This is a genomic window from Thioalkalivibrio sp. ALE19 (assembly GCF_000428605.1).
GTDB lineage: Bacteria > Pseudomonadota > Gammaproteobacteria > Ectothiorhodospirales > Ectothiorhodospiraceae > Thioalkalivibrio.
On sequence record NZ_AUAG01000025.1, the window covers coordinates 1 to 54102 of the forward strand.

Consider the following 54102-nt stretch of genomic DNA (forward strand, 5'->3'; position numbering starts at 1 on the left):
CCACGGGCATGACCATGACCACGGGCATGACCATGACCACGGGCATGACCATGACCACGGGCATGACCATGACCACGGGCATGACCATGACCACGACCACGGCCATGACCACGCACATGGCCACCAGGACGCCCACATCTGGCTGTCACCCGACAACGCCCGGGCGATCGTGACGCAGCTTGCGGACCGACTCGGGGAGAATTACCCCGACAAGGCCGGCGCCCTGGAAGACAACCGCGACCGCATGCTGGAACGCATCGACGAGTTCGATGCCGAACTGAAAGAGCGTCTGGAACCGGTGCGCGGCGAGGCCTTCGTGGTGTTCCACGACGCCTACCAGTATTTCGAGGCCCATTACGGCCTGAACGCAGCCGGCTCCATCACCGTCGACCCGTCCCGCAGTCCCGGGGCACGGCGCATCAGCGAACTGCGTGATCGCCTGTCCGCGGACGATGTCACCTGCCTGTTCACCGAACCGCAGTTCCGCCCGGCGCTGGCCGAGACCATCGTGGAAGGACACGCGACGCGCCTGGGTCAACTGGACCCGGTCGGCGTCGACATCCGGCCCGGCCCGGACGCCTGGTTCGAACTGATGGACGACCTGGCCGACGGCTTCCTCGACTGCATGAAGCGCGAATAAGCCGCGTCGGCCTGGGCATTCGCTAGGCATCCGCGAGCAAGCTCGCTCCTACATGGCCTGTACCGACCCGTAGGAGCCTGCTTGCAGGCGAAAGGTGTGCAGGTGGGGGGGCCCGGAAGAAGCCCCGCCCGGATGGCGCGTCAGCCGTGGGTGCCGCTGCGCGGTTGCGCGCCGGCGGCGTCGCCGGTCGGTTCCTGGTACACCAGGTCGAGCGCCTTGGCCGCCGCCACTTCGTTGAAACGGCGGTTCGGCAGGTTGTGCGGCGACGACTTGATGGTGTCGATGTCGTCCGCCGACTCGGCGAGGATGCAGGCCATCGCCTCGACAAAGGCGTCCAGGGTCTCCTTCGCCTCGGTTTCGGTCGGCTCCACCAGCAGGCATTCCGGCACCAGCAGCGGGAAGTAGGTGGTGGGGGCATGGAAGCCGTGATCCAGCAGCCGCTTGGCCACGTCGCCGGCGGTCAGCCCCGTCTCCTTCGCCTGCTTCTTCAGGGTGACGATGAACTCGTGGGTCGCGCGGCGTTCCGGATAGGCCAGATCAAATCCGGCGGCCCTGAGCTCGCTCGCGAGGTAGTTGGCGTTGAGGGTCGCGAACTCGGCGACCCGAACCATGCCCTCGCGACCCAGCATGCGCATGTACACATAGGCACGCAGCAGCACGCCGGGGTTGCCCATGAACGCGGACAGCCGGCCGATGGTCTCGGGCCGGTCGGCCTCGTCGGCCAGGCGGTAGCCGCCCTGCCCGTCTTCTTCCACATGCGGCACCGGCATGTACGGCAGCAACCGCTCGCCCACGCCCACCGCGCCGGAACCCGGACCGCCACCGCCGTGCGGCGTGGAGAAGGTCTTGTGCAGGTTCATGTGGATCACGTCGAAGCCCATGTCGCCCGGACGCACCTTGCCGAGGATGGCGTTGAGATTGGCGCCGTCGTAATACAGCAGGCCGCCGGCCTCGTGCACGATCTTCGCGATCTCCTCGATGCGGCGCTCGAAGACGCCCACGGTGGACGGGTTGGTGAGCATGATCCCGGCGGTCTGCGGACCCACGGCCTCGCGCAGCGCGTCGATATTCACGTCGCCGCTGGCATCGGTGGGGATCTCGCGCACCTCGTAGCCGCACATGATCGCGGTGGCCGGGTTGGTGCCGTGCGCGGCATCCGGGACGATGATCTCGCGACGCTCGGTGTCGCCGCGGGCATCGTGGTAGGCGCGGATCATGGCCACGCCGGTGAACTCGCCCTGCGCGCCCGCCATCGGCGCCAGCGACACGTCCTGCATGCCGGTGACCTCGCGCAGCATCTCCTGCAGCTCGTACATGGTCTGCAGGAAGCCCTGGCTGTGGCTGGCCGGGGCCAGCGGATGGCGATTCAGGAACCCGGGCAGCATCGCCAGGCTGTTACAGGCGCGCGGGTTGTATTTCATCGTGCACGAGCCCAGCGGATAGAACTCGGTGTCGATGGAGAAATTCTTCTGCGACAGCCGCGTGTAGTGACGCACCACGTCCAGCTCCGAGGCGGCCGGCAGGCCGGGCGCCGACTTCCGCCGCAGGTGCGCGGGGATGGCCGTGGCCGCGTGTTCCTGCGGCGCCTGGGCCACGGCGGAGCGACCGGCGTGGGAATGTTCGAAGATCAGCTTGGTTTCCGTGGTGTTCATGGCGGTTTCTCGCTTCGGTATTCGGGTAGACGGCGGGCCCCGGCGGATCTGCACCGCGCGGGGCCCGCCGGAGGCCTGTCGCGTTACTGGGTGGGGCTCAGCGTCGCCCGGTCGTCCAGCGCGGCGAAGACCGCGTCGTAGTCGGGTTCGTCGCCGATCTCGGGGACCAGCTGGGCATGCATCACCAGATTGTCGGCATCCAGCACCAGCATCGCGCGGGCGGTGATCCCGGCCAGAGGTCCGTCCTGGATCAGCACGCCGTAGTCCCTGGCGAAATTGCGATCGCGCATCATCGACAGCACCGTGACGCGTTCCAGCCCCTCCACGGAGCAGAAACGGTCCATCGCGAAGGGCAGATCGGCGGAGACGATGAGTGCATGCACGTCGGGGCGCTGTTCGACGAACTGGTTGATCTTCTTGGTCGACTCGGCACACACCGGCGTGTCGAGACTGGGCACGATGTAGATCATCTTGCGCTTGTCGCCGAAATCGGCGAGCGAGACATCGTTCAGGTCCTTGCCCGTCAGGTTGAAGTCCGGAGCCGGCGAACCCACGTGGGGCAGGTCGCCGTTGGTGTGGATCGTGTTGCCCTCTAGCTTGGTCTCGGCCATGTCAGCCTCCTCGGCGGTTGGGGTATGGCACGTCGCGTGGAGTGACTCCCCGCTCAGGCCGCGCGGGCCTGCTCGCAGGCAGCCACGTACTGCTCCAGATCGTTCTCGTTCTTGGTCTCGGTGACGCAGGCCAGCACGCAGCCATCCAGCGCCGGGTAGTCGCGCCCCAGGTCGTGCCCGGCGAGCACGCCGGCGTCGGCCATCGCCTGCAGCTGCCCGGCGGCATTGCCACCGAAGTCCAGCGCCACCTCGTGGAAATATTCGCCGGTGAAGCGCGGCTTGATGCCCTTGGCGGCGAGCTTTTCCACCAGGGCATGGGTGTTGGCGTAGCAGGCCTCGGCCACGCGGGTCAGGCCCTCGTCACCCAGCATGGACATGTGGATGGTCGCGGCCGTCACCACCAGCCCCTGGTTGGTGCAGATGTTGGAGGTGGCCTTGGAGCGGCGGATGTGCTGCTCGCGGGCCTGCAACGTCAGCACGAAGCCCGGCTTGCCGTCGGCATCCTCGGCGCGCCCGACGATGCGCCCCGGCATCTGCCGGATGTGCTTCTTGCGCGTGGTCATGAAGCCGAAATACGGCCCTCCGGAGGACAGCGGCGCGCCCAGCGGCTGGCCTTCGCCGACCACGATGTCGACGCCGTTGCCGCCCCACTCGCCCGGCGGCTTCAGCAGCGCCAGCGAGACCGGATTGACCACGCCGATGACCGGGATCTCGCGCTCCTCGGCCCAGCCGGTCAGGCCATCCACGTCCTCGAGGATGCCGAAGAAGTTCGGCTGGCTGATGATCATCGCGGTGATGTCGTCGTCGGCGTACGCGGCCAGCGCCTCCACCGGGGTCTGTCCGGTGGTCTCGTCGAACGGGACCTCGATCAGCTCGATGCCCTGATTGCCGATCAGGGTGTCGATCACGCGGCGGTACACCGGATTCAGCGCACCCGGGACCAGCACCCGCTTGCTCTTCGACCGGCGGTTGACGCGCACTGCCATCAGCACGGCCTCGGCCAGCGCGGAGGCACCGTCATACAGCGAGGCGTTGGAGGCCTCCATGCCGGTCAGACGGGCCATCATGGTCTGGTACTCGTAGATCAGCTGCAGCGTGCCCTGCGACGCCTCGGCCTGGTAGGGCGTGTAGGCGCTGTAGTACTCGCCGCGGGTGGCGATCTGCCACACGGCCGCCGGGATGTGGTGCTCATACGCCCCGGCGCCAATGAAATTCGAGGGCATGCCGTCGCGGGCGGCCCGCTCCTGCATCAGGCGGGAGATCCCCATTTCGTTGAGACCCTCGGGGATGCCCTCCAGCGGCGGCGCGCGCAGCCCGGCCGGGATCTCGTCGAACAGATCCTCCACGGAATCGGCGCCGATGGAGTCGAGCATCGAACGGATGTCTTCTTCGGTATGCGGGATAAACGGCATGACTTTCTCGCTTTCGCTGACGCGAAGTTCTTCGGCGGCGCCCCGGTGCCCGTCGGACACCGGGGTACGGCCACCGCCGGTGGCTTCAGGATTCGGCTTCGACGTGCGCGGCGTAGGCGTCCGCGTCCATCAGGCCGTCCAGCTCGCCGGCATCCGCCGGCTTCATACGGAACAGCCAGCCATCCTCGAAGGGCGACTCGTTGACCTTCTCGGGGCTGTCTTCCAGCTCCGCGTTGGTCTCGGTCACCTCGCCCGTGATCGGGGCGTAGATGTCGGAGGCGGCCTTGACCGACTCGACCGTGGCACAGGCCGCGCCGGCCTCCAGGCTGCTGCCGGCCTCGGGGGCCTCGACGAACACCAGATCACCCAGCAGCTCCTGCGCGTGATCGGTGATGCCGATGGTCACGGTACCGTCGTCTTCGGTACGAACCCATTCATGGCTCTTGGTGTATTTCAGGTCCTTCGGTGCTTCGCTCATGACGTCATCCTTATAGCGTTATAGCGTTGAAACCCGGGTACGCAGTGTGCCACTGCGCGTTGCCATTGTACGTCCCGTATCAGGCGGAAGGCAGTTCGATCTGCGGCTCGCCGTTGCGCACGAACACCGGGCGCACGACCCGCACCGGCAGGTGCTTCCCGCGGATCTCCGCCTCCAGGCGCTCGGCATCGGCCGCGGCGGCCGGCACCCGCGCGAAGCCGACGGACACGCCCAGGCTGGGCGCGAAGCTGCCCGAGGTCACCTCGCCGTCGCCGGCGTCGGTCACGATACGCGTCCCGCCGCGCAGCACGCCGCGGCCTTCCAGCACCACGCCCACCAGGCGCTGCTGCACGCCCGCGGCCTTCTCGCGTTCGATGGCCGCACGACCGATGAAATCACGCTCGGCATCCTTCAGCGCCACGGTCCAGCCGAGGTTGGCGGTCAGCGGACTGGTGTCGGCATCCATGTCGGTGCCGTAGAGATTCATCCCGGCCTCCAGGCGCAGGGTGTCACGCGCACCCAGACCGATGGGGTCGACCCCGGCATCCAGCAGCGCCTGCCAGAAGCCCTCGGCCTCCGCGGCCGGCAGCATCACCTCGAAGCCGTCTTCGCCGGTGTAGCCGGTGCGCGCGACGAACCACTGGTCGTTCCACAGCGCGGAGAACGGCTTGAGCTCGCCCGCGCCGCGCAGGTCTTCCGGCAGCAGCGGCAGCGTCTTCGCCACCGCCTCGGGGCCCTGCACCGCGATCAGGGCGAATTCCGGGCGCGGCTCCACGCGGACGTCAAAGTCCTGCGCCACGGACTGCATGTGGGCGATGTCGCCCTCGGCGGTGCCCGCGTTGACCACCGCGCGATAGGTGTCCCCGCCCAGCCAGTAGATGATCAGGTCGTCGATCACGCCGCCGCGCTCGTTCAGCATGCAGCTGTACAGCGCGCGGCCTTCGGTCTTCAGTTTGGCCACGTCGTTGGCCAGCAGATAGCGCAGGAAGGCCTGCGCCTGCGGGCCGTGGATGTCGACCACGCGCATGTGCGAAACATCGAACATGCCGGCGCCGGCGCGCACCTTCTTGTGCTCTTCCATCTGCGAGCCGTAATGCAGCGGCATCTCCCAGCCGGCGAAATCGACCAGCTTGGCGCCGGCACGTTCATGGGCGGCATGGAGCGGGGTTTTCTTCAGCGTCATGCTTTTCGTCCTGCAGTTGTTCCGGCGTCGATGGCGTCGCGGTCATCCGCGCATAAAAAAGGGCGGCCGACAGGATTAACTGCCAGCCGCCCCTCTGTCCTGAAACCTGAGAGTTTGCGCGCCCCGCGGTCCTGTGGACCCGGGCGATCGCCCCCTTCGGTGGGCCGTCTGCCGGCCGCTCTCCAGAGTTCGCCGTTTCACCATCCCGGTCCTGAAGCCTGAGCGATTCCGGGCGGATGTTGCGCCTTCGGCGTCTGCGGCGCGCGCCCGAGGCGCGGCGCGGCAGAACTCTTCCAGGATGATGTGCGGAGCGTTTCGTGCCCCGCTGGCGTAAGATCAATTATAGGCGATCCGGCGCCGGAACCCAATGCCCCGGTTCATGCCGGGTACATGGGATCGGGTCCATGGATCAGATCAGCGGCGGATGCCGTCCAGCCCGAACGCCCGCAGCGCGAGCTGGCGCTTGACCGGGACCAGCCCGTCCACCAGCCGCACCCCGGCCCCGCGCAGTTCCGGCAGACCGGCGCGGCGGGCACCGAACAGCAGGCGGAAGCCGTCCATCGCGCGCTGCATCATCGCGTTCTCCGGGCGCCGCGCACGGGTGTAGGCGCGCAGCCCGCGCGGATCGCCGGGGTCGCGCCGGTTGGGGCCGGCAAGCTGGCGCAGCAGCGCGTCCACGTCTGCCAGCCCCAGGTTGAGCCCCTGCCCCGCCAGCGGGTGGATGGTGTGCGCCGCGTCCCCGGCCAGCACCACCCGCCCGGAGAAGTAGTCGCGCGCATGACGCGCCACCAGCGGAAAGGCCGCCCGCGGCGAGGTGCCGGTCACCGGGCCGGGACCGCCGTCGATCGCGCCGGACAGCTCGCGGATAAAGGTCGCATCATCCATCGCCATCACGTCATCGGCCTCGGGCTCCGGCAGCGACCAGACGATGGAACAGCGCCCGTCACCCAGCGGCAGGAAGGCCAGGATGCGTTCGTCGTCGAAGCGCTGCCAGGCGGTATCGCCATGCCCCTGCGCGGTCTCTACCGTGGCCACCACCCCGCGCGCGTGGTACGGGCGTTCGGTCACGGCGATCCCCGCGCGTTCGCGCAGGGCCGAACGCGCCCCGTCGGCCGCCACCACCAGGCGCGCCGAGGCCAGCGGCGCATGCCCCTCGGCATAGACATCCACGCGGTCGGGCCGCAGGTCCACACTGCGCCACGCGGTCTCCGGCCACAGCGCCACGCCGCGCTCGCGCAGGGCCTGCCACAGCACCGCCTCCAGCGCCGCGTTCTCCACCGTCCAGCCGAGTTCGGGCACGCCCAGGTCATCCGCGTCGAAGCGGATATGCGCGGGGCCGTGCGCGTCCCACACCTGCATGCCGGAGAAGGCATGGGCGCGGTTCGCCGCCAGGGCCTCCTGCACGCCCAAGCGATCCAGCAGACCCATGGCCGCGGCGTTGAGCGTGACCACCCGGGTCACCGGCGCGGTCGCCGGATCGAACGCCGGCGCCGGTCCGCGCTCCAGCACCGCCACCCGCATGCCGGCGCGGGCGCAACCAAGAGCGGTGGCCAGGCCGGTGGCACCGCCACCCACCACCAGCACGTCCAGCGGCTCGCCGGCGCGCGTCATGCCCGCGCCCCCGGCAGTCGCGACAGGGTATGCCGCGGCACCGGCCGCAGCCCCATCGCCCCGCGCGCGAAGGCATCGCGCAGCGGCGGCACCCGGTCGACCGTCATCATGCCCAGGCCCAGGGCATGGCCCAGCAGCCCGTCGACATGGCGCATCCCGCGGGCGAGGAAATCGGTCACCCCGACGATGCGGCGGATGTCGCCCTCGCGCCGGCGCGCCCAGGCCTCCAGCACGTGCCGGCCACCGGGATCGGCCACGAACGCGGGGCGCCCGTCGGGCTGCGCGCCCTCGCGCAGCACACCCAGCAGATCGGCCACGTCGCGCAGCGCCAGGTTCAGCCCCTGCCCCGCCACCGGATGCACCGAGTGGGCGGCGTTGCCCAGCAGCAGCGCGCGCTCGGCGAACGGCTGCGGCGCATGCATCCGCTGCAGCGGGAAACGCAGCACGCCCCCGGCCGGGTGCAGCCGCCCCAGCGCCCAGCCGAAGCGTTCCTGCAGCGCCGCCATGCGGGACGGTTCGTCCAGCTCCAGGCGAGCGTCACAGACCTCCGGCGGGGCGACCCAGACCACGTTCATGCGCCCGTCGGCCTGCGGCAGCAGTGCCAGCGGCCCCTCGTCGGTAAAGCGTTCGAAGGCCTCGCCGTCGTGCGCCCGTGAGGGCCGCACGTCGAACACCAGGGCATCGGCATCGTAGCGGTGGCGCTGCACCGGGATCCCCAGCGCCTCGCGGGTGGGCGAACCCACGCCGTCGGCGGCGATCAGCAGCCGTGCGCGGCAGGACCTCGCCCCGTCGGGCCCCTCCAGATGCAGGCGGCGCGCGCCGTCCGCAGCCGCCTCCACGCCCGCCAGGGTAGTGGCGTGATGACTGACCACGCCCGCCGCATCCCGGGCCCGCGCCAGCAGGGGATCCAGCGCCGCGGCCGGCACCACCTGCCCCAGGGCCTCGCGGCCCATCTGCGCGGCATCCATGCGCACCCGGCCCAGCCCGCCGCGGCGGCTGACCACGATGCGCCGGATGGGCGCGGCCGTGGTCGCCAGCTCCGCCCAGTAGCCGAGATCGTCCAGCAGGGTCACCGAGCCGGCCGCCAGGGCATAGCCACGGGTGTCCTCGCGCGGATGCTCCGGATCCGGCGCCGGGCCGCGTTCGAACAGCCTCACCGTGTAGCCGGCGCGTGCCAGGGTGCAGGCCATCAGCCCGCCCACCGGCCCGCCGCCGACCACGGCGATGTCGGTCTCGGTTTGCGTTTGAGTTTGCGTTCCGCGATTCACGGTGGCCTCCATGCGCCTCCCTCTCCCCCGGTTTCAGCGACGTCCGGCCGCGCCGTCGGCCATGCAGGCCTCGATGGCCTCCACGGTCTTCGGGCAGGCCTCGGTCAGCACCTCGTGCCCGTCGCGGGTCACGGCCACGTCGTCCTCGATGCGCACGCCGATCCCGCGCAGGTCCTCCGGGGCCTCGCAGTACGGGCCGAAATACAGCCCGGGCTCGACGGTCATCACCATCCCCGGCTCCAGCTGCCGCCAGGCCTCGCCCACGCGGTACTCGCCCACATCGTGCACATCCAGCCCCAGCCAGTGGCCGGTGCGGTGCATGAAGAACGGGCGATACGCCTCGTCCTCGATCAGCGCATCCAGCTCGCCCTCGAGCACGCCCAGATCCCGCAGCCCGCGGGTCAGCTCGCGCACCGCGACGTCGTGCGGATCGTTCCAGTGGTGTCCGGGCCGCACCGCGTCGATGGCGGCGCGCTGCGCGTCCAGCACGATCTCGTAGACCTCGCGCTGGCGCCCGCCGAAGCGCCCGCCCACCGGGAAGGTGCGGGTGATGTCCGAGGCATAGCCGCGGTGCTCACAACCGGCGTCGATCAGCAGCAGGTCGCCGTCGCGCAGCACGTCGCGGTTCTCGATGTAGTGCAGGATGCAGCCGTTCTCGCCGCCGCCGACGATGGACGGATACGCCGCCTCGGTGCCGTGGCGATGGAACTCGTGGGTGATCTCGGCGGCCACCTGGTATTCGGTCATGCCCGGGCGGCAGGCCTGCATCGCGCGCTTGTGCGCCCCCACCGAGATCGCCGCGGCGTGGCGCATCATCTTCAGCTCCGGGGCCTTCTTGAACAGGCGCTGCTCGTGCAGGTGGTGTTCCAGCGCGGCGAACTCGTGCGGCACCCGCACCCCGCTGCGCGCCGCGCGCCGGCGCACCTGCTGCAGCCAGCCGAACAGCCGCCGGTCGAAGCCTTCGTCGCGGCCGAACGGCGCGCACAGCTCGCGGCGGTTCTCCAGCAGACCGGGCAGGATCTCGTCGATGTCGTCCACCGGGAAGGCGCAGTCGGCCCCGAAGTGCTCCATCGCCCCGTCGGGCCCCGCGCGGCGCCCGGTCCAGGTCTCCATCTTCGGGTCCCGATCGCGGCAGAACAGGATGTATTCGCCGGCCTCGCGCCCCGGGGCCAGCACCGCGATGGCGTCCGGTTCCTCGAAATCGGTCAGATAGAGGAAATCGGAGTTCTGCCGGAACGGGTACTCGACGTCGCGGTTGCGAGTGGTCTCCACCGCGCCCGGGATCACGATCAGGGCATCGCGCCCGGCCGCGCGCATCAGGCGCTGGCGGCGACGGGCCAGTTCACCGGCGGGGATCTGCGGCGCGCGGCTCATTGCATCGGGATCCGGGTCGGGTTCTCGGGGGCCAGCTCGTCGGCAATCAGCAGCACGCCCACACGCACGTATTCGGACAGCTCCTCGAAGTCCTTCTCCGAGGCCTCGCTGTCCTCCGGCTCGGGATCCATGCGCGCGATCTCGGCCAGATCCCGCAGGATCTCCGCCGACTCTGCCGACGGCTTGAGCCCGCCCAGCCGCGGCGTCTGCCCCAGCCCGCTGATGAAGCCGTCGGCCCATTCCGACAGCGCCTGGGCGCGGGTCTCGATCTCCGCATCCTCCGGCACCAGCGGGGCAAAACCGAGCTCGATGTCGTACAGCTGCGCCAGCAGATGCCGGCGCAGCTCGTCCACCAGCCGGTCGAATGCCTCGGCGGGATTCTCGGTCAGCGGCAGCGCCTCGCCCAGCGACTTGATCAGGAGGTCATTGCCGGCCTCGGGGTCCGCCACCAGGCAGCCGGTGATCAGGCCATGGGCCGAGGCCGGGGTCTGCGCGAACCCCATGGTGCGCAGGCCGTGGGCCAGACGTTCTTCCCAGGACTGCGCCATCAGAAGGCCTCCAGACGGGCTTCGTAGGGAAACAGCAGAAAGCGGTACAGATCATCGCCCATCTGCAGATGGGTGAACTGCGGCTCGCCCAGGCGGATCTCGCTGGAACCGGTCGCGGACAGCGCCGTCAGGCCGAAGCGCTTGTCGCGGACCAGGTCCTCCAGCAGCTGTTCCAGTTCGCCGCGCGGGATCGTGCCGGTGTTGTCCACCACCCGGCACGGCTTGCCGTTGTGGGCCGTGCCTTCGATGATCGTGGCGTCGGGTGCGGGTTCGGGAGGCTGTGTCATGGGTCATATTCTGGCCACCCCCTGCGCGGGTCGCAACACAACCCGCCGGTGTTTCGGTTGACGGTTCCGACGCCCCCCTCCTAGACTCCGGGATTCAGGGACTTCGCTCCCGTTTTTCAAGCCCGAGGCCCGCCCCGCCATGTCCGACAGCGCTTCTTCCGGCAGCCACGCGCCCGATGCCCTCGACCGTCTCGAGGCCGCGATCCTGCGCCTGCTGGACGACAACGCCGAACTGCGCGAGGAAAACCGGGCGCTGCACGAACAGGTGCGCCAGCTGCGTACCGAACGTGCGACCTACCGCGAACGCAACGAGCAGGCCCGCCACCGGGTCGAGACCATGATCGCCCGCCTGCGGGCGATGGAGCAGTCCGAATGAGCCAGTCCGAGCCGGTCCGCATCACCATCATGGGCAAGGAGTACCACGTCGCCTGCCCGCCCGAGGAGCGCGCCGACCTGTTCGCCTCCGCGTCCCTGATCGACGAGCGCATGCGCGAACTGCGCGACGGCGGGCGCGTGGTCGGGGCCGAGCGCATCGCGGTGATGGTCGCGCTCAACCTCGCCCACGAAAAGCTCGAGTGCCAGGAAGAGCTGGAACGGATGAAAAAGGGCGGGGCCGACGCCCCCGAACGCCTGCACGCGCTGGCCGAACGCATCGAGCAGAACCTGGACCGTGGCACGGACGCCGGCACCGGCGGCCCGACCGAGACCGGCACCACCCGCTCGGAGCCCTGATTCCCGCCACCGGATTCCCCTTCCGCGGGGCCGGGTTGAGCACGCCCCGGGCATCTGGTCCATAATGATCCCGGACGCGTCGCTGCGGCGTTCGAACGTGGCCGGGTGGTACCCTTGAGCCTTAATGCAACACCCAGGGACCGAGTTCTTCCGTTTCGCTGTGCAGGTCCGCCCCCGAGCGGAAAGCCTAAAGATTCGGAGACTTCTCCCACCTGAACCGCTGGTTCAAGGTCGAAGGCCACGACGGCGCCCGCGGGGCGCGTCCTCTCTTTTTTCCTGCCCATCCCCATGACCCTCACGGCCATGTCCACCACCGCGCACGCCCCCGATATCGACGCCCTCGCCCGCGAGGACGCCCGCCGGCTCCGGCGCGAACTGCGCCGTCGGCGTGCCGCGCTGTCCGATGCCCGTCTGGCCGAGCACAACCGCGCGATCAGCGGTCACCTGCTGAAGTGGCTGGAACGCTGGCAACCGCGCTGCATCGGCGCCTACCGCGGCCTGCGCGGCGAGGTCGACCTGACCGCGCTGACCTGCGCCCTGGCCAGGCGCGACACCCGCATCGCCCTGCCGGTGATGGACACCCGCCGCAACGGCCGCATGCATTTCCACGAATGGCACCCCGAAGACCGCCTGTGCCACAACGGCTTCGGCATCGCCGAGCCCTGCCCCGGCGCGCCGCGGGTCTGGCGCCGCGAGATGCAGGTGGTGCTGATGCCGCTGGTCGCCTTCGACCGCCACGGCAACCGCATGGGCATGGGCGCCGGCTACTACGACCGCTACTTCGCCCGGCGGCGCTTCGGCATCCGCCGCCCGCGGCTGATCGGCGTGGCCCATGGCCTGCAGCAGGTCGAGGCCCTGCCGGTGCAGCCCTGGGACGTGCCGCTGGATGCCGTGGTCACCGAGACCGGCTGGCATGTATTCCCCCGGCACGGACAGGCCACTGCTACCCTGCAGACACCTGACAACGACTGATTCAAGGAACGCGACGACATGGGCTACTGGCTGATGAAATCCGAACCCGACGAGTTCGGCATCGACGATCTCGAACGCGTGGGCGTGGAGCCCTGGGACGGGATCCGCAACTACCAGGTGCGCAACATGATGCGCGACGAGATGAAGAAGGGCGATCTCGCCTTCTTCTACCACTCCAATGCCAAACCGCCGGGCATCGTCGGCATCATGCGCATCGAGAACGAGGCCTACCCGGACTACTGCGCGTTCGATCCCGAGGACAAGCACTACGACCCGAAGAGCGACCCCGACAACCCGCGCTGGCTGCGGGTGGACGTCGCCTTCGAGGAGAAATTCGACGACATCCTCACCCTCGACTGGCTCAAGCAGCAGCCGGAGCTGGCCGACTGCCCGCTGGTGCGCCGCGGCAACCGCCTGTCGGTGATGCCGCTGACCGAGGACCAGTGGGACTTCATCCTCGCCCACGCCAGGCGCGGGCAGGCTCAGGCCGGAACAAACCGGGGCTCCGCCTGATGGCGACGCTCTACCACTTCGCCCACGACCCCAAGGCCGACCGCATCCGCCTGGCCTGCGGGTACAAGGGCGCGGCGCTCGAGACCCGCGCGGTGGACTGGTTCGACGACGAGACCTTCTTCGAGCTGGGCATCGCGCGGCAGTCCCCGGTGCTCGCCACCGACGACGGCGCCCTGCATACCGACACCACGGCGGCCCTGCGCGCGATCGACGAGCTGTTCCCGAGCGGCGAACCGCTGTCCGCGGGGATCATCGCCGAAGACGCCTGGCAGGCCCTGCTCGACTGGCGTGCCCGCGTGGACGTCGTGCTCGAACGCCTGTACGCCCCGCTGGCCCCCGGCTACCACGGCATCGGCGAGGACGCCGATGCCCTCGCCGACTTCAAGGCGAACGTCGAACACCGCTTCGGCATGAGCGTGGAAGAACTCGCCAACGACCGCTACGACGGCTACCAGCAACTGGCCCGGCTGAGCCGCCTGCCCGAGCTCGCCCGCCACCTGGCCGCCCACGGCTTCTACCTCGGCCACCCCTCCATCGCCGACTGCGTGATCGCCGCCGACCTCTACCCCCTGCAGATGCACGACGGCATCAACCTGCCGGTGGACATGATGTACTACCTGCGCCGCGTCGAGGAGACCTTCGCCACCCGGCTCGACGCCCAGTGGCTCGCCCGCTGAACCACCCCGACCAGCGCCGCGTCATTCCCGCGCCAGCTCCCGGGTGCGCAACCTCGCCATCGAGGGCTACCACAGCGAGAAGCTGAGCGGATTGCCGGGAAGCATGGACAGGACTAGTATTGATCCTGACTACCATTCCCATGGAGGATTCCCATGGAAGTCGTGAACGTTAGCGGCCTCAAGAACAATCCCACCGGCGCCCTGCGCAAGTCCCACGAAACGCCGGTGGTGGTCATGAACCGGGACCGTCCCGATGCCCTCATCCTGGGATTGAACGATGCGGGGGAACTCGACGCGCCGGGTGTGAAGGTGGCCCTGGCCACCGCCCTGTTCCGTGACGGGCACCTCTCCCTGGCGCGTGCGGCGCGTCTCGCCGAGTTCGCCACGGCCGACTTCGCGCGCCATCTTTCCCGGCTCGGGATTCCCGTCGTGGACCTGAATGGCACGGAAGCGGACCACGATATGGATACCCTCGACGAATGGCTCGCCTCGTCCTGAGCGACGCCAGCCCTTTGATCGGGCTTTCGTTCGTCGATGGGCTGGAATGGTTGCCCCGTCTGTTCGGAACAGTCGGGATTACGGAGGAAGTCGCCCGCGAGGTGCTGCCCGGCCAGGGAAGGCCCGGGGAATCCGCCATCGCCGCCGCGCTGGACGCCGGCTGGCTGTGCCTCCGGCAAGGGCCGCGCTCGTCGACACCGTTACCCGAACTGGATGAAGGCGAAGCAGCCTGTATCCGGATCGCCCTCGGCCACGACGAACCCGCCCTGGTGCTCATGGATGAACGGATGGGCCGCGCCCTTGCCCTTGAGGCCGGTATTCGTGTGGCGGGGACCGCCGCCGTGATCGGGATGGCGCGCCGCCAGGGTCTGATCCCGTCCGCACGCGCGGTTTTCGAACGGCTTCACCAGTCGGAGTTCCGCATCGCGGCCGACGTCATACGCACGGTGCTTGACCGCGTCGGCGAAAGCGAAGGCGAACAGGGCAGGGGCGCTGGTCGCTGACTGGTCCGTCCTCGGGGACAGCGAGGCGCACTGCGTCGCCGGTGGGACCGCGGCGCGCGCCTGGCGGAGCGACTAAGCCACCCGGCTCGACGCCCAGTGGCTCGCCCGCTGAACTAGCCCGCCCCGCCCTCTTCGCGGCCAGGGCCGCTCCCACAGCACCGGTGCCCGCCCACTCCTTGACAGCCCACCCCTTGTGGGAGCGTGCTCGCACGCGAAGCCCCCTGTCTTCCCGCCCCGCATCGCAACCCGTACGATGGAACAACAAGCGCGGCGTCACCCGGAAACAGGAGGCAGACACCCATGCCGGACCCGGCTACCCGAGACGCAACCTACGAAGACCTCCTCCAGGTCGAGGACCACCTGGTGGCGGAGCTCATTCATGGGCAGCTTGTCACCACCCCCCGACCAGCGCCGCGTCATGCCCGCGCCAGCTCCCTGCTGGGCGTAGAGCTCGGAGGACCATACGACAAGGGGCATGGCGGCCCTGGCGGCTGGTGGATCCTCGACGAACCCGAACTGCACCTGGGCAGCCATGTGCTGGTCCCCGACCTGGCCGGCTGGCGCCGCGAACGCATGCCCGCCCTGCCCGAGACCGCCTGGTTCGAGCTGGCCCCCGACTGGGTCTGCGAAGTCCTCTCCGAATCCACCGCCCGGGTTGACCGGGTGGAAAAACTGCCCGTGTACGCCGCCCACGGTGTCGGCCACGTCTGGCTCGTCGACCCCGTGCTCCGCACCCTGGAGGCCTATGCCAACCACGAAGGCCACTGGCTCCTGCTCAATGCGTTCGAAAACGACGACCCCGTGTCCGTCGCCCCCTTCGATGCCGTCCCCATCCCCCTCGGCGGACTCTGGGCCGACTGATGCCCCCTAAAGAGCTGTTTATTGGTCACTTTTTAACCCATCTTCTTTGATTCTGCCGAAGATTTAGACTGATTCCAATCCTTTTTTTGTGGTTTTAATCACAAAAACACATAATCGATATTGTTTCAGGCCGGGGGCGCCGATAATATCCCCAATCAGGAACAGGGAAGTTCCTGCCGAAAAGGCCGATCAACACGGATGTTGTTCGGTCTTTTCCCTTTTTGGGGCGCCTCCAACGCGGGCTTGCACGTACCCCCCTCGCCAACGGGCCTCCATATTCGCGGCCAGGGCCGTCCCTGGACCCGCTCCCCTGGTGAATGCCGGCGCCACCGCCTATTCGAAACGGTAGTGCTTGCGGATATCTCGGTGGATCTCCCAGGTGCAGTCCATGCCCGCCGGGAACGTCACCAAATCCCCCTCGCCCACCGTCACCGGCTCGCCGCCGTCAGGGGTCACCGTCACCTGGCCCTCTAGGATGTAGCACACCTCGGTCTCGTCGTAATGCCAGGGAAAGCGGGACGCCTCCTTCTCCCACACCGGCCAGTCGAACACGCCCAGTGCCTCCAGCCGTTCGTTTTCGGGCCGATGCTCCACCTCGATCTCCATGCTGCCTCCTTCATTAATTCGGTAGAACTCTTCGCTCGGTCCATCGTAGCCATTCGGGTGCCATCACCCCAACCCCATACCCAAACGCGAAAGGCCGCGCAATGCGCGGCCCTCCACAAAAAACGGGGCCCCGGAGGGCCCCGCAAAACGGACTTTCGCCCGTTGTTATAACGCTTGCTTCAGAGCACGAGACTCTTAGAAGCTGACGCGCATGCCGGCACCCACGGAGGTGGTGTCGTCACCATCGCCGCCATCCGCGGCACGGTCGTCGAGGTAACCGACGCCGGCATAGGCCATCACGTTGTTGCTGAAGTTGTACTTCGTGGCAAAACCAACGTAGTCGCGGCCATTGCTGCCGCCGGTGTTATCGGTGTGACCCAGGTTCAGGACGAAGTCCAGCTGACCCATGGTGTAGGTACCCGACAGGAAGTAGGCCTCATAATCCGCGACACTAGCACCCGCAGCGGTTTCGATGTCCACATGCTCGACCTCACCGACCACGCGGAACGGGCCCTGGCTCCAGTCCGCGCCGATCTTGCCGAGGCGCGCGTCACCGGCACCCACCAGCAGCGCATCCTCGATGCTCGTGCCGTCGCCGTCAAGGTCATCAAGAGCGCCGCCTACGCCGAGAATATCTGCCCAACCACGAACCAGATCGACAAACTCGCCGGCGTTGCCGTCAAGCTGGTTCGCCACGAAGGAGTGATCATCGGCGTGGGTGTAGGCACCGTAGATCTCCAGGCCATCCATCACGTTGAAGCCCACGCGTGCGGACAGGGCCGTATCGGAATCATCCGCCGGATCCAGGACCAGAGCGCCGGTGAAGTTCACCATGCCCCAGTCGTTGGAGTAGGCGATGGCGTCATCCAGGAAGCCACCGTTACCGAGACCGCCCAGCGGGCCGGTACGGCCGGCGTTCATGCGGCCCTGCAGGAACGTGGCGTTCAGCGGATCCCGACCGGCGGTGTTGAACGGGGTGGCCTGACGGCCGACGGTCACGGTACCGAAGTCGCCACTCAGACCGACGTAGGTGTCACGATCGGACAGGCCACCGGCGCTGCTGACGTTCAGATTGGTGTTGTACCGGGCGATCGCGGACAGGCCGCCACCCAGATCATGATTCACGTCGAAGGTGATGCGGTTGGGGCCAGCACCGTCGCCGCGAGCAACGATGCCGCCTGCATCGCCCATCTCGACATTGCTGTCCTGACCTTCCCAGGAACCATAACCGATGACCTGCGTCTGCAGGGTACCGGACAGGGTCACGGAGGAATCGGCGTTGGCGAAAGCCGGGACGGCGAAGGCGCCGGCAACGGCCACTGCAAGGATCTTTTTCTTCATGATGCTTCTCCCAGGAGGTGAATTCTTGCTGTCAGTTGCATCCCGGAACCCGTCGGCCCCGCGATGTCCTGTGTTTTATATACGCCACGGTGTCGCATTTCAACCCTTGTGGCGGAAAAAATGCGGTATTCGTGAACTCGGGCAGTCGGTTGCGGGCCGAGGCTGGAAAGGTCGGCATGCCGCCGGGTGCCGAAGAAACCAAACAAGCCACTGATTTTACGTCACTTCTTGACGCGATATGGCAGACCAGACACGGGCCGGGGGTTACCCATAGGTGCAGACGAAAAACTCCGAGCGGAGACTTTCGATCGGGCTTGCGACAGGCAGTGCCGCGTGTTGCGAATGCGCAACAACTGGCGACCGAGGGTGCCAGGATGGACCGCTGTTGCAATGGCGCAACATAGCTTGGGCGCATGGGCGGCGACGCTGCCGCCGATTGGAGTCAGGCGAACTGATGGGGAGTCCGCGCGAGCGGCGAAGGTCAGGCGGGCAGGAAACGGAAAAACCGGACCCGCCGGGTCGGCGACGGATGTCGCCGACCCGATCTGGACGGTAGTGACTAGAAATCGACGCGGTAGGACGCGGCAAGCCAGCCGGATTCCATCTCGCCGGTGGTCGTCCCGTTCAGCATCACGGAGAAGTCTCCGGGGCCCATGGGGCCCTCGATGCCGATCCCGCCGCGCACCCAGGTCTGGTCGTAGTCACGGCCGTCGAGGTCGAAATCGTTCTCCACGAACGGATTGCCCACCATGCGGCCGCTGGTGCGGGCGCCGTCGCTGTCGAAGCGATGGGCAACCGCGGCGAGGGCCGTCACCTCGAACACCGAGTCCGGGATGGGCAGGGCCAGCTCGGAGCCGGCGCGCACCTCGGTCACGCTGTCGCGCCGGCGGTCGAATTCCGCCGGCAGCGAGCCACCGGACTCGCGGTAGCTGTCCAGACGCACGCGCGAGTAGCTGAGATCGGCGTAGGGACTCAGACGGGCACTGGCGCCTTCCCAGGCGTCTACCCAGTCAACCCGGGCACGCACGCCGTAGCCGCGCAGGTCGGGCGAGGCGCTGGATGCATCCCGCTCGCCGGCACTGTCGAGGTAGCCGCGGCGCACTTCCACGTCACCCCACTGGTGATAGCCATTCACGGTGAGGAACAGCCCGCGCTCCTCCAGCAGCGGCACGATGCCTTCCAGCATCACGAAGTCGCTCTGATTGCGCACGCGCCCGCCGAAGACCAGGTCGTCGCGGGTGCGCGACTGTCCGACCGTCGCGTTCAGCTGGACCGGGCCGAAGTTGTGCCCGGCACCCACGCCGAACACCCCGCTGTATCCGTCGGCGGGGCCATGAGAACGGATGCCGTAGTCCCCCAGCACCCAGGCGGTCGTCTGCCCGGCATCCGTGAGGCGCGTCATCGGCCGACCGTGCGCCCCATGCAGATTGAGCATGCTGGCGGTCAGCGCCGACCCCACCGCACGACCGCTGGACTCCAGACTCTCCGAAACGGATGCCAGGGACATCATCCGCTCTGCAATCGCGAGCAAAGCTTCATCGATACTTCGCGGGCAAGGAACCGACCGCATCTCCACTGAAGGCTCCGTCAATGACTCCGGGTCACAACCCTCGGCAGTCTCAACGTTCCAGAACCTCGCCTGCACATAGGTCGGCACCTCGTCTTCCGACAACTCCATGGGCTCCATGGGCGCAAATTCGAGCTCGTCCTCACCGTAGGCGAAGAACCATGGGCCAACCTCCATCACTTCGTTTTCGGACATCATCCCTGCGAACACGGATTCTACGAATTGGTCCGCCCGCTGTTGGTCTCCCCACCATGGCTGATCTCGGAGCAAATCACTCTGCGCATTGAACGAAGTTTGTAGAGCACTAACCTCCCAGCGCTCTCCTTCGACTTCAACTTCCACGGTGTCCCCAAAACCAGGCCCCGGTCCGACCAGAAAAGCACCGCCAAGGATCGGCAAGATGGAACGTTTCAAATTTTGCATAGGAACCCTCCGGGTCGGGCATCGTCAGGAAAGAACATGAAACGCAAAACCGCCTACCGCGGTGTGTTTCCACGTGCAGGTGTCCAGATCACCAGCCTCTTCCAGCATGCCCGCTCTTGGACTGTCCCGCCCCCTCCGTTTAGGGGGGATACTGATAACGATACCACTCCCGGGTTCTACAAAGCCAGATCGATTGCGAGCAGGTTAACGATGGCGGCCACCAGCCCCTTGGGCATGTTCTGCGGACCGATCGCCACGACCAGGCCGATGCCGCCGGCCATCACGAAGATGGCCATGACCACGCTGCCGTGCTGGGCCTCGGCCTACTCCACTGCGGGCAACGCCAGCTCGAAGGCGGTGGCTGCGAGCATCACCCCGGCGCCAAAGCCCATCATCGCGTCCTCCACCGGCTGCTTCAGGCGACGCAGGAAGAAGATGGGGATGACCCCGATGGCGCGACGAAGCTGGCCAGCAGGCCGATCTGCAGGATCGAAAGCTCGAGCAGCGATCAATCAGGAAGGTCCGGCCCGGGGTGGCCCCGGTCGGGTCATCCCGAGACCCCGCCCGCGTTCTCCTCGCCCAGCCGCTGCTCGATGCGCTGGAGGATGGCCTCGAGCTCGCGGCTGCCTTCCATGGCACGGTTCAGCAGGGCCGCGCGCTTCTCGGGTTCATCCGGGTAATCGTGGGCGAAGCCGTTTCTCAGGGCGCGCAGCTCCTGCCACTGCACGGCGTTGTCGAGATAGCCGAGCTTTTCAAGCCGGTGCAGCTTGTCCAGCATCGGACGATCCTCGAACGGTTCCTGGAGTGCCATGAGCACGGCCGGCAACAGGCGCATCCCCATGGCGTCCTGCAACTTGCCGAAACGCAGGATGAACTGATCCAGGTCCTGCACCCCCTCGTCGTCCATCGCGTCCAGCGTGTCGCCGTCCAGCGGCAGGCGGGGCTCCAGCGAAGACAGGGCGTGGCGCATGTGGTGGCGGTGCCGACGGCATTCCTCGATGGCGTCCCGCAGGCGCTGGATGGCGGTGGCGGTCGAATTCATAGCCGGATGCCCTCCTCGCGGGCGACCTGAAAGATGGGTGGATGCCGGCGCCGGCCGGGATAGTCCACCAGCAGGTCGATCTTCTGCTCGCCCAGTTCCGCCTCCAGGCGTGCGCGCAGGGCGATCTCAGCCTGTACGATGGAATCGACATCGCGCATCGGGGTATCGATCAGCAGGTCGATGTCGCCGCCCCGGGCCGAGTCATCGGTCCGGGAGCCGAACAGCCACACCGTGGTCTCCGGACCGAAGGTCTCGCCCACGGCCCGGTGGATGGCGTGTTGCTGTTCGGGACTCAGACGCATGGCGGGCCCTCCTCTGAACGATCTTACAACGCCAGGTCGATGGCCAGCAGGGTCACGAAGCCGACCAGCACCCCGGTGGTGGCCTGGGCCTCGTGGCCCTTGCGGTGGGACTCGGGGATGATCTCGTGGCTGATGACGAACAGCATCGCACCGGCGGCGAAGGCCAGGCCCCAGGGCAGCAGGAACTCCATCAGGGTGATGGCGCCGGCGCCGATCAGGCCGCCGACCGGCTGCACCAGTCCGGTCAGCAGGGTCACGCCAAAGGCCGCCGCCCGGCTGTAGCCCAGCGACAGCAGGGCGATGGCCACCACCAGCCCCTCCGGCATGTTCTGCAGCCCGATGGCCACGGCCAGGGCGATGCCGTCGCTGACGTCGTCGCCGCCGAAGCCCACGCCCACCGCGAGCCCCTCGGGCAGGTTGTGCAGGGCGATGGCGAAGATGAACAGCCACACCCGGCGGATCTTCGCCGGGTCGGCGCCGCTCTGCGGGCCGATCACGAAGTGTTCGTGCGGCACGGCCTTGTGCAGCAGCAGCAGGAAGCCCCCGCCCAGGGCAATGCCGCCGGCCATCACGAAGATGGCCATGGCCACGCTGCCGTGCTGGGCTTCGGCCTGCTCCACCGCCGGCAACGCCAGCTCGAAGGCGGTCGCCGAGAGCATGACCCCGGCGCCAAACCCCATCATCGCGTCCTCGACCGACTGCTTCAGACGCCGCAGGAAGAAGATGGGGATGGCCCCGACGGCGGTGAACAACCCGGCCACGAAGCTGGCCAGCAGCCCGATCTGCAGGATCGACAGCTCGCCCAGCCAGTCCTCCATGTGCGGCCACAGCAGGCTCACGCCCCAGATGAACAGGGCCAGCGCGATCAGCGATCCAATCAGGAAGCTGCGCGGCAGCGGGGTATATTCGGCGGGTTCGGGCTCCGTCTCGCCGTCCTGTGGACGGACCGGGTCGGGTTCGGCCATGGTGCGTGCTCCATGCGGGCGTGTTCGGGCGCAGTGTAACGCGGCCCCGGCCTTGATTCCCGGCGCCCAGCGGGTACACTGCCCCCGCTACAAAAATTCCAATCGTCCCAGGAGAGCAGGCATGGCTGGACATTTCCCGTTCGCCGGCAAGCGCGGTACGCGCTACGGCCAGGCCCCGCGCGGCACCATCGCCGCATTCTTCGAGAATCACGGCTTTGGTGAGGAGCTGCAGGAGAAGTACTACAAGTGGTGGTACGACTTCGCCAAGGATTTCGTCGAGAAGGACAGCGATCTGTCCGTCACGATGATCACCCGGTTCAACAGCTACCCCATGGGTACCCACGCCGAGCACTCGTTCCATCTGAACGACAAGTACTGGGCGGAGTGCCTGGCCGAGCTGGGCTCGTTCATCCGTGACATCATCTTCCCCAAGATGGACGAGAAGGCGATGCACGATCTCGAGGAAAAGCACTCGAAGCTGCTGGCCGACCTCGAGAAGGAAGCGGAAGACAAGCCGCGCGAGCCGGCGCCGGAAGTGGGCGTATACCGCCACGTCTGAGCACGATCGCGCCGCAATCCCGCGCATCGTCCGGCCCCGTTCGCGGGGCCGGTTTCGTTTGCAACCCCTGAAACCGTCGGAAGCCCCGCCCCATGAATGCCGCCAAGCGCCGCGAGATCTTCGAACGCCTGCGGGCGGCGAACCCCGAACCCACCACCGAGCTGGAGTACAACACCCCGTTCGAGCTGCTGGTGGCGGTCATCCTGTCCGCGCAGGCGACCGACGTGGGCGTGAACAAGGCGACCCGGCGGCTGTTCCCGGTGGCGAACACCCCGCAGGCCATCCTCGACCTGGGACTGGAAGGCCTGAAGGAATGCATCCGCACCATCGGCCTGTACAACGCCAAGGCCGAGAACATCATGAAGGCCTGCCGCATGCTGGTGGACTTCCACGGCGGCGAGGTGCCGCGCGATCGCAAGGCGCTGGAGGCCCTGCCCGGGGTCGGTCGCAAGACCGCCAACGTGGTGCTGAACACGGCCTTCGGCGAACCCACCATCGCGGTGGACACGCACATCTATCGCGTGGCCAACCGCACCGGACTGGCCCCCGGCAAGACCGTGCTGGAGGTCGAGAAGAAGCTCCTGAAGTTCACCCCGAAGGAGTTCCTGCGCGACGCCCACCACTGGCTGATCCTGCACGGAAGGTACGTGTGCCGCGCACGCCGGCCGGATTGCGGGCAATGTGTGATCCGCGATCTGTGCGAATACAAGGACAAGACCGAGGCCTGATGCGATGTACGGCGACCGCGACCGCATGCGAACCCAGTTCCTGGATGCCTGGCAGAAGGCCCGCAACGAGGAACCCCTGAGCGACATGGAACAGGTGCTGGTCGGCATCATCCGCGACCACCCCGAATACCATGCCCTGCTGAACGACCGCGAGAAGGCCCTGACCGCCGAGTTCCCGCCGGAGTCGGGGACCACCAACCCGTTCCTGCACATGTCCATGCACATGGGCCTGCGCGAACAGGCCGCCACGGACCGTCCGGCCGGCATCCGCGACCTGCACCGCCGCCTGTGCGCCCGCTACGGCGAACTGGACGCCGAACACCGGATGATGGAGTGTCTGGGTCAGGCCCTGTGGGAGAGCCAGCGCAGCGGCCAGCCACCGGACGAGGCGCAGTACCTCGAATGCCTGAAGCGTCTGGAGGGCATTATCGGGGCATGAATTACGGGTCCAGGGAGGGACCATGGAACATGATCACGGCTACAAGCACCTGTTCAGTCACCCCGAGCTGGTCGCTGACCTGCTGCGCGGGTTCGTCAACGAACCCTGGATCGAACAGGTCGACCTGGATTCGCTGGAGCGGGTCAACGGTCACTACGTCTCCGACGATCTGCGCGAGCGCGAGGACGACATCGTCTGGCGCCTGCGATGGGGCGATGGCTGGTGTTACGTCTACCTGCTTCTGGAATTCCAGTCATCGGTGGACCGCTTCATGGCGGTACGCCTGCTGACCTATCTCGGCCTGCTCTACCAGGATCTGGTGCGCACCGGCGAACTGACCCCCGACGGACGGCTGCCGCCGGTACTGCCACTGGTGCTCTATAATGGTGAACGACGCTGGAGTGCCCCGATCGAAGTGCGCGAGCTGATCGCACCGATCCCCGGAGGACTGGAGGCCTACCGCCCGGATTTCCGGTATCTTCTGCTCGACGAGGGGGCCTTCGCGGACGCCGATCTGCCGGCACGCAACCTGGCCGCGGCCGTCTTCCGGCTGGAGCACAGCCGCGAGCCCGAGGATCTGCAGGCGGTCGTCGGGCGTCTGGTGCAATGGCTGAAACACCCGGAGCAGCGATCCCTGCGACGGGCCTTCAGCGTCTGGCTGGGCCGAGTGGTCATCCCCGGCCACTTCGGCGAAACATTGGCGCCTCCGAACAACGACCTGCGGGAGATGGAAACCATGCTGGCGGAACGCGTAAAGGAATGGCAGCGCCGCTACGAGCAACAGGGGCTGCAAAAAGGACTGCAGAAGGGCCTTGAGCAGGGCCTTGAGCAGGGCCTGGAGCAGGGCCTGGAACAGGGGCTGGAACAGGGGCTGGAACAGGGGCGACAGCAGGGACTTCAGGAAGGCGTCACGCAGGGTGAAGCCGCGGTCCTCCTGCGCCTGATCGGCCGCAAGTTCGGTGCAGACGCCGCGGAAAAACACCGGGAGCGGATCGAATCCGCCGATGCCGACACCCTGCTGATCTGGTCGGAACGCGTCCTGACCGCCCGCCACATCGACGACGTGTTCAGCGCTTCCTCCTGAGAGCAGCGTCTTGAGGAAAGAACCTCAGGGAAACAGCCGCTGCCACCAGCGGCGGCGGCTGTTCGGCGGGGGCATCGCTGCCTGAAGGTCTTCCGGCGGCACGGTGGAGAGGATCCAGCCCGGCAGTACCCGCAGGCCCGACGATCCGCAGGAGGATCCGAGGTTGTTGGGGTCGAAGATCTTCACGAAGCGAGGATTCTCGCGGTCGTCCACGTAGACGATGCCGCAGTAGCTTTCGTCGTGGTCGGCGCGCAGCAGGGCGTCCACCTCGGTGAGGAAACGGTCCAGCTCGGCCGCACGGACCGGCGCCTGCGGCACCGCCTCCCCCACCGCGTAGACGTACCACTCGCCGTCGCGGGCGCCGGCGCGCAATGTGGCCCACAGGGCGTCCAGCTGTTCCCAGTGCAGGATACCCAGCGCCCCGGCCTCGTAGCGCTCCATGAAACCGGCATCGGGGGCCGGACGGTGATCTCGGGCAAAGCTCATTCAGGGCTCGCATCGGTGGTTTCAGCGCGATCGCGCGTCATGTTAGAACGAGCGTTACGGGCCCACAAGCAGCCCGGAACCGGGCCGTGAACAGGTTGCGGGGAACCCGGAAGCGTTCCGGGGGCTCTTACCATCAGTTCTTCCGCTCCAGCCAGCGAGTCGCGAGCATGCGCCGTATCACGCACGAAACCTCCCTGCAGGCCGAACCCGAGCGGGTCTTTGCCCTGCTCAGTCATGTCCCCAACTTCGTCGACCTGTGCGACCACGTGCGCACCATCGAGCCCCTGGGCGGCGAGCAGTACCGCTGGACCATCGTGGCGGCGGGGATGACCATGGATTTCGACGTCGAGGTCTGCAGCGCCGTGGAGCCGGAGCATTTCGCCTGGCGCTCGATCCGCGGCATCCACAATCGCGGCAGTTACCGCCTGCAGCCGGCCGGCGAAGGGCTGACCCGGGTCGAGTTCGAGCTGGAATACCGTCTCGGTAATCCGCTGGTGGAAGCGGCGGTACGCAGGGCGGCGAGTTCGCTGGTGGAGCGCGTTTCCGGCCAGCTGATGCACCGGGCCCAGCAACGCCTGGACGCGGAAGCCGGCTCGAACGCCTGACCCCGCCGGCTCTCCGGACTCGCCGCCCTCACCCCGTCGCGCCCCCGAGGAACCCCCCGGAGGACACCGCATCAGGGCCTCGCTGACGGGGACACACCCGAGCCGGGACGCGGCTCCCCGGCACGCGGATCCGGACTCGGGCCCGGCCCGGCATCAGCGCCTTCCTGTGCCGGCCTCGCCGGCTGCTGCGCGCCCGCCCGCTCCAGCAGATCGCGCATGGTGCGCGCCCCCAGATGATCGCGACGCGCCACGTCCAGCTCTTCCAGCGCCGACTCCACCGCCGCATCGCCCTGCAGGGTCCGCAGCGCCGGATCTTCCTGGTCTTCGCGCAGAGCCTGCAGGACCTCCGCGACCGGCAGATGGCCGAGATCGCGCCCGGGCACCAGACCGAGGTCTTCGGTGCGTCTCAGCAGTCCCGCGGCCTCCAGGGCCCGGGCTGCACCGCCCAGCGCATTGCCGGGCACGTAGAGCTCCGCGGCCACCTGGTCCACCGTGGGCGGCGTGCGCCCTTCCATGAAATGGCGCGCCACCACCTGCATCAGGTTGAGCCCCAGACGCTCGTGCGCCGCGGCCGACAGCCGCGGGCGGCGGCCCCGCACGTTCATGTATTCCGGATGCTGCACGTAGAACGCCACGTTGGAGCCGATCAGCAGGATCAGCCAGGCCAGATAGACCCAGATCAGCAGCAGGATCATGATCGCGAAGCCGGAATAGATCGCGTCATAACGGGTGGACTCCGCCACCATGTTGGCGAACACCCAGCCCATGCTCTGCCACAGCACGCCCGCGACCACCGCCCCCGCCAGCGCCGGCCCCAGACGCACTCGCGTATTCGGCACGAACATGTAGATGAAGGCGAACGCCGCGATAATCAGCAGGTAGGGCACCAGGCGCGAGAACTCGGTGATCAGGCGCCCGAACGGCTCGACGCCCGCCACCGTCTGCATCGCCTCGGAGGACATCACGGTGGCGGTGATCCCCAGCGCGGCGAACACCAGCAGCGGCCCGATCATGATCACCGACAGATAGCTGGTGAAGCGCTGGGCCAGGCTGCGCTGGGTCTCCACCCGCCAGATGGTGTTGAACGCGGCCTCGATCTTCTGCACCAGCGCCACTACGGTATACACGAGGAAGATCAGGCCCACCGCTCCCAGCGCACCCACGCGGATGTTGTCCACGAAGGTGACCACGTTGTCGGCGATCTCCTCGCCCTGCGCGCCCAGCGGTTCGAGGAATTCCAGCAGTACCGGCTCCACGGCGTTGTGCGCGCCGAAGCCCTTGAGCACGGAAAACGACAGCGCCAGCAGCGGCACGATCGACAGCAGGGTGGTATACACCAGACTCATCGCGCGCAGGGTCAGCTGGCCCTCGGCCGCCTCGCGAACCAGTCCGTGCAGCCCGCGCAGGACGCCCAGCCCGAGCGCTTTCCAGCGCGGCATGACGGACAGGTCGCTCTCCAGCACCAGGCGTTCGACCCGGTGCCGTCCGGCCTCCAGGCGCGCGCCCAGACTGGCGTCACCCCCCAAGCCCGACCCTCCGTGTGCGGTCCGGACCGGTCATTTCTGCCGCCACTGACCGTCGGAGCGGTACCAGTACCCCGCCGGCGCCTCGTCCACCCACACCCGGGCGAAAGTCTCGCGGATGCGGTCCTCCCAGTCGGGTCGATCGTTGGCGCGGGCGATCTCGCGATACAGCGAGGCCCGGTCGGCATTCTCCTCGCTGACCAGGCGCTGCACCTCGCTGCGCTCGCGCAGCGGCACCTCGGAGAGATCCCGGATGGCCACGTCGCCATCAGCGCCGAAGCCAATGGCCCCGCTGCGGAAATGCGGCGCCAGCTGCGGCGCACGGTCACGCATGGACGCGCGGATGCGATTGATCGCCGGCGTCTCGATCTGCAGATCCGGGTTGCTGGCCGCGGCCGGCGCCACCAGCGTTTCCAGCAGGCGCGCGAGCAGCGGGGTCGAGCGCTCGCCGGCCGCATCGCGGGCATCCGGCGAACCGGCATCCGAAGAACCGCCGTCCATTTCCGGCGCGGACTCGGGCTCGCGCAGCTCCTCGATGTCGTGCAGCTGCAGGGCATCGCGAACGATCGCGCGCGCGGCATCCTCCGCCGCGGCCGCGGGGAAGTAGATGTTGATGGTCACGCAGCCCGCGACCAGCGCGGACAGCAGGGCAAGTGCGGGAACCCCGAACCAGGCTTTCATGGGCAGCTCCTTGGCAGGCACGGCTGGACAGTCATCATCCTACATTACATCAGCCGGTGGCTGACGAGGACATGAACGCCCCGTGCGCGTGCTCAGCGAACCTCCGGGGACTCCCCGGCGGTCACCCGCGACAGCCCGCGCAGCAGCTCGTCCCAGTCGACCCGACGGTTGTAGCCGATGACATCGATCCGCGGGAGCCCGCCCCCCTGGACCAGGGCGAACCCGCCGTCCGGGCGGTCTCCCACCCCGTCGAGTTCACAGACCCCGCCGCGCAGCTGGCAGCGAAAGCCCAGTCGGCGGTAGGAGAAGTTTTCGAAGAAACGCAGAAACACCGACGAAGCCGCCGCCTGCACCGGCCCGCCCAGCTCGGTAATGTTCTGCACCGCGCGCTGTGAAATGCGCCGCCGCCCCGGATCGTCTTCGGGCGTCTGCAGGGCCAGATCCATGCGCACCGGACGCCAGTCGATCATGTGCAGGTCCTCCAGGTGGCCCGACAGCCGGCCCTCCACCCGGCCCACGTCGAAGGCGCGCGTGGCCAGGGCCAGGTCCAGGCGGTCCATGCGCGCCGACAGGCCCAGCTCCGGGGTTCGCCCGAACAGGTCGCGGATGCGCACGTCGCGCAGCACCACGTCGCCGTCGAACACCTGCACCAGCAGCCGCCCGTCGACCGCCAGATCGCCGCGATCCAGGCGCACCTCCGGGATCATGCCGGCCAGGCGACCGGAGAAGCGCGGCCAGCCCAGGATCTCGGTCAACGGCTCCAGCGAGATCGCCTGCACCCCGCCGGTGAAACGCACATCCGGTCCGTCGGCGGTCAGGCGCAGACCGAAGTCATCCGCACGCAGGGCGCCGTCGAGGATCGGGATGCGGGTCACTTCCAGCAGGTCGATCCCGTCCGGCTGCGCGCGCACGCGCGCGTCGAACTCGCCCAGCGGCAGGCGGAACAGATGCGCCCGCTGCCAGCCCAGCTGCCCCGGGACTGCGGGCGCATCCGCCAGCCAGTTCAGCGTGCCGTCGCTGTCCGTCACGCCGAAACGCCCGCTCCCGTCCTCGGCGCTCAGGGCCTTCCAGCGCAGGGTCGCCGAACGCGGCTCGCCGCGCTCCAGCTCCAGCCGCACCACCACCGAATCCCCGCTGACCGTCAGATCACGCCCCAGGGTCCCGGCCAGCGCGGGATCCAGCAGCACCGCATGCGCCGCACCGGGGTCCCGCGCCTCGAAATGGAAAGACCCCGAAGGAGCGATCGCCTCCGGCGGCCCGCTGCGGATCTCCTGACCGCTGAAGGCCAGTATCTCGCCGAGCGAGCCGGACAGTTCCGCCACCTCCACCCCGGCCGCGAACCCGCCATCCGCCGGACGCAGGCCATCCACGCGCAGGTTCAGGTTCCCGGTCTCGTCCGCGTCCACGAACCATGGATCCACGAACACCGCGCCCTCCTCCAGGGTCGCGTCCAGGATCCAGCCCCCCTTCTCGCGTGCCTCCAGGCGGCCGCCGATGCCCTCGCCCGCGCGCAGTCCCACCGCATCGGAGAAGCCCACGTCCCGCAGCTGCAGATCGACCCGATGCCCGCCTTCCGCCGCCCCCTGCAGCGCCAGGTCCGCACGCCCCGACTGCAGGGTCACCGGCGGATCTTCGGGCAGCCAGGGCGCCAGTCGCGGCGACTCCGCCAGCGCGACCAGATCCACCCCGGACAGGGCCAGTTCGGCCCGCCAGTCATCGGCACCGGCCACGCGCAGCACGAATTCGCCACTCGCCCCGAACCAGCCGGGCCAGTCTCCGGCAACGCGCAGGCGGTTATGGCCGGTGTGCCAGTCCAGGCGCAGCGGGTGTTCCTGCAGGGCCAGGTCCCCGCCATCGGCGGACAGCCGCGCCTCACGGCAGCGCCAGCCGACGGTGGTCGGCACCAGGGAGGGGCAATCCAGGCGTACTCCGGCGAGCGTGCCCACCGGCTCGGGCAGATGCAGGCGTTCGGCCCCGACGGTCATCGCCAGCCGCCCCTCGCGCAGGTGTGCGCGCGCCGACAGGCCTTCGGCGTCCAGCGCCGCGTGCAGCGCCCGTTCGATCCGCAGGTCGACCGCCAGCCCCCCGGCATCCTCCGGGTCGGCACCGGCCGCCGCCGGTATCACCAGCACGAGCGCCACCCCCGCGCGCGCCATCCAGGCAGTCACCGCCCGGATGGCGCCCATCATGCCCCGGGCCGGTCGCCCGGCAGACGATCCCGCAACGGCCGCGCCGCCCGTGCCAGCCACTCGCGCAGCGCAAACCGCGAGGTCTCCAGCGCATCCACCGTGGGCACGAAGTCGCGCAGGCGCCATTCGCCGTCAGGGCCTCGAAAGCCGGTGGGTGCCGGGTCCGCCGCCAGCCCGGCCGCCTCGAAGCGCTCGAGGGCCCGCGGCATGTGCATCGCATGAGTGACCACCAGCACCCGCTCCACCCCGCTGCCCTGCAGATGCTGCGCGGTGAAGAAGGCGTTTTCGTGGGTATTGCGGCTGGCACCTTCCAGCCAGCGCGGATCCACGCGGAACTCGCGGCGCAGCGCATCCGCCATCAGTTCCGCCTCGGCCGGCCGACCCTCGGCGCCGGGACTGCCGCCGGACAGCAGCAACGGGAGACCGGTCCGGCGGTGCAGATGGGCGGCGAAACGCAGGCGTTCGAAGGTCAGCGCCGAGACATCGTCACCGCCGGTGACGTGGTGACGGCCGCTGGCCCGGCCGCCCCCCAGCACCACGATCGCGTCCGCCCGACCGGTGGCCAGTGGCCGTTCGCGCAGATCCCGCTCCAGGGTCTGCGCCAGCGGGGCGGCGACGACGTTCAGCGCGGGCAGGATCAGTGCGGCCAGCCCGAGGGTCACCAGCCAGCCACCCCCGCGGCGCTGCCCCCGTAACAGCAGCAGCCCCGGCACCAGCAGCAGCACCGCCAGACCCGGCGGCAGCAGCAGGTGCTCGGCCACGGTGGCGATGCCGGCGGCCATCGGCGACCGCGCCGCCGGTTATTTCTTGCCCGGGGCGTAGAGGTAGCGGGCGTAGGTCGCCACGTCCTCCGACACCCGGCGGATGAGGTGATCGAGACTGATAATGGCGAACTCCAGCACGTTCACCGCGATGTACGGGTGTTCCACCCGCAGGCGGTCGTACTTCGAGCGCGTCAGGCGCAGCAGGCGGGTGTTGTCGGTCAGCGCGCGCATGCGCACCCCGCGCGGCACGCGGTCGAAGAACGACATCTCGCCGGCCAGTTCCCCGGTCTCCATGCGCCCGACCTCGATCTCCTGGCTGCCGTCGTCGTCGTACAGCGCGGCGGTGCCGCTGACCACGAAGAACAGCGCCTCGCCCACCTCGCCGATGTCGGCGATGATCTCCTTGTGATGGGTCTCGACAACCTCCAGATACTGCATCAGGGTGTCGACCTCCGCGGGAGTCAGGGAGGCGGACATCGGATGCTTGGACAGAAACTCGGTCAGCAGATCCCGGGTCATGGCACGGCTTCCTTTACGGCTTTCTCTGGGTTGAATACATAGAGTATAACGAACGTCCCTTCTGCGAGACCCCGCATGATCGACATCGACACCCTGCGCCGTCAGCTCCCCGCACGCCTGGGCCGCGACACCCCGCTGATCCTGACCTGCAACCCGGACGCCGTTCCCGGGGCGCATGGCGAACGGCGCGTGACCACCCCGCAGGCCCTGATGGCCGACCCGCCCGCCGGGCGCGAACCACTGGTGCTGGTGCTGGACGTGCTCGCGGAGATGGAACTTGCGGCGGGACAGCAGCTGCTGGGCGGGCTGCGCGACCGCTGGGCGGAAGAGACCCTGATCCTGCACCGCCACCGCGACGACCGCTGGGACCTGAACGCCTTCCTCGCCCTGGGGTTCCGGCGCGAGCCGGCGGCGGAGGCGGCCACGCCGGAGCATGCGGTCTACCGCACCAGCCTGTACGACTACAAGCTCACGCCCGACTGGCTGAACGCCCGCTTCTGGGCCAACCCGGAGATGTGGGACCGCGCGCGCTGGTGACGCGGGTCAGCCCTCGTCGTGGACGTAGTCCACCACCTCGAGGCCGAAGCCGCCCAGGCCGTGGAAACGTTTCGGCGCCGACATCAGGCGCATCCGCCCGACGCCGCAGTCGGCGAGGATCTGCGCGCCGATGCCGTACATGCGCCACTCGGCCGAATTCTCGCGCCCGCCGCCGCGTTCCTCGCCCCCCGTCTGGGCCGTCTGGGCCATCTGCCCCAGCTGCTCCAGCCGCTGGGTCAGCGCCTCGGGGCCCTCGTGCTTGCGCAGGATCACCACCACGCCCTCGCCCGCCTCGTCGATGCGCCGCAGCGCGTCGTCCAGCGGCCAGCCGCGATCCGGGCCGGCGTAACCGAGGGTGTCGTGCAGGGTGTTTTCCAGATGCACGCGCACCAGGGTGTCACGGTCCGGACGGGGTTCGCCGCGCACCAGCGCGAAGTGCATCTCGTGATCCACCTCGTCCTGAAACGCCAGCAGGCGGAACGTCCCGTGCTCGGTGGGGAACTCGCGCTCGGAGACCCGGCGCACGGTCTTCTCGTTCTCGATGCGGTAGCGGATCAGGTCCTCGATGGTGCCCATCTTCAGACCGTGCTCGGCGCAGAAGCGCTCGAGGTCCGGCCGCCGCGCCATGGTCCCGTCCTCGTTGAGGATCTCCACGATCACCGCGGCCGGCTCCGCCCCGGCCAGACGCGCCAGATCGCAGCCCGCCTCGGTGTGGCCCGCGCGCACCACCACCCCGCCCGGCTGCGACATCAGCGGGAACACGTGCCCCGGCTGGACGATGTCTTCCGGCTGGGCGTTGGGCGCCACTGCGGTGCGGATGGTATGCGCCCGGTCATACGCCGAGATCCCGGTGGTCACGCCCTCGGCGGCCTCGATCGACAGCGTGAAGTTGGTGCCGTGCACGTCGTTGGTGTCGGTCACCATCAGCGGCAGGGCCAGCTGCCGGCAGCGCTCGCGGGTGAGCGTCAGGCAGATCAGCCCGCGGCCGTACTTGGCCATGAAGTTGATGTCCTCGGGGCGCACGTGCGAGGCGAGCATCAGGATGTCGCCCTCGTTCTCGCGGTCCTCGTCGTCGACGATGACCACCATGCGCCCGGCCTCGAGTTCCGCGAGGATGGTTTCGGTATCGGAAAATTCCATGAACACCTGCCGTCGGGGCCCGCGCTCAGTCGCGCGGGCCGGAATGATTGGGAAAGCCCTGCTCGGCCAGCCAGTCCTCGGACAGCGTGCCACCGCCGTCCCCGGCTCCGGCGCCCGGATCCGCCGCGCGATCGCCCAGCATCAGGCGCTCCAGATAACGGGCGATCAGGTCGACCTCCAGGTTCACGCGCGTCCCCGGGGCGTAGACCGAGAAGCGCGTCAGGTCCCGGGTGTGCGGGATGATGTTGACCTCGAACTCGGCCCCCTCGACGCGGTTCACCGTGAGGCTGGTGCCGTCGATGGTGATCGACCCCTTGGCCGCGATGTAGCGCGCCAGTGCCGCCGGTGCGCGGAACCGTACCCGCGTGGAGCGGGCATCCGGCTCCATCGAGACCAGCTCGCCCACGCCGTCCACGTGACCGGAGACCAGATGACCGCCGAGCCGGTCGCCCAGTGCCAGCGCACGCTCCAGGTTGACCCGGTCGCCGCGGCCGAGATCGCCCAGCGTGGTCACCTCCAGGGTTTCGCGGCTGACATCGGCGGTGAAGCCGTCCACGGAGAGATCGGTCACCGTCAGGCAGACGCCGTTGACCGCGATCGAGTCCCCGAGGTGGGTGCCGGAGAAGTCCAGCCCCGGCGCACTGACATGCAGCCGGCGGTCGCCACCGCTGGGCGTCAGGGTGTCGAGGGTACCGAGACTTTCGATGATGCCGGTGAACATGGCGCGGCCTGTCCGTGTGGAAATGCAGGGATCATAGCGAATTCGGGACCCCGCGGGGGAGAGCCCGCAACCGCAGGGTCTCGCCCAGCCAGCGGGACTCGACGACCTCCAGCTCCGCGCGTTCGGCCATGCGTCCGATGTCCCAGTCCACCATCGGCCGGCCGCCGGAACCCAGCAGCAGCGGCGCCTGGTACACCAGCCACTCGTCCACCAGACCGGCACGGGCCAGCGCACCGGCCAGCCCCGGGCCGGCCTCCACGTGCAGCTCGTTGATCTCGCGGGTGTGCAGCTCCGCCAGCAGGGCATGCAGGTCCAGATGCCCGGCGGCGTCCTCCGCCGCCCCCGGGAGGGCGATCAGGTCGGCGCCGCGTCCGCGCAGGGCGTCCGCCGCCGGGCCGGCCGCCGCGGACTCGGTAGTGAGGACCCAGGTGGGTGAACCCTGCAGGATGCGCGCGGTGGGCGGGGTCCGCAGGCCGGAATCCACGATCAGCCGCAATGGCTGGCGCACCGGCAGATCGGCCACACGGCCCGACGTCGGCAACCCGGCCGCGGCGGCCAGTTCCGCCGGGCTGCGGCGCACGTTGAGCTGCGGGTCATCGGCCAGCACGGTGCCGCTGCCGGTGAGGATGGCCCCGGCCCGCGCACGCCACAGCTGCACGTCGTTGCGCGCGGCCTCGCCGGTGATCCACTGCGACTCGCCCGAGGCCATCGCCGTACGCCCGTCCAGCGAGATCGCGGACTTGATGCGCACCCACGGCCGCCCGCGTTCCATGCGCTGCACGAATCCGGGATTGAGCGCCCGCGCCTCGGCCTCCAGCAGCCCGGTCTCCACCGCAATGCCGGCCGCGCGCAGGCGCTGCGCCCCGCCCCCGCACACGCGTGGATCGGGATCCTCCATGGCGATGACCACGCGCCCCACCCCGGCGGCGATCAGCGCCTCGGTGCAGGGCGGCGTGCGCCCATGGTGGTTGCACGGCTCCAGGCTCACGTACACCGTCGCCCCGCGCGCGGCCTCCCCGGCCATCTGCAGGGCGTTGACCTCGGCATGCGCCTCGCCGGCCCGCCAGTGCACGCCGGCGCCCACTTCGCGACCGTCGCGCACGATCACGCAGCCCACGCGCGGGTTGGGATCGGCGGTGAAACGGCCGCAGTCCGCCAGCATCAGCGCGCGGTGCATCCATTCACGGTCGGCTGCGTTCATCGCGATTCGCCGGCGGGGTCGGGGTTGTCGGGAGGGGATTCTTCCGCGATCTCGTCAGCCGCGGCGCGCGCGGCCTCCTCGTCGATCAGACGCAGCTGGTGACGCCGCATCTCGGGGCTCAGGTCGTCTTCCAGGCGCTCGATGGCCTCGCGGAAGGACTGCACGCTGGCAAAGCTGAGATAGATGGAGGCAAACCGGATATAGGCGACATGGTCCAGCCCGTGCAGGGCTTCCAGGACCATCTCGCCTATACGGTCGGACTTGATTTCGGGGGCACTGGTACCGGCCAGACGGCGCTTGATGTCGTCGATGACGTTCTCCACGTCCTCGGTGCGCACCGGGCGCTTGTGCAGCGCCCGGCGCAGACCGCTGCGCAGCTTCTCGTCATCGAAGGCCACCCGCTCGCCGCTGCGCTTGACCACCCGCGGCAGGCTGAACTCCGCCCGCTCGAAGGTGGTGAAACGCTCGTGACACACGCGGCACTCCCGCCGTCGCCGGATCTGTTCCTGCTCGGGTCCGGCGACCCGGGAGTCGACCACGCGGGTGTCACTGGCACCGCAGGCCGGACAGCGCATCGCCCCGGTTTATTCGCCGGCGCCGTAAACCGGGAACCGGCGGCAGATGTCCAGCACCTTGCCGCGGACGTCGTCGATCACCTGCTCGTTGTCCATGTTCTCCAGCACGTCGGCGATCCAGCCGGCCAGCTCGCGGGATTCGGACTCGGTGAAGCCGCGGGTGGTCAGGGCGGCAGTGCCGATGCGGATGCCGGAAGTCACGAACGGCGACTGCGGGTCGTTCGGCACCGCGTTCTTGTTGACCGTGATGTTGGCGCGGCCCAGGGCGGCGTCCGCATCCTTGCCGGTCATGCCCCTGGACACCAGGCTCAGCAGGAACAGGTGGTTGTCCGTGCCGCCGGAGACGATGTCGAAACCGCGCTCGACCAGGACCTCGGCCATCGCACGGGCGTTGGCGATCACCTGCTTCTGGTAGGTCTTGAAGTCCGGCTCCAGGGCCTCCTTGAACGCCACCGCCTTGCCGGCGATCACGTGCATCAGCGGGCCGCCCTGGGTGCCGGGGAAGATCAGCGACTGGAACTTCTTGTTCAGTTCCGGCTGCCCCTTGGAGATGATGAAGCCGCCACGCGGCCCGCGCAGGGACTTGTGCGTGGTGGAGGTGACCACGTGGGCGTGGTCGATCGGGTTCGGGTATTCGCCGGCGGCGATCAGGCCGGAGACGTGGGCCATGTCGACCATCAGGTACGCACCCACGGAATCGGCGATCTCGCGGAAGCGCTTCCAGTCCACCACCCGCGAGTAGGCGGAGAAACCGGCGACGATCATCTTCGGCTGGTGCTCGGTGGCCAGACGCTGGACCTCGTCGTAGTCGATCAGGCCCTCGTCGGTGATGCCGTACTGCACGGCGTTGTAGATCTTGCCGGAGAAGTTCGGCTTGGCGCCATGGGTCAGGTGACCACCGGCGTCCAGGCTCATGCCAAGCACGGTGTCATGCGGCTGCAGCAGGGCCATGTACACCGCCGCGTTGGCCTGCGAGCCGGAATGCGGCTGCACGTTGGCGTAATCGGCGCCGTAGAGCTGCTTGAGGCGGTCGATGGCCAGCTGTTCGACCACGTCGACGTGCTCGCAGCCGCCGTAGTAGCGCTTGCCCGGGTAGCCCTCGGCGTACTTGTTGGTCAGCACCGAACCCTGCGCTTCCATCACGCGCGGGCTGGTGTAGTTCTCCGAGGCGATCAGCTCGATGTGCTCTTCCTGGCGCTGCGCCTCCTTGCGGATCGCGCTCCAGAGTTCGTCATCGTAGCCGTTGATGCTCATGTCGATCGAAAACATTCGGTGACTCCCGTTGGGTTCTAGGCAATTCGGGCGCGCAGCGGCCCGCCAGAGGCACTCGACCGGCCGCGGACGGCGGCCGGAAGGTCGGGACCGGGCGGGGTACGGCGCCGGAAAGGTCCAATACCATACTGGATTCGGCCGGGATTTTCAGGGCCGCCCGCCGAACGCCCGGCCGAACGGGCTATTCATCCAGCCACTCGCGGCGTACCACCCAGGTCTCGGCGATGAAGTCGTGCAGGGCGCGGCGCTGCCGGGTGAAGGCCACCATCAGGTAGCCGATCATGAACAGCAGACCGGACAGGAATTCGGCGAAATGGCGCCCGGTCGCGCGGGCGAAGCTGATGCGCTCGCCATGCCAGTCGACCACCCGCAGGCCTACCGCCATCTTCCCGATGGTCGCGCGGTACTGCGAGCTGTGCATGCCGGCGAAATAGAACCAGCCGACCAGGATGTTCACGAAGGTCCAGGCGGTGTCCGCATCGGTCCATTCCTCGGTGTGCATGGTTTCCGGGCTGATCATCGCCTGCACCACGGTCAGCGGGATGCCCAGGATCACCCCGTCGATCAGCACCGCCAGCACGCGCCGCCAGAAGCCGCCGAATGCCGCACGATCCTGCGGCGGCCCCTCGGCATGGGCATGGACAGGATCCGCACCCCCGCTGCTCATCCCCGGCGGAGCGGCATCGTCCGGGGCATCCTGACGGGACCCGGGCGGATCCCCGTCTCGCCCGGAGTCCGGCCCGGGGCCGGGTTGCGCGGCGGGGCCGCCGGCGCCGGGCCCCGCGCCCTCCGAGGGGCCTTCCGAGGGGCGGGCGCCGAAGTCCAGCGAACGGCCACAGGCCTTGCAGAAGGCCGCGTCGTCGGGGTTCTCGGTTTCGCAGTGCGGACAGATCCGGGTCATGCATCGCTCCTTCGATGTCAGGTCAGAATGCCGCTGTCGGCCAGTCCGTCAAAGATGAACTGGACCGCCAGCGCGGACAACAGCACCCCCATGATGCGCGTGAGAACGTGCGCACCGGTGACGCCCAGCCAGTGCTGGATACGCACCGCGATCAGCAGGCAGACCAGCGCCAGGGCCATGATCGCGATCAGCGCCCCGATCACCACCGCCTGCACGGCCAGATCGCCGCTGGCACGGCTCATCATCAGGATGGCCGCGCCCATCGCCCCGGGCCCGGCCAGCAGCGGCGTGGCCAGCGGGAACACCGAGAGGTCGGTACGCGAGCGGGCCTCGCGGGTCTCGTCCGGGGTGGCCGAGACCCCGCCGGAGCTGCGCGCGAACACCATGTCGATGCCGATCAGCAGCAGGAGGATACCACCGGCGGTGTACAGCGCCGGCAGCGAGATCCCCAGCACCCCCAGCGCGGCCTCGCCGAACAGCGCGAACGGCAGCAGGATGGCAGTCGCCAGCAACGCGCCGCGCCAGGCCATCGCGCGGCGCTGAGCCGGGTCCATGCCACGGGTCAGCACCGCGAACACCACCGCCACGTCCACCGGGCCGACGGTCACGAAGAAGGTGGTCAGGGCAACGATGCCCAGTTCCAGCATGCGGCGTTCTCCCGGTCGCGGGGGTGGCGGATGTCAGCGCGCGCGCTCCACGTCGCGCGCACAGGCAAAGGGCGGCACCTCATCCAGGCGCGCCGCCAGCGCATAAGCCACCGAAGGTGCCATGTTCGCGACCACCATCTCCACCCCGATGACCCGACAAAGCCCGTGCACCGCCTTCAGCCAGTCGTAGTAGAGGGCATCGACCACCGGCACGCTGTCGAGGTCGTAGATCAGTCGTCGAGCCCGCGCCGCCTGAAGGTAATCCCCCAGCGCGACCAGATAGCGGTCCGGCTCGCCGGGATCCAGGCCCTCACCCGGCTCCAGCAGCACCGCGTCCGCCCCGATCCGGGTGAGATGCATGCCCTGGACCATCGGCGCGCCCGTCAGGCCGGGGTCCGGGCGTCGGCCATCCGCACGCCCAGCCAGTGGAAGGCCTCCTTCAGGCCTTCGGCCAGGGTCGCGCGGGTCGTCACGTCGCCCAGATCGATGTTGAGGCTGGTGAGCGCCCGGGCAATCTCCGGCCGGATCCCGGTCAGCACCGGACGCGCACCCATCAGGCCGATCGCACGGATCATCTGCACCAGGTGGTGCGATACCTGGGAGTCGATCGCCATGACCCCGGTGACGTCCATCAACACCACGCGGGCCCGGTCCTGCTCGATGCGCCCGAGCAGCTTTTCCATCACCACCATGGTGCGCGAGGAATCCAGGGTCCCGATGATCGGCAGCGTCAGGACGCCGTCCCAGATCTCGGTGATGGGCGTGGAGATCTCGCGCAGTTCGGCCTGCTGCGCCTCGATGGTGCTTTCCTTCTGCTCCAGATACACCCGATAGACGTCCAGGATGATGTCGTTGAACACCCCGGCCAGCAGGAGCAGGGTCTCGCGGGTCTGTTCGGGCGTGATCTCCGCGTCGCGCCCCAGATCCTCGATCATCACGTTCTGCATGAACTGCAGATAACGCACGAACTCCTCCATGTCGCCGCCCCGCATCAGGATCTGCTGCGACATGGTGGTGAAGAACTGCTGCAGGGCACGGAACTCCTCGCTGGAGCGGTCCGGCCGCCCCTCGTGCTGCAGCAGCATCACGAACAGCTCCATGAACTCCACCGAGTAGTCGCTGATCTCCTCGCGCGACAGGATGTTCCCCTGCACGAAGATGTTGTGACCACGCTCCTCGATCACCCCGGAAATCCGGCCGACGTTGACCATCAGCTGCTCGACCAGGATCTCGTTGGCACTGCGGGTCTCGCCGTCCTCCCGATTCATGTTGTCCCCCGTCATGATTCCTCCTCGTTTCTTGTTGTGTCCGCCCATGACCTGCCGTCAAAGGCGGATGACCAGCAGCGACTTGTCATCGTTGCTGCGCCCCAGCACCTGGCCCAGCACCAGCGCCAGCAGCTGCGGATGCCGGCGCCACAGGCCGGGAAAGCTCGCCAGGCTCCAGTTGCGCCGGATACCGTCCGAGGCCGTGAGCACCAGCGCATGCGGGGGGAGGTCCAGCCGGATCTCCTCGCAACTGCGATGATCATGCCCGAGAATGCCCGGCGCCATCTCCAGGCCACGCCGCTCCCCTTCACGCACGACCCAGGCGTTCATGTCCCCAACGCCACACACCCGGGCGCCGCGTTCCGCCACCATAGCCTCGCCGGCAATCCCCACCGCCCCGCGCGAGCCGCTCAGATCACGGCTCAGCCGGTGCAGCACTTCCGCGGGCGAGTCACCCGGCTCGCCCGGTCGACAGCGTCCCGCCACCGCGGTTGCGGCCTCCACTCCGTGGCCCAGGCCGTCCATATGGACCCAGCGCAGACCGTGCCGGTCCACCGCGAGGTCCGCGCAATCTCCGTTGTGCGGCGCGTCGTGCAATGCCCGCAGGTAACGGCCGAAGGCCGGACCGGGCTCGTCCTGTCCGTTGTCCCCGGGGCGAAAACGGGCCCATGCCGCGGTCCCCTGCCACGGTGTACCGGCGGCCTGCGTCGCGGGAACACTGTAGAAATCGGAATCGTCGGCCAGGCGCCGCACGGTGCCCAGCCCCTTGCCCAGGGTCCCCGAGGTGGTATGGCCGTCGGCGAGGGCCTGGTTCAGGTCCGCGATCCCCGGACCGAAATCCATCGCGAACAGGTCGAGCGCGGGTTCCGGCGAGCGCTGCTCCCAGATCTGCACCAGTCCGGTCCCGCGCGCGTATTTCATCTGGTTGGTCACGAGCTCCTGGCAGACCAGCAGCATGCGCTCGCGCTTGATCTCGCCGAAACCCAGGCGCCGCGCCACGGTCTTCAGCCGCGACTGCAGCAGGACCTGCCCGCCGGCGCGCGCCGCCGCCTGCTCGCTCAGCAGGGCATACGGCTGACGCGCGGGCGGTGCGGCGCTCACGCGCGGGCTCCGAGGCCCGCGGCCGCCGGTGCGTCGGGGGCCTCGAGCTCGAGTTCGGTCGCGACCTGCCCGCGCCCCCGATGCTTGGCCAGATACAGTGCCGCATCGGTGCGCGCCACCAGATCCTCCGGCGCGTCACCGTCCGCCCGCTGCCCCACACCGATGCTGACCCGGCCCTCCATCGCCGCGAGCACGCGCTGCGCCACGCCGGCCGCCGCGTCGCGGTCACCGAATACGATAATGGCGAACTCGTCGCCCCCGGTGCGGCAGGGGAGGTCCACGTGTTCGCGAATGGCCGCACGCATGGCATCGGCCATGCCACGCAGGTAATCATCCCCGAACTGATGGCCGTGGGTATCGTTCATCTGCTTGAAGAAGTCGAGATCAAGCAGCACCAGGCTCAGCGGTTCACCCTGGCGGGCGCAGTGCAGCAGGGACTCTTCCAGACGGGCATCGAAGGCGCCACGATTGAACAGCCCGGTCAGGCTGTCCGTCTCGGCTTCGCGGATCGAGCGCTGGAGCTCGGCCTTCTTGCGTTCCAGATCGGCCTCGAGCTCAGCCATCTCGGCCGCCGCCCGCTCGCGGGCGCGTTCCAGTTCGGCGGCGAAGCGGGCATTGCGTCGGCGCAGGAGCTCGGGATCAGTGGATTCGGAACCCCGGCGCAGGCGCTGTGACAGGGCCTCGAGCGAAGCTTCGGAGGGGTCTTCGGGGACACGATCGAGGTGTTCGCGGCGCGCATGCCCCCCAGCCTCTTCCCAATACAGGGCGAGTTCTCGCCCGTGGGCCACCAGCGCCACCTGCAGCCCGCCCTCCACATTGGCGGCAGCCTCGCGCAGCGCGTGCAGAAGGACATCGAGACGGGCGGTGGCGCGAAACGGGCTGCCGCCCAGGGCCACCACAGCGTCCAGGGCGAAACGCGCAAGCCGGCGCCGATCGGGCTCCACACAAACCGACAGTTCCAGCAGACGCTTCTCCATGCCGCCCCACTCCCTGTTCCGTGCCCGGATTGTGCCCCAGTCCGGGCGTCACGTCATGCACCGACGGCCGGGACCCGCCGCACATTCAGTACAAGCGGCGGTTGGCGTGGCGTTCCCAGTAGTCGAAGACCGCCCGCCCCTCCTCGGCCAGGGTGCGGATCAACGGCAGACGGCGCGCCTCGGGGGGCGCCACCAGTTCGTCGCGGATCCGCTCGTCGTCAAACCCGGCCGCGGCGGCATCCGCGGCCGAGGCGGCATGCACCACCCGGTCCAGCCGCGCCCAGCACGCCGCCGCACGACACATCGGACAGGGTTCGCAGGAGACGTACAGGGTCGCGCCGTACAGGCGGTGGTCCTGCAGGTGGCGGCAGGCGTCGCGAATCGCCGCCACCTCGGCATGCGCGGTGGGATCCTGCCACGGGATCACGCGGTTCGCCCCGCGGCCGACGATCTCGCCGTCGCGCACCACCAGGGCGCCGAACGGTCCGCCGCCGACATCCACGGACTCCCGCGCCAGACGGATGGCCTCGCGCAGGAAGAAGGCGTCGTCGGCGGCCACGCTCATGGGATCAGTCGCCCAGCACGCGGGACAGCACCTCTTCCGGCTCGACGTAGCCGGCGAGCATCTCGCCGTTTTCGGTGAACAGGGCCGGCGTGCCGCGCACGCCCAGGCTCTGCCCCAGCTGCATGTGCTCGTCCTGCGGGGTGGCGCAGCCGCTGTCCAGATCCGTCAGCTTGTCCCCCTCCTTGGAACGGTCCATGGCCGCCTGGCGGTCATCGGCGCACCAGGTGCGGTTCATGATCTCCGGCGAGTCCTGCCCCAGCACCGGGAACATCAGGTAGCGCACCTTGACGCCGGCTTCCAGGTATTCCGGCAGATCCGCGTGAATGTCGCGGCAGTACGGGCAGTTGGGATCGGTAAAGATGTTCAGCACCGCGCGGGTCTCGCCGTTCGGTTCGTAGACCACCAGTTCGCTGTCGTCGATGGCTGCGAACAGCTCGGCGCGCGCACCGCCCTTCGCCTGTTCCGTGAGGTTCTCGCGGGTCTGCAGGTCGATCAGACTGCCCTGCATCACGTAACGGCCGTCCTCGCTGACGTAGAAGATCTCGGTGCCGTAGCGAACCTCCTTGATCCCCTCGAGGGGGGTGGATTGAATGGAGTCGATCTCGGCATCGGGGATGGCCTGCGACATGGCCTGCTCGATCGCCTCGCTGGCCTGGGCCGTGGTACCGACGGCCGCCAGGGCGACCGCGAAGGGAAGAACGCGCTTGAGGAACATGGGTGTCTCGCTGATGAATCAAAACGTGGATTGTAGGCCGGTTGCCTTCCGGGGGACAGACGGCTATCCCCGGGGATGATGTTCCGCATGCAGCGCCTGCAGCCGCGCGCGCGCCACATGGGTATAGATCTGGGTCGTGGACAGGCTGCTGTGGCCCAGCAGCATCTGCACCACCCGCAGGTCGGCCCCGTGGTCCAGCAGGTGGGTGGCGAACGCATGCCGCAGGGTATGCGGCGACAGCGCCGTGTCGATACCGGCCCGCGCCGCATGCGCCTTGATGCGGTACCAGAAGGCCTGGCGCGTGAGCCCGCGGCCGCGCCGGGTCACGAACAGCGCCTCCACCGGCGGGTGCCCCGCCATCAGCTCGGGGCGCGCGCGGTCGAGATACGCCGCCAGCCAGTCGGTCGCCACCTCGCCCAGCGGCACCAGGCGCTCGCGTCCGCCCTTGCCGATGATGCGCACCACGCCCTGCCGGGTATTCACCGCCGTGCCTTCCAGCCCGACGAGTTCGGAGACCCGCAAACCGGCCGCGTACATCATCTCCAGCATCGCCCGGTCACGCAGTCCCACGGCCGTGGCGGTGTCCGGCGCCGCCAGCAGCGCCTCCACCTGCGCCTCCGACAGCCCGGCCGGCAGGGGCCGTCCGGGCCGCGGTGGATCGATGCCGGCCGAGGGGTCGTCCTCGCGCTCGCCCGCCTGTACCAGAAAACGATAGAAGCGGCGGATCGAGGACAGCGCCCGGGCCACCGAGCGCGGCCGCGCCCCGCCCTGCATGCGGGCGGCGACAAAGGCCAGCAGGTCGGCATGGGTCGCGGCCTCCAGTGCCCCGTCCCGCGCCGCCAGGAAACCCGCCAGCGCGCTCAGATCGCGCCGGTAGGCCGCCAGGGTGCGGTCGGCCAGGCCTTCCACCGCCCACAGCTCGTCCAGGAACCGGTCGAGGACCGCGGGGAGCTCCGCGGCCGTCTCCGGCGTCTCCGTCGCCATGCCGGACGAACGCCCGCGGACCGATCAGGAGCTGGCCGGCCCCCCGGACGTCGGACCGCGGCCGGTATCGGATGCCCCGCCCGCATCCTCCTCCGCGCCGGAGGTGTCGCCGGTCACGCCGGAACCGGAGGAGGAATCCTTCGTCCCCATCCCCGCTGCAGCGGCCGCTGCGTTGAGCGGGTTTTCCGGGTTCTCCGCACGGAACTTGCCGGCCAGGTTCTCGAACACCTTGGTCAGCTCCAGCGGCAGCGGGAAGAAGATGGTGTTTGCATGCCCGTTGGTCGACATGTCCGACATGGTCTGCATGTAGCGCAGCTGCAGCGCGGCCGGGCTGGCCTCCATGATCTGCGAGGCCTGCACCAGCTTCTCGGCCGCCTGCAGTTCGCCCTCGGCGTGGATGACCTTGGCGCGCCGTTCGCGCTCGGCCTCGGCCTGGCGGGCGATCGCGCGAATCATCGAATCGTCCAGATCCACGTGCTTGATCTCGACGTTGGTGACCTTGATGCCCCAGGCATCGGTCTGCGCGTCGAGGATCGACTGGATATCGGAGTTCAGCTTGTCGCGCTCGGACAGCATCTCGTCCAGCTCGTGCTTGCCGAGCACCGAACGCAGGGTGGTCTGGGCCAGCTGGCTGGTGGCGGCGTAGTAATCCTCGACCTGGATCACCGACTTGGCCGAGTCCACCACGCGGAAATACAGCACCGCATTGACCCGCACGGTCACGTTGTCCTGCGAGATCACGTCCTGGCTCGGCACGTCCAGCGTGATCACGCGCAGGTCGATGCGCACCATCTGCTGAATCCCGGGGATCACGATGATCAGGCCGGGCCCCTTGACCGACTGGAAGCGGCCGAGAAAGAACACGACGCCACGTTCGTACTCCCGCAGGACCCGGATCGACATCGCGATCAGGGCGATGATGATCACCAGCGGTACGACGATAAAACCGAAATCATTCAACATGTTGTGCTCCTTCCCGCCGAATCGGCGGCTTGCTGCATGTGCCGGCCGCGCGGAGGCGGCCCGCGCTACGCCGGACCGCTGCCCTCGGCCCGCTCGTCCTGTTCCATCGGCTCCACGGTCAGGCGCAGGCCGTCGATCGCGGTCACCCGCACGGCCTGCCCCTCGCGCACCGGCGCGGTGGTTTCGGCGGTCCAAAGCTCGCTGTGCACCCACACCGGACCGCGCCGCTCGAAATCTTCCCGCGCATGGCCGATCATGCCGATCATTTCTTCATGGCCGGTGGCCGGTTTCTTGCCGCGCAGCTTGAACAGCCGCCCCAGCACCCAGACCGACACCAGCCCGATGGCAATGGCCGTGCCGACCACCAGCGGCAGGGCCACGTTCAGATTGGGGTCATCCCACAGGATCACGGAACCGGTTATGAATGCCACGAGCCCTCCTATGCCCAGCGCGCCGAAGCTGGGCACGAAGGCCTCGGCGATCATGAAGATCATCCCCAGCAGCATCAGCGCCAGTCCGGCGTAGTTGATCGGCATCACCTGCAGGGCGAAGAACGCAAGGATCAGCGCGATGGAACCGATCACACCCGGGTAGACCGCGCCCGGATTCGCCAGTTCGAAGATGATGCCGTAGATCCCGATCAGCATCAGGATGTAGGCGATGTTGGGGTTGGTGATCAGCGACAGCAGCTCGGTGCGCCAGTCGGGATCCATACGCACGATCTCGATGCCCTCGGTCACCAGTTCGCGTTCGCCCGACATCAGCTTCACGGTATGCCCGTCGAGCTGCGCCAGCAGATCGTCCAGGTTGTCGGCGACGAAATCGATGACGTTCTTTTCCAGCGCCGCGGTGGCGGTCAGGTTGGAGCCCTCGCGTACCGTCTCCTCGGCCCAGTCGGCATTGCGGTCGTAGCGTTCGGCCAGGCCGCGGATGTAGGACACCGCGTCCTCCAGCACCTTGCGCTCCATCGCATCGTCCCCGCGGCGGGGCTCGGGGTCGTCGTCCAGCAGCTCTTCCTCGGTGGCCGGCTCGACGGCGTCCTCGCCGTTGTCCCGCTGCTCGCCGCCGTTCCCGTTCTCGGCTTCGGCCTCGTCTTCCGCTTCCTCGCGCAGCTCGTCCAGGTCTTCCTCGTCCATGCCGGGCAGGCCGCCCCCGCCCATCTGCACGGGGGTTGCCGAGCCCAGATTGGTCGCCGGCGTCATCGCCGCGACATGCGAGCCGTAGAGCATGTAGGTTCCGGCACTGGCGGCCCGCGCGCCGGCGGGGTGCACATAGGTCACCACCGGCACTTCGGACTGCAGCATGTGCTTGATGATGCTGCGCATGCTGGAGTCGAGGCCACCGGGCGTGTCCAGCTGCAGCACGACCATCTCGGCACCGCGCTCCTCGGCGGCATCGATCCCGCGCGTGATGTAATCTACGGTCGCCGGACCGATGGCCCCGTCCACGGTCAGGAGCACGGCTTCGCGGTCGCCACCGTTATCGGCGCTGGCCAGCAGCGCGCCGGCCGTGCCGACCACCAGCAGCGCCAGCCACAGGAGCCAGCGGGCCGCGGCACCGCGTTGGTTACGGAATCGGATCATGGATCGCTGTCGTCCTCGTATCGTGTCGGCCACGCATCCTGCACCCTACAACATAGGCCATTGCGCAAACGAACGCCCATGCCGCAGGACTCCCGCCAGACTCCACCCGCCGCCCCGGAGCGCCCGCCGCTGGGGGTCATCCTCGCCGGCGGTCAGGGCCGGCGCATGGGCGGCTGCAACAAGGCGTGGCTCGAATACCGGGGCCGGCCGCTGATCGAACATGCCGTCGAGCGTCTGCAGGGACAGGTCGATGGCATCGTCGTCAGCACTAATACCGAAATGGACCGTTGCGCGCGGCTGGGGTTTCCCTGTGTCGCCGACGAACATCCCGATTACCGCGGCCCGCTGGCCGGCATTGCCGCGGCCGGTGCCGCCCGACCCGGCCGCGACCTGCTGTGCGTCCCCGTGGATGCCCCGAGCGCCCCGCACGACCTCGGCCCCCGCCTGCAGGCGGCGCGGGCCGAACACGCCGCCCCCGCGGCGATGGCCCACGACGGCCGGCGCCTGCAGCCGCTGTTCCTGCTGCTGGGTGCCGGACTGGTGCCCGCCCTGCGCGCCGCGATCGCGGCGGGCCCCCTGCCCGCCGGCGCCTGGCTGCGCGAACACGGCGCCGTGACCGCCGACTTCTCCGATTGCCCCGCGGCCTTCACCAACCTCAACACCCCCGAAGATCTCGCCCCGCGGTGACCCCGGGAACTTACTGCGCCCCGCAACCGGCGTGTAGATTGGCGGCCGATTCCTTACACTCCCCGACGACCGGTACCACACCGGGCCGTCGCCACCAGGGAGAGGAACCGTCATGAGCCACCCGGACAACACGCTGCCGCGCATCGGCTTCGCCGCCTGGAGCGGCTCGGGCAAGACCACGCTGCTGAAACGACTCATCCCGGAGCTGCGCAACCGCGGCCTGCGCCCGGCGGTGATCAAGCATGCCCACCACGAGTTCGACGTGGACAAACCGGGCAAGGACAGCTACGAGCTGCGTCACTCGGGGGCCGACCAGACACTGGTGGCCTCGTCCCGGCGCTTCGCCCTGATGGTGGAGACGCCCGAGATCGAGGAAGGGGCGACCCCCGACCTCGACGCCCTGTGCGCGAAACTGGATCCGGCGCGCTCGGACCTGATCCTGGTGGAGGGCTTCAAGAACGCCGACCTGCCGCGCATCGAGGTCTACCGCAAGGCCAACGACAAGCCACCGCTGTACCCCGATACACCGGGGGTGGTCGCAGTGGCCACCGACGCCGGCGGGCTGCCCTTCCATGGCCCGGTGCTGCCGCTGGACGACCCCTCGCCGGTGGCGGACTTCATCATCGAACACCTTTCCCTTTACCCGTTATTGAACGGCTGACAGATGACAACGGAGGAACCGGATGAACGCGGCCGCCTGTGACGAATTCGACCCCACCGCCCTCACCGTGGAACAGGCGCGCGCCGCCGTCCTGGAGGCCTGCCAGGCGGTCGCCGGGACGCGCACGCGCAGTCTGGAGACGGCCACCGGACGGGTTCTTGCCGCGGACGTGCATGCACGGCTGGACGTCCCTCCGGCCCGGGTTTCGGCGATGGACGGCTACGCCCTGCGCGCCGCCGATGCCCGCGAAGCCGGCGCCCGGCTGCATCTGGCCGGCCATTCGGCCGCCGGGCACCCGTGGGACGGCGCGCTGCCGCCGGGCTCCTGCGTGCGGATCCTCACCGGCGCGGTGGTCCCGGACGACGCGGATACCGTGGTCATGCAGGAGCACGTGACGGTGGAAGGTGACCACATACGCTGCGACCGCCCGGCCGCGGACAACGCGAACATCCGCGGCCCCGGCGAGGATACCCGCAGCGGCGAACGGCTTTATGGCGCCGGGCAGGTGCTCGGTCCGGCCGAGATCGGGGTGCTCGCCAGCCAGGGCATCAGTGAGGTCGAGGTCCTGCGCAAGCCGCGCGTGGTGTTCTTCTCCACGGGCGACGAACTGGTCCCGGTGGACGAACCCCTGGAGCCCGGCCAGATCCACGACAGCAACCGTCACATGATGCGTTCCCTGCTGTCGCGCTACGCGGTCAAGGCCCGCGACTACGGCATCATTCCCGACGACGAGGACGCCGTGCGCGAGGCCCTGGAGTCCGCGGGCCGCGAGGCCGACCTGATCCTGACCACGGGCGGGGTCTCGGTGGGTGATGCCGACTACATCACCCGCATCCTGCAGGAGCGCGGCGAAGTCGGCTTCTGGAAGATCGCGATGAAGCCCGGGCGTCCGCTGGCCTTCGGCCGCTTCGGCCAGGCCCGGTTTGTCGGGCTGCCGGGCAATCCGGTCTCGGCGATGGCCACCTTCGGCCTGTTCGTCGGCCCGGCGCTGCGCAGTCTGGCCGGCCTGCCGGTGGCCGAACCGCGCACCCTGCGCGCACGGCTGTGCGAGGATCTGCGCAAGCGGCCGGGGCGCACGGACTATCAGCGGGCGATCGTGGAGACCGAGGACGGCGTGGACGTGGTGCGCAGCGCCGGGGGACAGGGATCGCATCAGCTGAGCGCGATGAGCCGGGCGAATGCCTTCGTGGTACTGCCGCGGGAGGCGGACGGCGCACGCGCCGGGGAGTGGGTGGAGGTACTGCCGTTCAGCGAGCTCTACTGAGCCCCCCGGGTTCAGGGCCCGGGATCAGGGCCCGGGATCAACTGCCCGGGTCATCCTCGCCCGGCGGCTCGGCGACCATGGCGGCGAACTCACGCTCCAGCAGTGCCTCGTCGCCCAGGTTCAGCTCCACCAGGCGCCGCAGGTGCCCGGCGGATTCCAGCGGCATGGCGGCGATCTCCAGCCCCAGCCGCTCGCCCTGCTGCCAGCGCACCTTGCCCTCGAACGCGATGCGGGCCTCGTCACTGAGCGGGATGTCCACCTGACCGGGCGTGCCCGGGGCGAGCGGTTCGAGCCCCTCGCATTCCACCAGCACTCCACGCAACGAGATGTCGAGCACGCGCACCGGGCATGTCCGGCCATCCAGCTCGAGCCGGGCCGGAAATTCGAGCGGGATACGTTGAAACCGTCGCGACATACCGCAAGACTACGCAATCTTCCGCGCAGTGACCAGCGAGACCCCATGAACGACATCCCCGCTCCCGAACGCGACTCCCGCCCCGTCGGCCTGCTGCTGCGCTTCGGCGCACTGCTCTACGACAGCCTGCTGGTGCTGGCCATCTGGCTGGTGCTGGGGCTGGTGACCCTGCCGTTGTGGAACCTGCTGGACGTGTTCTTCTGGCAGGTCCAGCTCACCCTCAACATCTTCGCCGCCTGGGCCTTTTTCTACGGCTTCTGGCGCCGGACCGGACAGACCCTCGGGATGCAGACCTGGAACCTGGTGGTGCGCAGCGAGGATGGCAGCCGGATCACCTCCTGGCAGGCCACGCTGCGTTTTCTGGTGGGGATCTCGCAGTGGATGATCATCCTGATGGCGATCCATCTGGCGCGCGAGCACGGCGACTGGATGACCGCGCTGATGACCGCCCTGGGCGTTCTCGCCCTGGGCGCCAGCGCCCTGCACCCGCAGCGCTGGATGCTGCACGACTGGCTGTCCTCCACCGTGCTGATGCGCACGCGGCCGCTCAAGCGTCCGCGCTGGAAGGAAAACCAGGAAGAACAGGACTCCGGGGGCGGCTGATCGCGCGCGGCCACCCGCGCCCCGTCATGCGCTCACGGGGCTCGGCGTCCCAGCCACAGCCCGACCTCCATCAGCCCGTCGGCGATCTCCTCGGCCATGCGTGCATAGCCGTCCGCGTTCGGGTGGATGCGGTCCGCACGCAGATCCGCGTCGTTCAGCACCCCGGCCAGCACCCCCTCGATCAGCGGCACGTCCTCCTCGCGCGCCAGCTCGCGATAGATCGCGTCGTCACTGAGCCGCCCGGTAGCGGCCCCCAGGGCCGAGGCTTCGGGCACGCCGATCAGCAGCGGCTGCGCCCCGTGGTCGCGCACGTATCCGATCAGTGCCCGCAGATCCTCCTTCACGTCCGCCGGCTGGCGCCCGCGCAGGAAGTCGTTGCCGCCGAGCTCGAGGATGACCAGATCCGGTTCATGTTCGACCAGGCTGTCCTCGATGCGCCCGCGTGCGGTATCCGCCCGATCGCCGGGCACCCCGTCGTTGATGACGGTCCAGCCGGTGATCGCCTCCAGACGCGTCGGAAAGTCCTCGCCATCACCGGCGCCGGTTCCGTGGGTCACGCTGTCCCCGAACACCAGCACCGTGGCCGAGCGCGGCAGCGGGTCGAGGTCGGTGGGCCCCGGGCTGCCGCAGGCGGCCAGCATTCCGGCTACCAGCAGCAGCCACAGGAGTTGCCCCGCGCGCCCGGTCCGGGACGGTCTTCCGCCTGCTCTCATTGCGTCGTTCTCCCGTCGTCGATAATCCGCGTCACATCATGCCACGCGCCGCAGCCCCAGCAGCCCCGCCACCAGGAACAGCAGCACCGGCACACTGGCCGCCAGCACCGGCGGCAGCGCGAACACCAGTCCGACATGGGTCATCGCCCGCATCACGATCGCGAACGACACCCCGATCGCGATGCCCACGAACAGGCGGCGTCCGGCCCCGCCCTCGCGCTGCGACCCGAACAGGAACGGGATCGCCAGCAGCAGCATCACCCAGGTCGAGGCCGGCAGGGTCAGGCGCTGCCAGAAGGCCACCTCGTAGGGCGCCGAATCCAGGCGGTTTTCCTGCAGGTACTGAATGTAACGATGAAGGTCGCGCGCTCCCATCTGCGCGGGTTCCACCACCAGGACCGAGAAGTATTCCGGGGCGATCAGACGCTCCACGCGTTCCTCCTCGGCATGTTCCGTCACTACCCCGTCGAAATCCGGGCGCGAGCGTTCCACGTCCTCCAGCCACCACTCGCCGTCCGTGTAACGCGCGCCCGCGGCCCGGGTGATCACCCGCGGGCGCCGGTCCTCGCCCAGTTCGACCACGCGCACGCCGGCCAGCCGGTCATCCGGCAGCACGGCCTCGGCATGCACGATGCGCCGCCCGTCGCGCGCCCACAGCCCCATCGAGCCAACGCTCAGTTCGCGGTCGAAGGCGGTCGCCTTGAGGTTCTGCGCGCGGTTCTCCGCCACCGGCGCGACGAACTCGCCGATCGCGACCATCGCCAGCACCACGATCAGCCCGCCCTGCATCACCCAGGCGACGAACCGCCCGACGGTCATCCCGGCGGCGCGCATGGCCGTCAGCTCGCTGCCCGCCGCGAGGTTGCCCAGCAGCAGGAGACCGCCGAGCAGCGCTGCCGGCGGCATCATCTCGTACATCCGCCGCGGCAGCGTCAGGGCCACGTACATCAGCGCCTGCGCCACGCCGTAATCGCCGCGGCCGATGTCGCGCAGCTCGTCGATGAGCGCGAACACCGCGTCCAGCGCAACCAGCAGCAGCGCCGCCAGCGCGGTCCCCAGCAGCACCTGGCGGATGATGTAGCGCCCCAGGATCGTGGTCATGCCGGCTCCCCCGCCGGTGGACCCGCGCCCCGGCGCGGCCAGCGCAGCAGGCCCTTGCGCCAGGCCAGCAGCAACCACAGCGCGAGCATCGCGCCGTGCGCCCACCACAGCCCCACGGCCACGGGCACCTGGCCGTCCGCCAGCTGCCCCTGCCCCAGGATCAGGAAGTTGGCGTACAGCACGTACACCCCGATCGCCGCGGGAATGCGCGCATAGCGCCCGCTGCGCGGCGGCACCAGTGACAGCGGCAGGGCGATCAGGGTCAGGACCACGATCGACAGCGGCATGGCGAAGCGCCACTCCAGTTCGGCGCGCACCTCGTGGTCGTCCCGCTCGGCCCACAACTCCGGTGTGGATTGCGCCTCCAGGCTGCGCCGATCCGCCTCCGGGTCGGGCTCGGTGATCTGCGTGCGCAGGCGTTCGAACTCCAGCATGCGGAAGGCCCCGCTGCCCGGGGTGCCGACGTAGCGGTAACCGTCCTCCAGCACCAGGAAGCCGCTGCCCTCGGCACCGGGATCGGGGATCGCACGCGCGGCCACCGTGACCTGCGCCTCGCCGTCCACCTCGCGGTAGATGAACACCTCCTCCAGCGCCTCGCGGTCATCGCTCAGGCGCTCGGCAAAGAACACCTGGTCCCCCACACGCGACTCCAGGAACTGCCCCGGCGCGATCCCCACCAGGTCCGAGCGCTGATCGGCGAGATCGCGCATGCGGTCCACCTCGCCCTCGGTCCAGGGCACCACGGTGTTCATCAGCGCCGCCAGCAGGATCGCCGCCGGTCCGGCGACCAGGAACAGGGCACGATAAAGCGCGGCGAACGACATCCCCCCCGACTGCAGCGCGATCAGTTCGCTGTCGCGCTGCATGCGGCCCAGCACCAGCATGAACCCCAGAAACAGCGCCACCGGCCACAGGTAGACGATGCCCTTGAACGCGCCGAAGCCCACCAGTGCCGGCAGGAAATCCGCCGGCACGCTGCCCTCGGCCACGTCCTGCAGCACCCGCGCGAGCACCCCGCCGACGATCACCAGCAGCAGCACCACGGTGACCGCCGCCTGGGTCACCAGGAGTTCGCGCGCAACGAAGCGCTCGGCCCGGCGCAGGATCATGCGCGGCCCGTATCCACGTCGCCGGTGTGCGTAGTGCGCCCCGGCGGCGCGCTGGTAGTATCACTGGAAAACATTCATTTCATCCCGCGAGGCGCCCATGCAATTCTCCGTCACCACCTCCGCCGTCGACAAACCCCGCGCCGGGATCCGCGCCGCCGCCGTCAGCCACCGGCGCAAGCCGGCCCCGGGCGCGCGGGTCCTGGATGAGGCCCGCGACGGCGACCTCGCGGCCCTGTTCAAGGCCGGCGAGATGGACGGCGACGCCGGCTCGCGCCTGCTGGTGCCCGGCGCCGGACGCAAGGGTTCCGCGCTGCTGATCGGCCTGGGCGCGAAGAAGGACTACGACGCCCGCGCTGCGCGCAAGGCCTGCCAGACCCTCGCTGCCGCGCTGGTGGAGCGCCCGGCCGACAGCGCGGTGATCGCGGTGGAGGACTTCGTCCCGCGCGGCAAGGACATCGCCTGGACCGTGCGCACCCTGATCACCGCCATCGGCGACGCCGCCTATCGCTTCTTCGAGTTCAAGGGCAAGGAAGAGACCCGCCCCGTCAAGCTCGAGAAGGTCCAGTTTGCCGTGGACCGCAGCCGCGCCGATGCGGCGAAGAAGGCCTGCAGCGAGGCCGCGGCCATCGTCACCGGCATGAACCGGGCGAAGGACCTGGGCAACACCCCGCCCAACGTCTGCTATCCCGAATCCCTCGCCGACACCGCCTGCCGGCTCGCCGAACAGTATGACCGTCTCGAGACCACGGTGCTCGA

At 68.8% G+C, this 54102-nt stretch carries 62 protein-coding genes, 1 other RNA gene, 2 pseudogenes and 2 riboswitches (1 of these 67 only partly in view); of the genes and pseudogenes, 21 read left to right on the forward strand and 44 right to left on the reverse strand.

Features of this window, described 5'->3' with window-relative positions; all coding sequences use genetic code 11:
* The coding region (locus F787_RS0110495) for a zinc ABC transporter substrate-binding protein (RefSeq protein ID WP_028492134.1) at nt 1–640 on the forward strand (640 nt) is incomplete at its 5' end.
* Nucleotides 641–780: 140 nt separating this feature from the next.
* On the opposite strand, the gene gcvPB is transcribed toward F787_RS0110495, so the two are convergent.
* The 10 genes from gcvPB to F787_RS0110545 form a co-directional block, all read right to left on the reverse strand.
* Nucleotides 781–2292 (reverse strand): aminomethyl-transferring glycine dehydrogenase subunit GcvPB, encoded by a 1512-nt coding sequence (gene gcvPB / locus F787_RS0110500; protein WP_028492135.1) that lies wholly within the window; start codon nt 2290–2292, stop codon nt 781–783.
* A gap of 83 nt (nt 2293–2375) precedes the next feature.
* Complete coding sequence (tpx, locus tag F787_RS0110505; protein ID WP_018871265.1) at nt 2376–2903, reverse strand: thiol peroxidase; 528 nt, start codon at nt 2901–2903, stop codon at nt 2376–2378.
* A gap of 53 nt (nt 2904–2956) precedes the next feature.
* Entirely contained in the window at nt 2957–4315 is a 1359-nt protein-coding gene (gene gcvPA / locus F787_RS0110510) for an aminomethyl-transferring glycine dehydrogenase subunit GcvPA (RefSeq protein ID WP_026279628.1), read from the reverse strand.
* 85 nt (nt 4316–4400) lie between these two features.
* Entirely contained in the window at nt 4401–4793 is a 393-nt protein-coding gene (gene gcvH / locus F787_RS0110515) for a glycine cleavage system protein GcvH (RefSeq protein WP_018871267.1), read from the reverse strand.
* A 79-nt stretch (nt 4794–4872) separates the two neighbouring features.
* Entirely contained in the window at nt 4873–5976 is a 1104-nt protein-coding gene (gene gcvT, locus F787_RS0110520) for a glycine cleavage system aminomethyltransferase GcvT (protein WP_018871268.1), read from the reverse strand.
* 84 nt (nt 5977–6060) lie between these two features.
* A riboswitch (glycine riboswitch) is annotated at nt 6061–6172 on the reverse strand.
* Nucleotides 6173–6282: riboswitch (glycine riboswitch) on the reverse strand.
* A 108-nt stretch (nt 6283–6390) separates the two neighbouring features.
* Nucleotides 6391–7587 carry an FAD-dependent oxidoreductase gene (locus F787_RS0110525; protein ID WP_028492136.1) on the reverse strand — a complete coding sequence of 399 codons (1197 nt, stop codon included), beginning with the start codon at nt 7585–7587 and terminating at the stop codon, nt 6391–6393.
* Nucleotides 7584–8867 (reverse strand): FAD-dependent monooxygenase, encoded by a 1284-nt coding sequence (locus tag F787_RS0110530; RefSeq protein ID WP_051246117.1) that lies wholly within the window; start codon nt 8865–8867, stop codon nt 7584–7586. Before F787_RS0110530 ends, F787_RS0110525 begins: the two co-directional genes overlap by 4 nt.
* 21 nt (nt 8868–8888) lie before the next feature.
* On the reverse strand, nt 8889–10229 hold the full coding sequence (gene pepP / locus F787_RS0110535) for a Xaa-Pro aminopeptidase (RefSeq protein WP_028492138.1): 1341 nt from the start codon (nt 10227–10229) through the stop codon (nt 8889–8891).
* On the reverse strand, nt 10226–10777 hold the full coding sequence (locus F787_RS0110540; protein ID WP_018871272.1) for a UPF0149 family protein: 552 nt from the start codon (nt 10775–10777) through the stop codon (nt 10226–10228). The genes pepP and F787_RS0110540 overlap by 4 nt, the downstream gene beginning before the upstream one ends.
* Nucleotides 10777–11064 carry a hypothetical protein gene (locus F787_RS0110545; RefSeq protein ID WP_018946276.1) on the reverse strand — a complete coding sequence of 96 codons (288 nt, stop codon included), beginning with the start codon at nt 11062–11064 and terminating at the stop codon, nt 10777–10779. The genes F787_RS0110540 and F787_RS0110545 overlap by 1 nt, the downstream gene beginning before the upstream one ends.
* A 139-nt stretch (nt 11065–11203) precedes the next feature.
* Here F787_RS0110545 and zapB point away from each other — a divergent pair, with 139 nt between their 5' ends.
* The 9 genes from zapB (at nt 11204) to F787_RS0110585 (ending at nt 15820) form a co-directional block, all read left to right on the forward strand.
* On the forward strand, nt 11204–11440 hold the full coding sequence (gene zapB / locus F787_RS0110550) for a cell division protein ZapB (protein WP_018871274.1): 237 nt from the start codon (nt 11204–11206) through the stop codon (nt 11438–11440).
* The gene (locus F787_RS0110555) at nt 11437–11796 is read left to right on the forward strand and encodes a cell division protein ZapA (RefSeq protein WP_019021131.1); all 360 of its coding nucleotides are present in this window, start codon (nt 11437–11439) and stop codon (nt 11794–11796) included. The genes zapB and F787_RS0110555 overlap by 4 nt, the downstream gene beginning before the upstream one ends.
* A 76-nt stretch (nt 11797–11872) precedes the next feature.
* Nucleotides 11873–12058, forward strand: a non-coding RNA gene (gene ssrS / locus F787_RS16485) — 6S RNA.
* A gap of 41 nt (nt 12059–12099) precedes the next feature.
* Nucleotides 12100–12768 carry a 5-formyltetrahydrofolate cyclo-ligase gene (locus F787_RS0110560; protein WP_028492139.1) on the forward strand — a complete coding sequence of 223 codons (669 nt, stop codon included), beginning with the start codon at nt 12100–12102 and terminating at the stop codon, nt 12766–12768.
* Nucleotides 12769–12786: 18 nt separating this feature from the next.
* Entirely contained in the window at nt 12787–13281 is a 495-nt protein-coding gene (locus F787_RS0110565; protein WP_019021133.1) for an EVE domain-containing protein, read from the forward strand.
* Entirely contained in the window at nt 13281–13958 is a 678-nt protein-coding gene (locus tag F787_RS0110570; RefSeq protein ID WP_028492140.1) for a glutathione S-transferase family protein, read from the forward strand. The genes F787_RS0110565 and F787_RS0110570 overlap by 1 nt, the downstream gene beginning before the upstream one ends.
* A 153-nt stretch (nt 13959–14111) precedes the next feature.
* Entirely contained in the window at nt 14112–14456 is a 345-nt protein-coding gene (locus tag F787_RS0110575) for a UPF0175 family protein (protein ID WP_018871279.1), read from the forward strand.
* Nucleotides 14438–14959 carry a DUF3368 domain-containing protein gene (locus F787_RS0110580; RefSeq protein WP_028492141.1) on the forward strand — a complete coding sequence of 174 codons (522 nt, stop codon included), beginning with the start codon at nt 14438–14440 and terminating at the stop codon, nt 14957–14959. The genes F787_RS0110575 and F787_RS0110580 overlap by 19 nt, the downstream gene beginning before the upstream one ends.
* A gap of 300 nt (nt 14960–15259) precedes the next feature.
* Nucleotides 15260–15820, forward strand: coding sequence for a Uma2 family endonuclease (locus tag F787_RS0110585; RefSeq protein WP_028492142.1), 561 nt, complete (start codon nt 15260–15262; stop codon nt 15818–15820).
* 333 nt (nt 15821–16153) lie between these two features.
* Here the strand turns inward: F787_RS0110585 and F787_RS0110590 are convergent, their stop codons facing one another.
* The 7 genes and pseudogenes from F787_RS0110590 to F787_RS0110625 form a co-directional block, all read right to left on the reverse strand.
* Complete coding sequence (locus F787_RS0110590; RefSeq protein ID WP_028492143.1) at nt 16154–16426, reverse strand: cupin domain-containing protein; 273 nt, start codon at nt 16424–16426, stop codon at nt 16154–16156.
* A gap of 195 nt (nt 16427–16621) precedes the next feature.
* On the reverse strand, nt 16622–17767 hold the full coding sequence (locus F787_RS0110595; RefSeq protein ID WP_028492144.1) for a porin: 1146 nt from the start codon (nt 17765–17767) through the stop codon (nt 16622–16624).
* 559 nt (nt 17768–18326) lie between these two features.
* Entirely contained in the window at nt 18327–19274 is a 948-nt protein-coding gene (locus F787_RS0110600; RefSeq protein WP_231373428.1) for an autotransporter outer membrane beta-barrel domain-containing protein, read from the reverse strand.
* A 743-nt stretch (nt 19275–20017) separates the two neighbouring features.
* Nucleotides 20018–20262 (reverse strand): annotated as a pseudogene (locus tag F787_RS0110610) (ZIP family metal transporter); the annotation flags it as partial.
* Nucleotides 20263–20304: 42 nt separating this feature from the next.
* The gene (locus F787_RS0110615) at nt 20305–20799 is read right to left on the reverse strand and encodes a hypothetical protein (RefSeq protein WP_028492147.1); all 495 of its coding nucleotides are present in this window, start codon (nt 20797–20799) and stop codon (nt 20305–20307) included.
* Entirely contained in the window at nt 20796–21101 is a 306-nt protein-coding gene (locus tag F787_RS0110620; RefSeq protein ID WP_028492148.1) for a nucleotidyltransferase domain-containing protein, read from the reverse strand. The genes F787_RS0110615 and F787_RS0110620 overlap by 4 nt, the downstream gene beginning before the upstream one ends.
* Before the next feature lie 23 nt (nt 21102–21124).
* Nucleotides 21125–22066 (reverse strand): ZIP family metal transporter, encoded by a 942-nt coding sequence (locus F787_RS0110625; protein WP_028492149.1) that lies wholly within the window; start codon nt 22064–22066, stop codon nt 21125–21127.
* Between the two features lie 121 nt (nt 22067–22187).
* Between F787_RS0110625 and F787_RS0110635 the strand changes: the two genes are divergently transcribed.
* The 4 genes from F787_RS0110635 (at nt 22188) to F787_RS0110650 (ending at nt 24876) form a co-directional block, all read left to right on the forward strand.
* Complete coding sequence (locus tag F787_RS0110635; protein ID WP_028492150.1) at nt 22188–22625, forward strand: hypothetical protein; 438 nt, start codon at nt 22188–22190, stop codon at nt 22623–22625.
* 92 nt (nt 22626–22717) lie between these two features.
* Complete coding sequence (gene nth / locus F787_RS0110640; RefSeq protein ID WP_028492151.1) at nt 22718–23353, forward strand: endonuclease III; 636 nt, start codon at nt 22718–22720, stop codon at nt 23351–23353.
* A gap of 4 nt (nt 23354–23357) precedes the next feature.
* Nucleotides 23358–23792, forward strand: coding sequence for a DUF1841 family protein (locus F787_RS0110645; protein ID WP_018871454.1), 435 nt, complete (start codon nt 23358–23360; stop codon nt 23790–23792).
* 22 nt (nt 23793–23814) lie between these two features.
* Nucleotides 23815–24876, forward strand: coding sequence for an Rpn family recombination-promoting nuclease/putative transposase (locus tag F787_RS0110650; RefSeq protein WP_028492152.1), 1062 nt, complete (start codon nt 23815–23817; stop codon nt 24874–24876).
* Nucleotides 24877–24900: 24 nt separating this feature from the next.
* Here F787_RS0110650 and F787_RS0110655 read toward each other — a convergent pair whose 3' ends face one another.
* Nucleotides 24901–25362, reverse strand: a complete 462-nt coding sequence (locus F787_RS0110655; protein ID WP_019021145.1) for a hypothetical protein — start codon at nt 25360–25362, stop codon at nt 24901–24903.
* Between the two features lie 167 nt (nt 25363–25529).
* Between F787_RS0110655 and F787_RS0110660 the strand changes: the two genes are divergently transcribed.
* Complete coding sequence (locus tag F787_RS0110660; protein ID WP_019021146.1) at nt 25530–25967, forward strand: SRPBCC family protein; 438 nt, start codon at nt 25530–25532, stop codon at nt 25965–25967.
* A 71-nt stretch (nt 25968–26038) separates the two neighbouring features.
* On the opposite strand, the gene F787_RS0110665 is transcribed toward F787_RS0110660, so the two are convergent.
* The 5 genes from F787_RS0110665 to F787_RS0110685 all read right to left on the reverse strand — a co-directional run bounded on the left by F787_RS0110665 (nt 26039) and on the right by F787_RS0110685 (nt 31643).
* Complete coding sequence (locus F787_RS0110665; RefSeq protein ID WP_028492153.1) at nt 26039–27493, reverse strand: YihY/virulence factor BrkB family protein; 1455 nt, start codon at nt 27491–27493, stop codon at nt 26039–26041.
* Nucleotides 27494–27523: 30 nt separating this feature from the next.
* Complete coding sequence (locus tag F787_RS0110670) at nt 27524–28171, reverse strand: YdbL family protein (protein ID WP_018869897.1); 648 nt, start codon at nt 28169–28171, stop codon at nt 27524–27526.
* Between the two features lie 92 nt (nt 28172–28263).
* Complete coding sequence (locus F787_RS0110675) at nt 28264–30357, reverse strand: hypothetical protein (RefSeq protein ID WP_081694123.1); 2094 nt, start codon at nt 30355–30357, stop codon at nt 28264–28266.
* Nucleotides 30357–31142 carry a YdcF family protein gene (locus F787_RS0110680; RefSeq protein WP_028492155.1) on the reverse strand — a complete coding sequence of 262 codons (786 nt, stop codon included), beginning with the start codon at nt 31140–31142 and terminating at the stop codon, nt 30357–30359. The genes F787_RS0110675 and F787_RS0110680 overlap by 1 nt, the downstream gene beginning before the upstream one ends.
* Before the next feature lie 18 nt (nt 31143–31160).
* Nucleotides 31161–31643, reverse strand: a complete 483-nt coding sequence (locus F787_RS0110685) for a Crp/Fnr family transcriptional regulator (RefSeq protein WP_018869900.1) — start codon at nt 31641–31643, stop codon at nt 31161–31163.
* 75 nt (nt 31644–31718) lie between these two features.
* Between F787_RS0110685 and F787_RS0110690 the strand changes: the two genes are divergently transcribed.
* Nucleotides 31719–32180, forward strand: a complete 462-nt coding sequence (locus F787_RS0110690) for a DUF6231 family protein (protein ID WP_028492156.1) — start codon at nt 31719–31721, stop codon at nt 32178–32180.
* A gap of 6 nt (nt 32181–32186) precedes the next feature.
* On the opposite strand, the gene ribBA is transcribed toward F787_RS0110690, so the two are convergent.
* From ribBA to F787_RS0110770, 17 genes and pseudogenes are all read right to left on the reverse strand, one after another.
* The gene (gene ribBA, locus F787_RS0110695; protein ID WP_028492157.1) at nt 32187–33320 is read right to left on the reverse strand and encodes a bifunctional 3,4-dihydroxy-2-butanone-4-phosphate synthase/GTP cyclohydrolase II; all 1134 of its coding nucleotides are present in this window, start codon (nt 33318–33320) and stop codon (nt 32187–32189) included.
* Between the two features lie 25 nt (nt 33321–33345).
* The gene (locus tag F787_RS0110700) at nt 33346–34041 is read right to left on the reverse strand and encodes a riboflavin synthase (protein ID WP_019589360.1); all 696 of its coding nucleotides are present in this window, start codon (nt 34039–34041) and stop codon (nt 33346–33348) included.
* A 31-nt stretch (nt 34042–34072) separates the two neighbouring features.
* Nucleotides 34073–35242, reverse strand: coding sequence for a bifunctional diaminohydroxyphosphoribosylaminopyrimidine deaminase/5-amino-6-(5-phosphoribosylamino)uracil reductase RibD (gene ribD, locus F787_RS0110705; RefSeq protein WP_028492158.1), 1170 nt, complete (start codon nt 35240–35242; stop codon nt 34073–34075).
* The gene (gene nrdR, locus F787_RS0110710; RefSeq protein ID WP_028492159.1) at nt 35239–35817 is read right to left on the reverse strand and encodes a transcriptional regulator NrdR; all 579 of its coding nucleotides are present in this window, start codon (nt 35815–35817) and stop codon (nt 35239–35241) included. Before nrdR ends, ribD begins: the two co-directional genes overlap by 4 nt.
* A gap of 9 nt (nt 35818–35826) precedes the next feature.
* Nucleotides 35827–37086: a serine hydroxymethyltransferase gene (gene glyA / locus F787_RS0110715; protein WP_028492160.1), complete on the reverse strand. Its 1260-nt coding sequence runs from the start codon at nt 37084–37086 to the stop codon at nt 35827–35829.
* Between the two features lie 184 nt (nt 37087–37270).
* The gene (locus F787_RS0110720; RefSeq protein WP_231373429.1) at nt 37271–37756 is read right to left on the reverse strand and encodes an RDD family protein; all 486 of its coding nucleotides are present in this window, start codon (nt 37754–37756) and stop codon (nt 37271–37273) included.
* A gap of 159 nt (nt 37757–37915) precedes the next feature.
* Nucleotides 37916–37990 (reverse strand): annotated as a pseudogene (locus tag F787_RS17180) (zinc-ribbon domain-containing protein); the annotation flags it as partial.
* A gap of 17 nt (nt 37991–38007) precedes the next feature.
* Complete coding sequence (locus tag F787_RS0110725) at nt 38008–38637, reverse strand: MarC family protein (RefSeq protein ID WP_028492161.1); 630 nt, start codon at nt 38635–38637, stop codon at nt 38008–38010.
* 33 nt (nt 38638–38670) lie between these two features.
* A complete protein-coding gene (locus tag F787_RS0110730) occupies nt 38671–39009 on the reverse strand; it encodes a hypothetical protein (protein ID WP_019589355.1) in 339 nt (112 codons plus the stop codon).
* Nucleotides 39010–39020: 11 nt separating this feature from the next.
* Nucleotides 39021–39920, reverse strand: a complete 900-nt coding sequence (locus F787_RS0110735; protein ID WP_018869910.1) for an STAS domain-containing protein — start codon at nt 39918–39920, stop codon at nt 39021–39023.
* Between the two features lie 42 nt (nt 39921–39962).
* Nucleotides 39963–41006 (reverse strand): SpoIIE family protein phosphatase, encoded by a 1044-nt coding sequence (locus F787_RS0110740; protein ID WP_028492162.1) that lies wholly within the window; start codon nt 41004–41006, stop codon nt 39963–39965.
* Nucleotides 41003–41983: a diguanylate cyclase gene (locus F787_RS0110745; protein ID WP_028492163.1), complete on the reverse strand. Its 981-nt coding sequence runs from the start codon at nt 41981–41983 to the stop codon at nt 41003–41005. The genes F787_RS0110740 and F787_RS0110745 overlap by 4 nt, the downstream gene beginning before the upstream one ends.
* Nucleotides 41984–42068: 85 nt before the next feature.
* A complete protein-coding gene (locus tag F787_RS0110750; protein ID WP_028492164.1) occupies nt 42069–42548 on the reverse strand; it encodes a nucleoside deaminase in 480 nt (159 codons plus the stop codon).
* A gap of 4 nt (nt 42549–42552) precedes the next feature.
* Complete coding sequence (locus F787_RS0110755) at nt 42553–43263, reverse strand: DsbC family protein (protein WP_028492165.1); 711 nt, start codon at nt 43261–43263, stop codon at nt 42553–42555.
* A 63-nt stretch (nt 43264–43326) separates the two neighbouring features.
* The gene (gene xerD, locus F787_RS0110760) at nt 43327–44247 is read right to left on the reverse strand and encodes a site-specific tyrosine recombinase XerD (protein ID WP_019569056.1); all 921 of its coding nucleotides are present in this window, start codon (nt 44245–44247) and stop codon (nt 43327–43329) included.
* Between the two features lie 24 nt (nt 44248–44271).
* On the reverse strand, nt 44272–45207 hold the full coding sequence (locus F787_RS0110765) for a slipin family protein (protein WP_231373430.1): 936 nt from the start codon (nt 45205–45207) through the stop codon (nt 44272–44274).
* Between the two features lie 68 nt (nt 45208–45275).
* The gene (locus tag F787_RS0110770; protein WP_028492167.1) at nt 45276–46793 is read right to left on the reverse strand and encodes a nodulation protein NfeD; all 1518 of its coding nucleotides are present in this window, start codon (nt 46791–46793) and stop codon (nt 45276–45278) included.
* A gap of 78 nt (nt 46794–46871) precedes the next feature.
* Between F787_RS0110770 and mobA the strand changes: the two genes are divergently transcribed.
* The 3 genes from mobA (at nt 46872) to glp (ending at nt 49405) form a co-directional block, all read left to right on the forward strand.
* Entirely contained in the window at nt 46872–47480 is a 609-nt protein-coding gene (gene mobA, locus F787_RS0110775; protein ID WP_028492168.1) for a molybdenum cofactor guanylyltransferase MobA, read from the forward strand.
* A 112-nt stretch (nt 47481–47592) separates the two neighbouring features.
* On the forward strand, nt 47593–48141 hold the full coding sequence (gene mobB, locus F787_RS0110780; RefSeq protein ID WP_018946318.1) for a molybdopterin-guanine dinucleotide biosynthesis protein B: 549 nt from the start codon (nt 47593–47595) through the stop codon (nt 48139–48141).
* Nucleotides 48142–48163: 22 nt separating this feature from the next.
* Entirely contained in the window at nt 48164–49405 is a 1242-nt protein-coding gene (gene glp / locus F787_RS0110785) for a gephyrin-like molybdotransferase Glp (protein ID WP_028492169.1), read from the forward strand.
* A 37-nt stretch (nt 49406–49442) separates the two neighbouring features.
* Here the strand turns inward: glp and F787_RS0110790 are convergent, their stop codons facing one another.
* A complete protein-coding gene (locus F787_RS0110790) occupies nt 49443–49820 on the reverse strand; it encodes a PilZ domain-containing protein (RefSeq protein WP_018869921.1) in 378 nt (125 codons plus the stop codon).
* Nucleotides 49821–49865: 45 nt separating this feature from the next.
* Here F787_RS0110790 and F787_RS0110795 point away from each other — a divergent pair, with 45 nt between their 5' ends.
* Nucleotides 49866–50423 (forward strand): RDD family protein, encoded by a 558-nt coding sequence (locus F787_RS0110795; protein ID WP_019021166.1) that lies wholly within the window; start codon nt 49866–49868, stop codon nt 50421–50423.
* Between the two features lie 32 nt (nt 50424–50455).
* Here the strand turns inward: F787_RS0110795 and F787_RS0110800 are convergent, their stop codons facing one another.
* The 3 genes from F787_RS0110800 to lptF are packed head-to-tail and all read right to left on the reverse strand — an operon-like array spanning nt 50456 to nt 53346.
* The gene (locus tag F787_RS0110800) at nt 50456–51136 is read right to left on the reverse strand and encodes a GDSL-type esterase/lipase family protein (RefSeq protein WP_026279493.1); all 681 of its coding nucleotides are present in this window, start codon (nt 51134–51136) and stop codon (nt 50456–50458) included.
* Nucleotides 51137–51172: 36 nt separating this feature from the next.
* Nucleotides 51173–52237, reverse strand: coding sequence for an LPS export ABC transporter permease LptG (gene lptG / locus F787_RS0110805; RefSeq protein ID WP_028492170.1), 1065 nt, complete (start codon nt 52235–52237; stop codon nt 51173–51175).
* Entirely contained in the window at nt 52234–53346 is a 1113-nt protein-coding gene (lptF, locus tag F787_RS0110810; protein WP_028492171.1) for an LPS export ABC transporter permease LptF, read from the reverse strand. Before lptF ends, lptG begins: the two co-directional genes overlap by 4 nt.
* A 97-nt stretch (nt 53347–53443) precedes the next feature.
* On the opposite strand from lptF, the gene F787_RS0110815 reads away from it, so the two are divergent.
* Nucleotides 53444–54102, forward strand: the 5' end (the start) of a protein-coding gene (locus F787_RS0110815; RefSeq protein WP_028492172.1) for a leucyl aminopeptidase. The gene runs 820 nt beyond the window's last position; 659 of the gene's 1479 nt are visible here — the first part of the coding sequence; the start codon lies at nt 53444–53446; the stop codon falls past the right edge of the window.

Coding starts and splice junctions, on each gene's coding strand:
- zapB (WP_018871274.1), top strand. CDS start 11,204: ATGTCCGACAGCGCTTCTTCCGGCAGCCACGCGCCCGATGCCCTCGAC.
- F787_RS0110670 (WP_018869897.1), bottom strand. CDS start 28,171: ATGAAAGCCTGGTTCGGGGTTCCCGCACTTGCCCTGCTGTCCGCGCTG.
- F787_RS0110700 (WP_019589360.1), bottom strand. CDS start 34,041: ATGTTCACCGGCATCATCGAAAGTCTCGGTACCCTCGACACCCTGACG.
- F787_RS0110590 (WP_028492143.1), bottom strand. CDS start 16,426: ATGGAGATCGAGGTGGAGCATCGGCCCGAAAACGAACGGCTGGAGGCA.
- F787_RS0110615 (WP_028492147.1), bottom strand. CDS start 20,799: ATGAATTCGACCGCCACCGCCATCCAGCGCCTGCGGGACGCCATCGAG.
- mobA (WP_028492168.1), top strand. CDS start 46,872: ATGCCGCAGGACTCCCGCCAGACTCCACCCGCCGCCCCGGAGCGCCCG.
- F787_RS0110730 (WP_019589355.1), bottom strand. CDS start 39,009: ATGGTCCAGGGCATGCATCTCACCCGGATCGGGGCGGACGCGGTGCTG.
- pepP (WP_028492138.1), bottom strand. CDS start 10,229: ATGAGCCGCGCGCCGCAGATCCCCGCCGGTGAACTGGCCCGTCGCCGC.
- F787_RS0110555 (WP_019021131.1), top strand. CDS start 11,437: ATGAGCCAGTCCGAGCCGGTCCGCATCACCATCATGGGCAAGGAGTAC.
- xerD (WP_019569056.1), bottom strand. CDS start 44,247: ATGGCGACGGAGACGCCGGAGACGGCCGCGGAGCTCCCCGCGGTCCTC.
- tpx (WP_018871265.1), bottom strand. CDS start 2,903: ATGGCCGAGACCAAGCTAGAGGGCAACACGATCCACACCAACGGCGAC.
- F787_RS0110755 (WP_028492165.1), bottom strand. CDS start 43,263: ATGTTCCTCAAGCGCGTTCTTCCCTTCGCGGTCGCCCTGGCGGCCGTC.
- nth (WP_028492151.1), top strand. CDS start 22,718: ATGAATGCCGCCAAGCGCCGCGAGATCTTCGAACGCCTGCGGGCGGCG.
- gcvPA (WP_026279628.1), bottom strand. CDS start 4,315: ATGCCGTTTATCCCGCATACCGAAGAAGACATCCGTTCGATGCTCGAC.
- gcvH (WP_018871267.1), bottom strand. CDS start 4,793: ATGAGCGAAGCACCGAAGGACCTGAAATACACCAAGAGCCATGAATGG.
- F787_RS0110675 (WP_081694123.1), bottom strand. CDS start 30,357: ATGGGCGCCATCCGGGCGGTGACTGCCTGGATGGCGCGCGCGGGGGTG.
- gcvT (WP_018871268.1), bottom strand. CDS start 5,976: ATGACGCTGAAGAAAACCCCGCTCCATGCCGCCCATGAACGTGCCGGC.
- F787_RS0110795 (WP_019021166.1), top strand. CDS start 49,866: ATGAACGACATCCCCGCTCCCGAACGCGACTCCCGCCCCGTCGGCCTG.
- F787_RS0110680 (WP_028492155.1), bottom strand. CDS start 31,142: ATGGCCGCCGGCATCGCCACCGTGGCCGAGCACCTGCTGCTGCCGCCG.
- F787_RS0110655 (WP_019021145.1), bottom strand. CDS start 25,362: ATGAGCTTTGCCCGAGATCACCGTCCGGCCCCCGATGCCGGTTTCATG.
- F787_RS0110800 (WP_026279493.1), bottom strand. CDS start 51,136: ATGAGAGCAGGCGGAAGACCGTCCCGGACCGGGCGCGCGGGGCAACTC.
- F787_RS0110660 (WP_019021146.1), top strand. CDS start 25,530: ATGCGCCGTATCACGCACGAAACCTCCCTGCAGGCCGAACCCGAGCGG.
- F787_RS0110580 (WP_028492141.1), top strand. CDS start 14,438: ATGGCTCGCCTCGTCCTGAGCGACGCCAGCCCTTTGATCGGGCTTTCG.
- lptG (WP_028492170.1), bottom strand. CDS start 52,237: ATGACCACGATCCTGGGGCGCTACATCATCCGCCAGGTGCTGCTGGGG.
- nrdR (WP_028492159.1), bottom strand. CDS start 35,817: ATGCGCTGTCCGGCCTGCGGTGCCAGTGACACCCGCGTGGTCGACTCC.
- F787_RS0110545 (WP_018946276.1), bottom strand. CDS start 11,064: ATGACACAGCCTCCCGAACCCGCACCCGACGCCACGATCATCGAAGGC.
- F787_RS0110540 (WP_018871272.1), bottom strand. CDS start 10,777: ATGGCGCAGTCCTGGGAAGAACGTCTGGCCCACGGCCTGCGCACCATG.
- gcvPB (WP_028492135.1), bottom strand. CDS start 2,292: ATGAACACCACGGAAACCAAGCTGATCTTCGAACATTCCCACGCCGGT.
- F787_RS0110575 (WP_018871279.1), top strand. CDS start 14,112: ATGGAAGTCGTGAACGTTAGCGGCCTCAAGAACAATCCCACCGGCGCC.
- ribD (WP_028492158.1), bottom strand. CDS start 35,242: ATGAACGCAGCCGACCGTGAATGGATGCACCGCGCGCTGATGCTGGCG.
- F787_RS0110560 (WP_028492139.1), top strand. CDS start 12,100: ATGTCCACCACCGCGCACGCCCCCGATATCGACGCCCTCGCCCGCGAG.
- F787_RS0110690 (WP_028492156.1), top strand. CDS start 31,719: ATGATCGACATCGACACCCTGCGCCGTCAGCTCCCCGCACGCCTGGGC.
- F787_RS0110525 (WP_028492136.1), bottom strand. CDS start 7,587: ATGACGCGCGCCGGCGAGCCGCTGGACGTGCTGGTGGTGGGTGGCGGT.
- F787_RS0110570 (WP_028492140.1), top strand. CDS start 13,281: ATGGCGACGCTCTACCACTTCGCCCACGACCCCAAGGCCGACCGCATC.
- F787_RS0110595 (WP_028492144.1), bottom strand. CDS start 17,767: ATGAAGAAAAAGATCCTTGCAGTGGCCGTTGCCGGCGCCTTCGCCGTC.
- F787_RS0110770 (WP_028492167.1), bottom strand. CDS start 46,793: ATGATCCGATTCCGTAACCAACGCGGTGCCGCGGCCCGCTGGCTCCTG.
- F787_RS0110720 (WP_231373429.1), bottom strand. CDS start 37,756: ATGAGCAGCGGGGGTGCGGATCCTGTCCATGCCCATGCCGAGGGGCCG.
- F787_RS0110600 (WP_231373428.1), bottom strand. CDS start 19,274: ATGTCCCTGGCATCCGTTTCGGAGAGTCTGGAGTCCAGCGGTCGTGCG.
- mobB (WP_018946318.1), top strand. CDS start 47,593: ATGAGCCACCCGGACAACACGCTGCCGCGCATCGGCTTCGCCGCCTGG.
- F787_RS0110625 (WP_028492149.1), bottom strand. CDS start 22,066: ATGGCCGAACCCGACCCGGTCCGTCCACAGGACGGCGAGACGGAGCCC.
- F787_RS0110620 (WP_028492148.1), bottom strand. CDS start 21,101: ATGCGTCTGAGTCCCGAACAGCAACACGCCATCCACCGGGCCGTGGGC.
- F787_RS0110745 (WP_028492163.1), bottom strand. CDS start 41,983: ATGGAGAAGCGTCTGCTGGAACTGTCGGTTTGTGTGGAGCCCGATCGG.
- ribBA (WP_028492157.1), bottom strand. CDS start 33,320: ATGGAATTTTCCGATACCGAAACCATCCTCGCGGAACTCGAGGCCGGG.
- F787_RS0110650 (WP_028492152.1), top strand. CDS start 23,815: ATGGAACATGATCACGGCTACAAGCACCTGTTCAGTCACCCCGAGCTG.
- F787_RS0110725 (WP_028492161.1), bottom strand. CDS start 38,637: ATGCTGGAACTGGGCATCGTTGCCCTGACCACCTTCTTCGTGACCGTC.
- lptF (WP_028492171.1), bottom strand. CDS start 53,346: ATGATCCTGCGCCGGGCCGAGCGCTTCGTTGCGCGCGAACTCCTGGTG.
- F787_RS0110735 (WP_018869910.1), bottom strand. CDS start 39,920: ATGACGGGGGACAACATGAATCGGGAGGACGGCGAGACCCGCAGTGCC.
- F787_RS0110585 (WP_028492142.1), top strand. CDS start 15,260: ATGCCGGACCCGGCTACCCGAGACGCAACCTACGAAGACCTCCTCCAG.
- glyA (WP_028492160.1), bottom strand. CDS start 37,086: ATGTTTTCGATCGACATGAGCATCAACGGCTACGATGACGAACTCTGG.
- F787_RS0110565 (WP_019021133.1), top strand. CDS start 12,787: ATGGGCTACTGGCTGATGAAATCCGAACCCGACGAGTTCGGCATCGAC.
- F787_RS0110635 (WP_028492150.1), top strand. CDS start 22,188: ATGGCTGGACATTTCCCGTTCGCCGGCAAGCGCGGTACGCGCTACGGC.
- F787_RS0110645 (WP_018871454.1), top strand. CDS start 23,358: ATGTACGGCGACCGCGACCGCATGCGAACCCAGTTCCTGGATGCCTGG.
- F787_RS0110750 (WP_028492164.1), bottom strand. CDS start 42,548: ATGAGCGTGGCCGCCGACGACGCCTTCTTCCTGCGCGAGGCCATCCGT.
- F787_RS0110530 (WP_051246117.1), bottom strand. CDS start 8,867: ATGGAGGCCACCGTGAATCGCGGAACGCAAACTCAAACGCAAACCGAG.
- F787_RS0110790 (WP_018869921.1), bottom strand. CDS start 49,820: ATGTCGCGACGGTTTCAACGTATCCCGCTCGAATTTCCGGCCCGGCTC.
- F787_RS0110685 (WP_018869900.1), bottom strand. CDS start 31,643: ATGACCCGGGATCTGCTGACCGAGTTTCTGTCCAAGCATCCGATGTCC.
- glp (WP_028492169.1), top strand. CDS start 48,164: ATGAACGCGGCCGCCTGTGACGAATTCGACCCCACCGCCCTCACCGTG.